Annotated in this window: 44 protein-coding genes, 2 tRNA genes and 3 pseudogenes (2 of these 49 running past the window's edge); 20 read left to right on the top strand and 29 right to left on the bottom strand. The window is 67.4% G+C overall.

Going from position 1 to position 57671, the window contains the following annotated elements; all coding sequences use genetic code 11:
- The 7 genes and pseudogenes from CLV01_RS25715 to CLV01_RS25685 form a co-directional block, all read right to left on the bottom strand.
- Positions 1-142, bottom strand: partial view of a hypothetical protein gene (locus CLV01_RS25715; protein ID WP_099732915.1) — the 5' portion only. 101 nt of this gene lie to the left of the window's left edge; 142 of the gene's 243 nt are visible here — the first part of the coding sequence; the start codon lies at positions 140-142; its stop codon lies off the left edge, out of view.
- Positions 139-1572 carry a cell envelope integrity protein CreD gene (creD, locus tag CLV01_RS25710; RefSeq protein ID WP_099732916.1) on the bottom strand — a complete coding sequence of 478 codons (1434 nt, stop codon included), beginning with the start codon at positions 1570-1572 and terminating at the stop codon, positions 139-141. The genes CLV01_RS25715 and creD overlap by 4 nt, the downstream gene beginning before the upstream one ends.
- Before the next feature lie 110 nt (positions 1573-1682).
- Positions 1683-3142: pseudogene (gene creC, locus CLV01_RS25705) on the bottom strand (two-component system sensor histidine kinase CreC).
- Between the two features lie 16 nt (positions 3143-3158).
- A complete protein-coding gene (gene creB / locus CLV01_RS25700; protein WP_099732918.1) occupies positions 3159-3878 on the bottom strand; it encodes a two-component system response regulator CreB in 720 nt (239 codons plus the stop codon).
- Positions 3879-3907: 29 nt separating this feature from the next.
- A pseudogene (rapZ, locus tag CLV01_RS25695) lies at positions 3908-4809 on the bottom strand (RNase adapter RapZ).
- A gap of 4 nt (positions 4810-4813) precedes the next feature.
- Positions 4814-6588: pseudogene (recN, locus tag CLV01_RS25690) on the bottom strand (DNA repair protein RecN).
- A 2-nt stretch (positions 6589-6590) separates the two neighbouring features.
- Positions 6591-7487: an NAD kinase gene (locus CLV01_RS25685; RefSeq protein WP_012207218.1), complete on the bottom strand. Its 897-nt coding sequence runs from the start codon at positions 7485-7487 to the stop codon at positions 6591-6593.
- A gap of 30 nt (positions 7488-7517) precedes the next feature.
- On the opposite strand from CLV01_RS25685, the gene hrcA reads away from it, so the two are divergent.
- The 3 genes from hrcA to CLV01_RS25670 all read left to right on the top strand — a co-directional run bounded on the left by hrcA (position 7518) and on the right by CLV01_RS25670 (position 8922).
- Positions 7518-8522 carry a heat-inducible transcriptional repressor HrcA gene (hrcA, locus tag CLV01_RS25680; RefSeq protein WP_034396851.1) on the top strand — a complete coding sequence of 335 codons (1005 nt, stop codon included), beginning with the start codon at positions 7518-7520 and terminating at the stop codon, positions 8520-8522.
- A gap of 67 nt (positions 8523-8589) precedes the next feature.
- Positions 8590-8668 (top strand) — tRNA-Ile (locus tag CLV01_RS25675).
- A 177-nt stretch (positions 8669-8845) separates the two neighbouring features.
- Positions 8846-8922: transfer RNA gene (locus tag CLV01_RS25670), tRNA-Arg, on the top strand.
- Positions 8923-9008: 86 nt separating this feature from the next.
- Here CLV01_RS25670 and CLV01_RS25665 read toward each other — a convergent pair.
- From CLV01_RS25665 to CLV01_RS25645, 5 genes are all read right to left on the bottom strand, one after another.
- Positions 9009-11378 (bottom strand): CHASE2 domain-containing protein, encoded by a 2370-nt coding sequence (locus tag CLV01_RS25665; RefSeq protein ID WP_099732920.1) that lies wholly within the window; start codon positions 11376-11378, stop codon positions 9009-9011.
- Positions 11379-11405: 27 nt separating this feature from the next.
- Positions 11406-13202 carry a FecR family protein gene (locus CLV01_RS25660; RefSeq protein WP_373681079.1) on the bottom strand — a complete coding sequence of 599 codons (1797 nt, stop codon included), beginning with the start codon at positions 13200-13202 and terminating at the stop codon, positions 11406-11408.
- A complete protein-coding gene (locus CLV01_RS25655; protein ID WP_012207214.1) occupies positions 13199-13912 on the bottom strand; it encodes a response regulator transcription factor in 714 nt (237 codons plus the stop codon). The genes CLV01_RS25660 and CLV01_RS25655 overlap by 4 nt, the downstream gene beginning before the upstream one ends.
- Before the next feature lie 94 nt (positions 13913-14006).
- Entirely contained in the window at positions 14007-15299 is a 1293-nt protein-coding gene (locus tag CLV01_RS25650; RefSeq protein ID WP_043825000.1) for a tryptophan--tRNA ligase, read from the bottom strand.
- A 75-nt stretch (positions 15300-15374) separates the two neighbouring features.
- Positions 15375-16052, bottom strand: coding sequence for a site-2 protease family protein (locus CLV01_RS25645; RefSeq protein WP_099732921.1), 678 nt, complete (start codon positions 16050-16052; stop codon positions 15375-15377).
- Positions 16053-16228: 176 nt separating this feature from the next.
- Between CLV01_RS25645 and CLV01_RS25640 the strand changes: the two genes are divergently transcribed.
- A complete protein-coding gene (locus CLV01_RS25640; RefSeq protein ID WP_096913882.1) occupies positions 16229-17590 on the top strand; it encodes a methyl-accepting chemotaxis protein in 1362 nt (453 codons plus the stop codon).
- A gap of 105 nt (positions 17591-17695) precedes the next feature.
- Here the strand turns inward: CLV01_RS25640 and CLV01_RS25635 are convergent, their stop codons facing one another.
- Entirely contained in the window at positions 17696-18340 is a 645-nt protein-coding gene (locus CLV01_RS25635) for an L-threonylcarbamoyladenylate synthase (protein ID WP_012207210.1), read from the bottom strand.
- A 25-nt stretch (positions 18341-18365) separates the two neighbouring features.
- Positions 18366-19229: a 3',5'-nucleoside bisphosphate phosphatase gene (locus CLV01_RS25630; protein ID WP_013800875.1), complete on the bottom strand. Its 864-nt coding sequence runs from the start codon at positions 19227-19229 to the stop codon at positions 18366-18368.
- 211 nt (positions 19230-19440) lie between these two features.
- Between CLV01_RS25630 and CLV01_RS25625 the strand changes: the two genes are divergently transcribed.
- The gene (locus tag CLV01_RS25625; protein WP_099732922.1) at positions 19441-21228 is read left to right on the top strand and encodes a methyl-accepting chemotaxis protein; all 1788 of its coding nucleotides are present in this window, start codon (positions 19441-19443) and stop codon (positions 21226-21228) included.
- 58 nt (positions 21229-21286) lie between these two features.
- On the opposite strand, the gene CLV01_RS25620 is transcribed toward CLV01_RS25625, so the two are convergent.
- From CLV01_RS25620 to CLV01_RS25590, 7 genes are all read right to left on the bottom strand, one after another.
- Positions 21287-21949 (bottom strand): DUF799 domain-containing protein, encoded by a 663-nt coding sequence (locus CLV01_RS25620; protein WP_099732923.1) that lies wholly within the window; start codon positions 21947-21949, stop codon positions 21287-21289.
- A gap of 1 nt (position 21950) precedes the next feature.
- Positions 21951-22325, bottom strand: a complete 375-nt coding sequence (locus tag CLV01_RS25615; protein ID WP_099732924.1) for a DUF4810 domain-containing protein — start codon at positions 22323-22325, stop codon at positions 21951-21953.
- Positions 22322-23002, bottom strand: coding sequence for a CsgG/HfaB family protein (locus CLV01_RS25610; protein WP_099732925.1), 681 nt, complete (start codon positions 23000-23002; stop codon positions 22322-22324). The genes CLV01_RS25615 and CLV01_RS25610 overlap by 4 nt, the downstream gene beginning before the upstream one ends.
- Before the next feature lie 97 nt (positions 23003-23099).
- Entirely contained in the window at positions 23100-24818 is a 1719-nt protein-coding gene (gene recJ / locus CLV01_RS25605) for a single-stranded-DNA-specific exonuclease RecJ (protein WP_097201493.1), read from the bottom strand.
- A 10-nt stretch (positions 24819-24828) separates the two neighbouring features.
- Entirely contained in the window at positions 24829-25827 is a 999-nt protein-coding gene (locus CLV01_RS25600; RefSeq protein ID WP_099732926.1) for a phosphoglycerate mutase, read from the bottom strand.
- A gap of 66 nt (positions 25828-25893) precedes the next feature.
- Positions 25894-27219, bottom strand: coding sequence for a sulfatase family protein (locus tag CLV01_RS25595; RefSeq protein WP_099735055.1), 1326 nt, complete (start codon positions 27217-27219; stop codon positions 25894-25896).
- Between the two features lie 44 nt (positions 27220-27263).
- Positions 27264-28286, bottom strand: a complete 1023-nt coding sequence (locus CLV01_RS25590; RefSeq protein WP_099732927.1) for a tripartite tricarboxylate transporter substrate binding protein — start codon at positions 28284-28286, stop codon at positions 27264-27266.
- 179 nt (positions 28287-28465) lie between these two features.
- Between CLV01_RS25590 and CLV01_RS25585 the strand changes: the two genes are divergently transcribed.
- From CLV01_RS25585 to lolD, 3 genes are all read left to right on the top strand, one after another.
- Complete coding sequence (locus tag CLV01_RS25585; protein WP_034396824.1) at positions 28466-28936, top strand: MarR family winged helix-turn-helix transcriptional regulator; 471 nt, start codon at positions 28466-28468, stop codon at positions 28934-28936.
- A gap of 61 nt (positions 28937-28997) precedes the next feature.
- The gene (locus CLV01_RS25580; protein WP_026062761.1) at positions 28998-30251 is read left to right on the top strand and encodes a lipoprotein-releasing ABC transporter permease subunit; all 1254 of its coding nucleotides are present in this window, start codon (positions 28998-29000) and stop codon (positions 30249-30251) included.
- Positions 30244-30960 carry a lipoprotein-releasing ABC transporter ATP-binding protein LolD gene (lolD, locus tag CLV01_RS25575; RefSeq protein ID WP_013800885.1) on the top strand — a complete coding sequence of 239 codons (717 nt, stop codon included), beginning with the start codon at positions 30244-30246 and terminating at the stop codon, positions 30958-30960. The genes CLV01_RS25580 and lolD overlap by 8 nt, the downstream gene beginning before the upstream one ends.
- A gap of 21 nt (positions 30961-30981) precedes the next feature.
- On the opposite strand, the gene CLV01_RS25570 is transcribed toward lolD, so the two are convergent.
- Positions 30982-32448: a methyl-accepting chemotaxis protein gene (locus CLV01_RS25570; protein ID WP_099732928.1), complete on the bottom strand. Its 1467-nt coding sequence runs from the start codon at positions 32446-32448 to the stop codon at positions 30982-30984.
- A 214-nt stretch (positions 32449-32662) separates the two neighbouring features.
- Between CLV01_RS25570 and CLV01_RS25565 the strand changes: the two genes are divergently transcribed.
- From CLV01_RS25565 to CLV01_RS25525, 9 genes are all read left to right on the top strand, one after another.
- A complete protein-coding gene (locus tag CLV01_RS25565; protein ID WP_013800887.1) occupies positions 32663-33484 on the top strand; it encodes a TatD family hydrolase in 822 nt (273 codons plus the stop codon).
- A gap of 75 nt (positions 33485-33559) precedes the next feature.
- Entirely contained in the window at positions 33560-34105 is a 546-nt protein-coding gene (locus tag CLV01_RS25560; protein WP_012207195.1) for a DNA-deoxyinosine glycosylase, read from the top strand.
- A 19-nt stretch (positions 34106-34124) separates the two neighbouring features.
- Positions 34125-34934 carry a spermidine synthase gene (locus tag CLV01_RS25555; protein ID WP_099732929.1) on the top strand — a complete coding sequence of 270 codons (810 nt, stop codon included), beginning with the start codon at positions 34125-34127 and terminating at the stop codon, positions 34932-34934.
- Positions 34935-35032: 98 nt separating this feature from the next.
- A complete protein-coding gene (locus tag CLV01_RS25550) occupies positions 35033-36835 on the top strand; it encodes a GspE/PulE family protein (RefSeq protein ID WP_063328194.1) in 1803 nt (600 codons plus the stop codon).
- 207 nt (positions 36836-37042) lie between these two features.
- Complete coding sequence (locus tag CLV01_RS25545) at positions 37043-37531, top strand: tripartite tricarboxylate transporter TctB family protein (RefSeq protein WP_013800891.1); 489 nt, start codon at positions 37043-37045, stop codon at positions 37529-37531.
- A gap of 15 nt (positions 37532-37546) precedes the next feature.
- Complete coding sequence (locus CLV01_RS25540) at positions 37547-39058, top strand: tripartite tricarboxylate transporter permease (RefSeq protein ID WP_012207191.1); 1512 nt, start codon at positions 37547-37549, stop codon at positions 39056-39058.
- A 152-nt stretch (positions 39059-39210) separates the two neighbouring features.
- Positions 39211-40527, top strand: a complete 1317-nt coding sequence (locus tag CLV01_RS25535; protein WP_097201498.1) for a DUF3422 family protein — start codon at positions 39211-39213, stop codon at positions 40525-40527.
- Between the two features lie 157 nt (positions 40528-40684).
- Positions 40685-41482 carry an SDR family oxidoreductase gene (locus tag CLV01_RS25530; protein WP_013800893.1) on the top strand — a complete coding sequence of 266 codons (798 nt, stop codon included), beginning with the start codon at positions 40685-40687 and terminating at the stop codon, positions 41480-41482.
- Between the two features lie 186 nt (positions 41483-41668).
- Positions 41669-44419, top strand: coding sequence for a bifunctional diguanylate cyclase/phosphodiesterase (locus CLV01_RS25525; RefSeq protein ID WP_043825030.1), 2751 nt, complete (start codon positions 41669-41671; stop codon positions 44417-44419).
- Here the strand turns inward: CLV01_RS25525 and CLV01_RS25520 are convergent.
- Positions 44394-45296 carry a DMT family transporter gene (locus tag CLV01_RS25520; RefSeq protein ID WP_099732930.1) on the bottom strand — a complete coding sequence of 301 codons (903 nt, stop codon included), beginning with the start codon at positions 45294-45296 and terminating at the stop codon, positions 44394-44396. The genes CLV01_RS25525 and CLV01_RS25520 overlap by 26 nt on opposite strands.
- A 136-nt stretch (positions 45297-45432) precedes the next feature.
- Between CLV01_RS25520 and CLV01_RS25515 the strand changes: the two genes are divergently transcribed.
- Both CLV01_RS25515 and CLV01_RS25510 read left to right on the top strand, forming a co-directional pair.
- On the top strand, positions 45433-46413 hold the full coding sequence (locus CLV01_RS25515; protein WP_034396808.1) for a quinone oxidoreductase family protein: 981 nt from the start codon (positions 45433-45435) through the stop codon (positions 46411-46413).
- On the top strand, positions 46410-47234 hold the full coding sequence (locus tag CLV01_RS25510) for an NUDIX hydrolase (RefSeq protein WP_099732931.1): 825 nt from the start codon (positions 46410-46412) through the stop codon (positions 47232-47234). Before CLV01_RS25515 ends, CLV01_RS25510 begins: the two co-directional genes overlap by 4 nt.
- A gap of 6 nt (positions 47235-47240) precedes the next feature.
- Here the strand turns inward: CLV01_RS25510 and CLV01_RS25505 are convergent, their stop codons facing one another.
- The 4 genes from CLV01_RS25505 to CLV01_RS25490 all read right to left on the bottom strand — a co-directional run bounded on the left by CLV01_RS25505 (position 47241) and on the right by CLV01_RS25490 (position 53715).
- Positions 47241-48905 carry a Na/Pi cotransporter family protein gene (locus CLV01_RS25505; protein WP_013800898.1) on the bottom strand — a complete coding sequence of 555 codons (1665 nt, stop codon included), beginning with the start codon at positions 48903-48905 and terminating at the stop codon, positions 47241-47243.
- A 263-nt stretch (positions 48906-49168) separates the two neighbouring features.
- Positions 49169-49684: a signal peptidase II gene (gene lspA / locus CLV01_RS25500; RefSeq protein WP_013800899.1), complete on the bottom strand. Its 516-nt coding sequence runs from the start codon at positions 49682-49684 to the stop codon at positions 49169-49171.
- Between the two features lie 20 nt (positions 49685-49704).
- Positions 49705-52560: an isoleucine--tRNA ligase gene (ileS, locus tag CLV01_RS25495; RefSeq protein ID WP_013800900.1), complete on the bottom strand. Its 2856-nt coding sequence runs from the start codon at positions 52558-52560 to the stop codon at positions 49705-49707.
- Between the two features lie 105 nt (positions 52561-52665).
- Positions 52666-53715, bottom strand: a complete 1050-nt coding sequence (locus CLV01_RS25490) for a bifunctional riboflavin kinase/FAD synthetase (protein WP_012207181.1) — start codon at positions 53713-53715, stop codon at positions 52666-52668.
- A gap of 157 nt (positions 53716-53872) precedes the next feature.
- Here CLV01_RS25490 and CLV01_RS25485 point away from each other — a divergent pair, with 157 nt between their 5' ends.
- The gene (locus tag CLV01_RS25485) at positions 53873-54481 is read left to right on the top strand and encodes an HNH endonuclease (protein ID WP_097201504.1); all 609 of its coding nucleotides are present in this window, start codon (positions 53873-53875) and stop codon (positions 54479-54481) included.
- Positions 54482-54491: 10 nt separating this feature from the next.
- On the opposite strand, the gene CLV01_RS25480 is transcribed toward CLV01_RS25485, so the two are convergent.
- On the bottom strand, positions 54492-55811 hold the full coding sequence (locus CLV01_RS25480; RefSeq protein ID WP_099732932.1) for a tetratricopeptide repeat protein: 1320 nt from the start codon (positions 55809-55811) through the stop codon (positions 54492-54494).
- 113 nt (positions 55812-55924) lie between these two features.
- On the bottom strand, positions 55925-57671 hold the 3' portion of the coding sequence (locus CLV01_RS25475) for a sensor histidine kinase (RefSeq protein WP_099732933.1). Its footprint extends 323 nt past the window's final position; 1747 of the gene's 2070 nt are visible here — the last part of the coding sequence; its start codon lies beyond the right edge, outside the window — the gene reads right to left on this strand; it ends in the stop codon at positions 55925-55927.

The following is a 57671-nucleotide window of genomic DNA, read 5'->3' as shown; positions in this document are numbered from 1 at the left end:
CGGCAATGTGCAGGCGCAGGGAGCCAAGGGCATGGCGATCCCCGCTTTGCACGGCCTGTTGCCAGGCCTGCTCGCAGCGCTGGCGCTCCAGCGCCTGATTGTCCGGGCTGCGGATATCGCTGATGACGGTGATGGTGCTCATGGCTGCAGCGCTCCCACGGTGGGTGGGGTGCCCGCGCCTTCACCGCCGCGGTCGCCATCCTGCCGGCCGAAGGCATACCAGTCCACATGCCGCGTGCAGACCATGATCAGGGCCAGCACCGCGAACAGCGCGATCGATCCCACGATGAGCGCGCTTTGCTCCAGTTGCAGCAGCACGTACAGCAGGCCGTAGAGTGCGGCGATGCCCGCCGCAAACGGCAGGCCGCGGCGCAGGCTGCCCAGGATGTGGCTGGCGTAGTAGCCCAGCAGCAGCACGCAGGCCGAGGCGGCAATACCGTAGGCGCTGGCAAATCCCATGTGCTCCGACAGGCTGATCAGCAGCAGGAAGAAGCTGCACAGCGCCGATCCCACCAGCAGGTACTGGATGGGATGCACGCGCAGCTGCTTGAGCACCTCGAACAGGCCGACGGCCACGAAGGTCAGCACTACGAAGAGCAGGCCGTACTTGGTGGCGCGGTCGCTCAACGAGTAGGCGTTGATGGGGTCCACGAAGTCGGTGTCCAGCGATTCCAGGCAAGGGCCGCTGTTGGGGGCATGGGCGGTGGCCGCGTATTCCTCCATGTCGCGGCGGCCGGGTTGGCACAGCGGCTGCTGGTCGGTAAAGGCCTGGCGTGAGGACGAGGCCAGGGCCGAGAGGTTCCAACTGGCTTCGAAGCCCTTGTCGCTGATCTCCCGCCGGTTGGGCAGAAAGCTGCCACCGAACGAGGGATGGGGCCAGTCGGCCGACAACTGGACCTGGCTGTGGCTGCCCAGCGGCACGAAGGCCAGCTTTTCGGTGCCCACCAGTTCCAGGGCAATCTTCAGTTCAAGGGGCCCGTCCTTCTTGAGCAGGGCCGGCGCCAGTTCCGCCTGCAGGCCCTGCGAGTAGCGCTCCAGTGATGTGCCGGGGCCCACGTCCAGGCTCTTGCCATCGGCTTCGATGGTGGCCGAGCGTATGCCGCGCGGATCGGTGAGCGACAGCGCCACGCGCAGTGCGCCGCAGCGCACGGTCTGGTTGGCCGCCGTGTCGATGGAGGGCTTTTCCAGGTACTGGGCGGCGTTCGTGAAGCTGGCGCTGATGCTGTCCTGCATGGCATAGGTGCTGACCTGGTGCAGGCCGCGCGAGCGCTCCTCCATGCGCGCCGTGGCCTGGTGGCGCAGTTGGTCGGGCAGCAGCATGCGCTGGAACTGGCGCGTGGTCCACTCGGTCTTGCTGCCTTTTTCCACGCCCGTGGTCTCGGTGCAGTTTTGCACCAGCACCGGGCCCATCAGCGTCTGGCGGCCAGCCAGGCTGGCGACCACGCCCTGCACGGCGTTGTCGCGGTTGCGTATGCGGTCCCGCACCACGTCGTGTATCAGGCCCAGGCCCAGCATCAAAAGGCCCAGCATGACCAGCAGGGCCACGCCTTTGGCAAGCAGTCGGTTCTTCATTCCACATCCCGTTCGTTGATCGTGGACGCAGTCTGGGCGGGGGCTGTGTGGCCGGAATGAAGTGTGTGAAGCGGGTGTGAAGTCGGATTCGCAGGGCCGATAGGTGGGCGTCAGTGTGCCCGCAGTGGCCAGTTCAGCGTGACACGCAGCCCGGGCTGGGCGTTGGCGGCCTGCATGCTGCCGCCGTGCAGCAGCATGATGCGCAGCACGATGGACAGGCCCAGTCCCGTGCCGCTGCGCTCCCCGTTGGGGCGGGGGTGGTGAAAAAGCGCTCGCCCAGCCGGCCGAGTAGCGCCTCGGGCACGCCGGGGCCGTGGTCGCGCACGCTGACGCGGCCGGGCTCCAGGTCCACGTGGATGCTGCTGCCCTCGGGGGCGAAGTCGATGGCATTGCTCAGCAGGTTGCTCAGGGCCAGCACCACCAGGTCCTGCTCCCAGGGGCCGCTGCTGTCCTGGCCTTGCAGAACCAGCTGGATGCGGCGCTGGTGCGCTGCGCTGTGCACTTGCGCCATGGCCTGTTCGGCACAGGCCTGCAGGCTGCAGGCCGTGTGCGGGTGCAGGGCGCGGCGCTGCTCCAGCTGGCTCAGGCGCAGCAACTGGTCCACGAGGTTTTGCAGGCGCTGGCACTGGTCCACCACCTGGCGCGCGAACAGTTCGCGGTCGGCCGATGGCAGGTCTTCCTGCAGCAGCTCGCCTGCGCCACGGATGGCAGCCACGGGGCTCTTGAGCTCGTGCGTGAGGGCGCGCACATAGCCTTCGATGTAGTCGCGCCCTTCCAGGCGGCTGCGCATGTTCTCCATGGCGCGGGCCAGCTCGCCCAGCTCGCCGGGCATGCGCGGGGCCTCGGGCATGGGCGGGGCGGTGGTGGGGGAGGCGGCCTCGTTGAGCGTGGGCGCCTGTACCTGCTGGGCATAGCTGCGCAGGCGCCGCACATGGATGACCAGCCACCAGGTGACGGCAAAGCCCACGCCGGCCGACAGCAGCAGGAACAGCAGGCCGCCGCGCAGCATCTTGCTTTCCGCGCTGTCCACGATCTTCTGCACCGAGTGGGCGGGCTTGGAGGCGGTGAGCACGCCCGCCACGCGGCCATCGACCATGATGGGTGCCGAGACATACATGACGCTGCTGGCCTCGTCGTTCTGCACCTCGCGCGTGGTGCGTGCGCCGTATTCGCCGCGCAGCGTGCGGTACACGTCGCGCCAGCGCGAGTAGTCGGCGCCCTGGTCCAGGCCGGCGGAGTCGAACAGCACCAGGCCCTTCTGGTCCGTGACGGTGACGCGCATGTCCAGGCTGGTCTTGCGCGTGTCCCAGATCCAGACCTTGACGGTCTGGTTGGCATAGGCCTGCATGTGGTGCGCGAAGCGGCTGTCCGCGGGGCTTTGCTGCAGCACGCCGCTGGCCATGTCGTCGCTGGCCAGCGCGGCCAGGGCGTAGGCGGTCTCGACCAGCGTGTCCTCGGTCACCTTGCGCACGCTGGGCTTGACCTCGACCATGAAGACGCGCAGCACGAAGAATGCGGCCAGGCCGTTGATGACGAAAAAGGCGAAGAACAGCCGCAGTCCGAGGCGCATGGCGTGCTGCGGTGGCTCAGCCCGGCAGCGTCAGGCTGTAGCCCATGCCGCGGTGGGTGGTGATGAAGTCCTGCTGCGGCGCCTGGGCGCGCAGCTTGGCGCGCAGGGTCTTGACGTGCGTATCCACGGTGCGGTCCGTGCTGTCGCTGTCCTGGCCCCAGATGCTGTCGAGGAGGAACTCGCGGCTGAGGATGCGCCCGGGGCGCTCCAGCAGGCAGCGCAGCAACTGGTACTCGCGCCGCGTCAGCTCCAGGGGCACACCCTGCATGCGCACGCGCTGGCCCTGTGGATCGATGCTGAACAGGGCATCGGCCGGCGCTGCGCTGGCCGTTGGCGCGTGCTGCAGGCGCTGCGCACGGCGCAGCAGGGCGCGGGTACGGGCCACCAGCTCGCGCGGGCTGAAGGGTTTGGTCAGGTAGTCATCGGCGCCCAGCTCCAGGCCCAGCACGCGATCCATTTCCTCGCCGCGTGCGCTGAGCACCAGCAGCGGCACGGCGGCGCCGGCCTGGCGCAGCTCGCGGCACCAGTCCAGGCCGTTGCCATCGGGCAGGCCCACGTCCAGCAGCAGGGCATCGGGCGGCTGCGCCTGCCATTGCGCGCGTGCATCGGCCAGCTGCAGGCAGTGGCGCACGGCAATGCCGTCGCGCTCCAGCGCATAGCAGACGGTGCGCGCGATGGCGGGGTCGTCCTCCACCAGCAACACGCGCGGGGCGTTCGTCATCGGCAAGCCTTGCATCGCAGTGTTCCGGAGGCGGGGCCTGGCGCTCAGACGTCGTGCGCAAGCAAGTCGGCAGGCTTGAGCGTGGGCCGGCTGTCCAGCGATCGGTGCCGGCACAGCGTGGGCCAGCGCGGGGCAAAGTGCCGCGCCAGTTCCTCGACCAGGAAGACCGAGCGGTGCTGGCCCCCGTGCAGCCGATGGCCACGGTGACATAGCTGCGGTGGTTGCTGGCCATCATGTCCAGCCAGGACTCCAGGAACTGCTGGATGTCGCGGCGCATCTGGTCCACGCCGGGCTGCTGGCGCAGGAACTCGGCCACGGGTGCGTCCATGCCGGTCAGCGGGCGCAGCTGGGGTTCGTAGTGCGGGTTGGGCAGCATGCGCACATCGAACACATAGTCGGAATCCGAGGGCAGGCCGTGCTTGAAGCCGAAGGACTGGAAGACCAGGGTCATCTGGCCCACCGGGGCCGCAATCAGCTCCTTGATATAGCTTTGCAGCTGGGACGAGCGCAGGTGGCTGGTGTCGATGACATGCGACTTCTCGCGCAGGTCGCCCAGCAGCTCGCGCTCGGTTTCTATGTCCTGCACCAGGGCGCGGCGGCCTTCGGCGACCGGCCCCTGCGACAGCGGATGGCGGCGCCGGGTTTCGGAGAAGCGCCGCACCAGGGTGCCCGTGGTGGCGTCCAGAAAGACCAGGTGGGGCACGACGCCCTGGCGCTGCAGCCGTTCCAGCTGGCCGGGCAGGTGGGGCAGTCCGCCGGCGCTGCGCGCATCCATGGCGATGGCCACCTTGTTGCTGTGGCGGCCATGCTCCAGTTCGACGAAGGCGGACAGCAGCTCGGGGGGCAGGTTGTCCACGCAGTAGTAGCCGGCATCCTCCAGCGCATGCAGGGCGACGGATTTGCCCGATCCGGACATCCCGGTGATCAGCACGATCTCAAGCGACATGGCATCAGCCTCCATTGGTATTGCGCGCGCCGTTGGCCGCGCGTCCCGGCTTGGACCGTGTGCGGTCGGCATCGGCCTGCGGCCGCTGCCGGCCGGCCCGTCGCGGGGTGGGCGGGGTGCAGGTGCCTGGCGCGCCATGGCCAGCATTTCGCGGGCATGGGCCATCGTGGTTTCGGACTGGCGCTCGCCACCCAGCATGCGCGCCAGCTCGGCCTCGCGTGCGGCGCTGTCCAGCGGCTGCACGGTGCTGAGCGTGCCTTGCCTTGCGCGCTGCTTGGCCACCAGGTAGTGCTGGTCGGCGCAGGCGGCAACCTGCGGCAGATGGGTGACGGACAGCACCTGCCGCGATCGGCCCAGCGCGTGCATGAGGCGGCCCACGGTCTCGGCGACGGCGCCGCCCACGCCCGAGTCCACCTCGTCGAAGATCAGCGTGCCGGCCTCGCCGAGCTCGCTGGTGGTCACGGCAATCGCCAGCGAAATGCGCGACAGCTCGCCGCCCGACGCCACCTTGGCAATCGGCTTGGGACTGGCCCCAGGATGGCCGGCGACCAGGAAGGCCACGCTGTCCACGCCAAAGGCACCAGGGGAGTCGGCCGTGGACAGGGCGGCCTCGAACAGGCCGCCTTCCATGCCCAGGCCCTGCATGGCCTGGGTGATGGCGCGCGACAGGCGCGGCGCGGCCAGGGCACGTTGCTGCGACAGCACCCGGGCGCTGGCCTGGTAGTGCTGCTGCGCCGATTGCTCGGCCGCATGAAGGGCCTCGATGTCCACGGCGGCGTCCAGCTGCTGCAGCTCCTGGCGCCAGCCGGCCAGCAGTGCCGGCAGTTCATCGGGCGTGCGGCGGTAGCGGCGCGCCAGCTGCATCCACAGCGACAGGCGCTCATCGAGCTCAGCCAGGCGCTCGGGGTCCAGGTCGGCGCGGCGCAGATAGCTTTGCAGCGAATGGCGCGCATCCTGCGCCTGGGCCATGCATGAGGCCAGCACGTCGGCAATGTTCTGGAAGTCGGGCTCCAGGTGCTCCTGGTTCTGGATCAGGTGGCTGGCGCGGCCCAGCGGAGTGATCACTCCGGCCTCGTCGTCCTCCAGCATCTGCAGCGTGGTCTGGGCGGTGTCGATCAGGGTCTGGGCATGGGACAGGCGCGTGTGCTGGGCATTGAGCTCGTCCCACTCGTCGGCCTGCGGGGCCAGCTTGTCGAGTTCGGTGATCTGCCACTGCAGCCGCTCGCGCTCGCGCTGCAGGCTGTCCTGGGCGGATTGCGCATGCTGCAGCGCCTGCCGGGCCTGGGACCAACGGCTCCAGCAGCCCTGGACCTCGCGGCTGTCGATGCCGGCATAGGCATCGAGCAGGGCGCGCGCCGCATCAGGCCGCGTGAGGCTTTGCCAGGCATGCTGGCCGTGGATGTCGATCAGCTGCTCGCCCAGGGCGCGCAGCTGCGTGGCCGTGGCTGGTGTGCCGTTGATCCAGGCGCGGCTGCGGCCCTGGATGTCCACCGTGCGCCGCAGCAGCAGGCTGCTGTCCTCGCAGGCCAGGCCTGCGGCCTCCAGCCAGGGGCGCACCCGTGCGCAGCCGTCGAACTCCACGCAGATATCGGCCTGGGTGCAGCCTTCGCGCACCACGTCGGCGTCGGCGCGGGCGCCCAGGGCCAGCTGCAATGCGTCGATCAGGATGGATTTGCCGGCGCCGGTCTCCCCGGTCAGCACGGTGAAGCCCGCATGCCAGTCCAGATCCAGGGCCTGCACGATCACGAAGTCGCGCAGAACGATGCGCTTGAGCGCCATGGTCAGGCGCCTCCCTCGTTCCAGCCCAGTTTCTTGCGCAGCGTGGCGAAGTAGTTCCAGCCCTTGGGATGCAGAAAGCGCACGCTGTGGTGGGCGCGGCTCACGAGGATGCGATCGCCGTGCTGCAGCGAGGCCAGGGACTGCATGTCGAAATTGGCGCTGACATCGCGCCCGGCCACGACCTCGATCGTGACCTCGTTGGCATCGGACAGCACGATGGGGCGGTTGGACAGGTTGTGCGGCGCAATGGGTGCCATCACCCAGGCGGGGATGGACGGATGCATCATCGGCCCGCCAGCGGACAGGGCATAGGCCGTGGAGCCCGTGGGCGTGGCCACGATCAGGCCGTCGGCGCGCTGGTTGGAGACAAAGCGGCCGCCCACCTCGATGCGCAGCTCCACCATGCCCGATGTGCCGCCGCGGTTGACCACCACGTCGTTCATGGCCAGGGCCTCGAACACGCACTGGCCGTCGCGGATCACGCGGGCGCACATCAGAGGACGCAGGTCCTCCTCGTATTCGCCCTGCAGCATGGGCGTGAGCGTGGCCTCGAAGTCCTCCAGCGCGATGTCGGTGACAAAGCCCAGGCGGCCCTGGTTCACCCCGATCAGGGGCGTTCCGTATTGCGCCAGGTGCCGGCTCACGCCGAGCATGGTGCCGTCGCCGCCGACGACCAGGCCCAGGTCGCAATGCCTGCCCAGGCCATCGACATCGAGGGTGGGGTAGTCTGTGAGCCCTGCGTGCAGGGCCGATTGGGTATCAAGCACGACTTCGCAGCCCTGGCGCCTGAGGAAGTCCGCAATGCGCTCAAGCGCGTTGCTGGCATTCTCGGACGGGGCGCTTGCGCTGGGAGCGTGGTACTTCCCGATCAAGGCAACGTGGCGAAACGTGGACGTCATTTCTGGAAATTACATCATTAAAATCATCACATGCTCGACGAACGTGCCAAGTTGTTGCTCAAAGCGCTGATCGAGCGTTATATCGCTGACGGCCAGCCTGTGGGCTCGCGAACCCTGTCGCGTGCGTCGGGGCTTGAATTGTCGCCTGCCACGATACGCAATGTGATGGCTGACCTCGAAGACCTGGGGTTGATCATCAGCCCGCACACCTCGGCGGGCCGCATTCCGACCGCCCGGGGCTACCGGCTGTTCGTGGACACCATGCTCACTGCAGACCGTGCCGATATCGTGACGCCCGAGCTCGCGCCCGAGCAGCCGCAGAAAGTCATCGCCAACGCCGCCAACCTGCTGTCCAGCCTTTCCCAGTTCGTGGGCGTGGTGCTGGTGCCGCGCCGCACCTCGGTGTTCAAGCACATCGAATTCGTGCGGCTGTCGGAGCGGCGCTTTCTGGTCATCATCGTATCGCCCGACGGTGACGTGCAAAACCGCGTCATCTTCACCGACGTGGACTACTCGTCCTCGCAGCTGATCGAAGCCTCCAACTTCCTCAACAGCCACTACGCGGGCCTGGCGATGGAAGAGGTGCGCGAGCGCCTCAAGGGCGAGGTGGAGCTGCTGCGCGGCGAGGTGGCCACGCTCATGCAGGCGGCCGTCAACATCGGCACGGAGGCCATGACCAGCGCCCAGGAGGACGTGGTCATCGCGGGCGAGCGCAACCTGCTGTCGGTCAGCGATTTCTCCAGCGACATGGGCAATCTGCGCCGCGCCTTCGACCTGTTCGAGCAAAAGACTCAGATCCTCAGGCTGCTGGATTTTTCCAGCCAGGCGGAAGGCGTGCGCATCTACATCGGCGGTGAAAGCCAGGTCGTGCCTTTCGAGGAGCTGTCCGTGGTCAGCGCGCCCTACGAGCTCGACGGCAAGGTGGTGGGTACGCTGGGCGTGATCGGGCCCACCCGCATGCACTACGACCGCATGATCCAGATCGTGGACATCACCTCCAAGCTCGTCAGCAATGCGCTGAGTCACAAGCGCTGAGTCCTGCGGGTTAGGCTCTACAATAGTTGTTTGCCATGGCCTGCATCCGTGCTGCCTTGGTGAATCAGGGGCCTTAGCTCATGCTTGGTTAGAGCAGCGGACTCATAATCCGTTGGTGCCCAGTTCGACTCTGGGAGGCCCTACCATCCATTGGTATGAAAAGCCTGCCGCCTTTCCGGGCGGCAGGCTTTTTTGCTGGGCACACGGCGCTGCATGGCGATGCCATCGCCCGGTTGCCAGGGAATGCGGTCGCCGGGTTTTTTGCAGAAATATGGCGCTTTTGTCCGGGAGCCCCAAAACCCGCTGCTACAATGCGAAGCGTTGCGGCTGTAGCTCAGCTGGATAGAGTACTTGGCTACGAACCAAGGGGTCGTGGGTTCGATTCCTGCCAGCCGCACCAAAAAACGCAAAGCCCTGAAGTTGAAAGACTTCAGGGCTTTTTCGTTTTCCGCATCCGCATCCGCATCCGCGTCCCTGAGATGCCAGTCAGGCCTTTTCCGCTTTCGGCAGCACGATGCTGAAGGAGCTGCCCTGGCCGGGCGTGCTTTCTATCTCAAGCCGCCCACCATGGCGGGCGGCCACGGTGCGCACAAAGGCCAGGCCCAGGCCCACGCCGTCGAGGTGCTGGTGATGGTCCAGGCGCTCGAACGGCTGGCTCAGCCGGGCAACGGCCTGCCCATCCATGCCGGGCCCGTGGTCCCGGATGGTGATGCGGCAATGGCCTGCGTCCTGCCGCAGCAGGCATTGCACCGTGGCGGGGTTTGCCTGATCTGCGCGCGCTCCGTATTTGATGGCGTTGCCGATCAGGTTGACGGCCGCGCGGTGGAGCATGCCCGCATCGCCCAACACGGGGCATTCCTGTTCGGGCAGGTGGAACTCCAGCTGCACATGGGCCGCAGAGGCCTGGGCCCAGCAGCTTTCCACGGCCTGGTCCAGCACCAGGCCCAGGTCCAGCCGTTCCCGGCGCAGCGCCTGCTGCTGGGCGCGTGCCAGGTGCACGAAATCGTCGGCCAGCTGCAGGGAGGCCTGGGCATAGCCTTCGATGCGCGGCAGCAGGAGGCCGAGGTCGGGTGCCTGTACGGCGCCGCGCTGCATCTCCAGCAAGGTGATGATGGATGCCACGGGCGCACGGATGTCGTGCGAGATGAACTGCATGGCCAGGTCGCGCTGGGCCTGGGCGCTGCGCAGATCGCTGATATCGACCAGGGTGATCAGCCAGCCCGTGGTGGGCGGTGCCTCGAAGGTCTGGGTCAGCAGCATCAGGCTGCGTCCCATGGGGTCGCGCCCCTCGCTGCTGGGCGGCAGGCCGTGGGTGGCAAGTGCCTCGAGCGTGAGCAAGGGCTGGCCGGCGGATGCGCCGGCTGCCGTGTCCAGTGCCCGCAGACCATCGAGCAGCCGGGGCAGGGCATCGCCGGCACGCAGGCCATGCCCCAGGCTGCGCGCATAGGCGTGGGCTGCGGCATTGGCCAGCAGCACATGGCCCTGCCGGTCGCAGACAAAGGTGGGCGAGGGCAGCTGGCGCAGGCTTTCGCTGACGAAATGGTGCAGGGCGCGCAGTTGGCGCGAAGCCTGCTCCACGGCCGCGATGCGCTGGTCCAGCAGGTCGCCTCCCAGGCGCAGCGCGGTGGGCAGGCCCTGCCCCTGCAGGTCGCGCAGCTCCAGCGCCAGAAAGCGCGCGGCGGCGCGCAGGCGCAGCCAGCTCCATAGCGGATAGGCCAGGGCCAGGCCCAGCAGGCCGGCTGCAGGCGCCGTCTGCACCTGCCACAGGCGCGGTGCAAGCCCGGCCAGCGAAAGGCAGGCCAGGGCCAGCAGCGCGCAGGCCAGCATGCCGCCCGACGGGCCCAGCCAGGCCAGGGCCAGCAGGGCCAGCAGCACGGCTGCCGCATTGAGCGCGCGGTTGAGCGTGGCCGACGCGGGATGCACATGCGAGCCCTGCAGGCTGCCGTTGAGCACATGGGCCAGCATCTCCACGCTGGAGATGGGCCGCGCGCTGGTGCCCAGCGGTGCGGTGAAGCGGCTGCCCAGGCCGGTGGCCGTCGTGCCGATGAGCACGTATTTGCCGCGGAATGCCGCTGCAGGAATGCGGCCGCGCAGCACGTCGATGTAGGAATAGGTGGTGAAGGGCGAGCGGTCCCTGGCGCCTTGCTCCGGCCTGGCCTGTGCAAAGGCAATGATCTCCTGCTGGCGGCGTTGCCAGGGGGTTGCGTCGGGGTCCATGGGCGGCACGGGCTCCGGGCGGGCGCATGCGCGGCCGTTCTCGCCCACGCAGTGCAGGGCCAGCGCCATGTGCCACCAGGGCTGCTGCGCACTGCCTTCGATGGCATGGAAGCCGCGCACCGCGCCATCGGCGTCCACGGGCAGCTGGGTATGGCCCAGCGCCGCTGCCGCCTGTGCGAAGGCCGGCAGCGGACCGCTGCCTGGCGCCACGGGCAAGACGGTGCGGCCGCTGCGCTGCAGAACGCGCGCCAGCAGCAGGTCGTCACCGGGGTAGTCCAGGTCTTCCTCGCTGAGCATCACGTCCAGGCCTATGGCGCGCGGCGGTGCCTGGCTGATGCGTTCCAGCAGGCCGGCGTGCAGGGCGCGGCGCCAGGGCCAGCGGCCAATGGCGTCAATGCTGGCATCGTCGATGGCGACGATGACGATGTCCTGCGATGCCTTGGGGCGGTGCAGCCAGCTGGCCGTGTCCTGAACGAAGCCGTTGATACGGTCGAGCTGCCCGTCGCCGCTGAGCCAGAACACCAGGGACAGCAGGCCCGCCGCCAGCAGCAGCCAGTCCCGCCGCAGTCCACGGCCACGCGCAGGCGCTGGCTGCGCCGGCGTGGCGGGGCTGTCAGGCAGGGGCGGCTGGGTGGACAAGCGCGGTCAGGGAATGAACGGGCACGGCTACTGGCGCTGCAGGCGCTCTCCGTTGCCCGAATGCATCATCTCGCCGCTGGCATCGACGATCCAGCTGCCGGTGCGGAACTGGCGCGCGGCCGAGAAGTCGCTGCGCAGGCCGTTGGCATCCTCGATCTGCAGGCGCAGGTAGTAGCTGCCTGCGGGCAGCTCCTCGGTGCTCCATTGCGGCTGGTCGGTCCAGAGGTCAACCAGCGGCGCGGTGAACTCCTGGTCGCGCGCCACCATCACGTGGTAGCGCTGGCCGGGCTCGCCGCTCCAGCGGATCTGGCGGCTGCCTTCTGCCGGGCCGTCACCCATCTGCAGCGCGCTGGCCGAGGGCTGGGGCGGAACGGCAGCCAGTTGCATGGCCTGGGCTGCGGCAAACGGGCCCTGGTCGGGCAGTCCATCGGCCAGCGTGCGAATGCTGGCGGCACGCCAGAGATAGCGTCCGGCCGGCAGGCGGGCCAGCGTGGTGGCGGGCAGTGTGCAGTCGTTCAGGTCGCGTGCATCGATGGCGGGCTCGGCAAAGCCGGCCTGCGCATCGGCAGAGACGACCTGGATGCGGTAGCGCGCGGCGCCCACGACCTGGGTGCATTGCAGGCTGGCGCGGCCCAGGCCCACGGTGGCGTCGGCCTGCGGTGATTCATACAGCGGCGGCACGGGATGGGCCTTGACGCGCAGGGCGCGGCGGCTGGCGGCGCCCGGAATGCCCTGGGCATCGATGCCGCGCAGGGACAGCACGTAATCGCCGTCCTCCACGCCCGCCAGGCGAAGCGGCGATGCCGTGGCCTGGAAGCTGGCGCTGCGCAGCACCTGGGTCATTTCGGCATCGCGCGACAGCTGCAACTGGTAACGCACGGCGCCCGGCAAGCCGGGCAGGGGCAGGCTGATCCAGTTGGCGTCTTCCGCCAGCGCGGGCCACGCCGTGATGTCGGGCGCACCCAGCATGGGGCGGGGCTCGCCCACGCGGCCATTGGCGGCCACGGCCACGCCCTGGCCCGGGCGCAGCAGCGCATCGCCAGTGTTCGCGCTTGAAGCGTCGGAGCCCACGGCGACGGTGCCTTCATCGACGGCGGCCGCCGTGCTGCCTGCGGCATCGGCCTGGACCAGGAAGCGGGTGCCGCGCACGCTGGTCGATGCAGCGGGCGTGCGGATCTCGAAGCGGCGCTGTGCGTTGCCGGGCTCGGGCGGCACCGAGGCCTCGACGCCGCCCTCGCGCAGGTCCAGTACGGACTGCAGGCTGCCGGCACGGCCCTTGCGGCGCATCTGGCGCAGCACCACATCGGACTGCGATTGCACGCGCACCAGGGAGCCATCGGCCAGGCGCACGGCGACGAATGCGTCCGGGGCCAGTTGCAGGCGCTCGCCTTCCTGCAGCGTCTGTCCCTTGCGCAGGGGCTGGCCCGCATCGTCTCCGGCCGCGCCCTGCGTATCGGCCAGGTGGTCCAGCGGGCGCGTGCTGCGCGCATCGCCCTGCACGAATTCCACGGAGGCCACGGCGGCGCGCAGCAGGCGCACGGGGATCTCCAGCACGGAGCCGGGCCGCAGGCGGTAGGGATTGGACACGCCGTTGTGCTGCTGCAGGTCGGTCCACTGGCGGGCATCGCCCAGGTAGCGGGCCGCCAGCTGCTCCAGCGTGTCGCCGGCGACGACCCGGTGTGCCATCGTGTCGCCGTTGCGGCCCGCGGGTTTGATCTGGGCCTGCGCGCCGCCCAGGCCGAGCAGGCCGAGCAGGCCAAGAGCGGCCAGCATGCAGGCCCGCGATACGGGCCTGCCCAGGGCGGCAGGCATGTGTACGGTCATGATGCCTGCTGCAGCGCCTGCAGCGCTGCGTCGGGCACATCGAGGCGATAGCCATAGCCGTACACGGCACTGATGGCGTAGGGCTGTCCGGCGCGCAGGTTCAGAAGGGCGCGCAGGCGCGAGATATGCGTGTCCAGCGAGCGCGACTGCACTTCGGCGTTGTGTCCCCACACGGCTTCGCGCAGGTGCTCGCGCGACAGCAGCCGGCCCTGGTTCTGGAACAGGGTCAGGGCCAGCGTGTACTCGCGGTGCGTCACCTCGATGGGCTGGCCGTGCATTTCCAGGCTGTTGGTGGTGGTGAGGAAACGGTAGGGGCCGAACTCCAGCACGCTTTGCGTGTTCACCGGATAGGCGCGGCGCAACAGGGCGGCCATGCGCGCGCGCAGCTCGGCATGGCGCACGGGCTTGACCATGAAGTCGTCGGCGCCGCAGGACAGGCCCTCGACGATGTCGGCCTCTTCGCTGCGGTGGGTGATGATGAGGATGGGCAGCTCGCGGCTGACATGGCCACGCGCCCATCGCACCAGGTCCGTTCCTTCCATGTCCGGGAGGTGCCAGTCCACGATCAGCAGGTCGAAGCTCTCGCGGCGAAGCTCCAGTTGCAGGGCCGAGCCCGTCTGGTAGGTGTGGCAGCTGTGGCCCGTCTCCAGCGCGACCTGACGCAGCATCTCCAGTTGCAGCGGATCATCGTCCAGAGCAGCTATACGCATCCAAATGTCCTTTCACGCACGCGCCGCAATCCCGGCGCCGAGCCCGCGGGCAAGACTGCCCGCAAATAGGCGGTTTCTAAAGCGAAGCTTACCCTTACTCTGCGGCATCGCGCAGTTGCTGCAGGGCGGCCAGCACCAACTGGGGGTCTGCGGGCTGCAGCCGGGGCTGCAGTGCGGACAGGGCCGCCTCGCCTTCCTTTTGGAGCTGGCCAATGGCCTGGCCGGCTTCCTTGGGGGCGTCGAAGCCCAGGCTTTGCAGCAGCAGCTGGCCGTCGGCGGCGACGAGCTTGAAGTAGAACTTGCCGTCGGCTTCGCGGTATTGCTTGAACTGGGGCAGGGCCTGCCTGGCGGCCTTGGCCTTGGCGGCCACGGGCGCCTGTGCCAGGCTGCGCAGGCCGACGGCCGAGCGCAGTTCGCGGATCAGGGGCAGGGTCTCGCGGCGGGCCTTGGCGGCGCCGGCCTGCAGGATGTCCTCCAGCTCGGCAGGGTGGGCCACCAGGTGCTCGTAGCGCTCGCGCATGGGCGCCAGCTCGCGGTCGATGCGCTCGAACAGTTGCTGCTTGGCGTCACCCCAGGCAATGCCTTCGGCGTACTGGCGGCGCAGCGCCTCGGTTTCCTCTTCGCTGGCAAAGCCCTGGTAGATCTGGAACAGGGCCGAGCCCTCGACTTCCTTGGGCTCGCCGGGCGTGCGCGAGTCGGTGGTGATGCTGCCGATGAGCTTGCGCAGCTGCTCGCGCGAGGAGAACAGCGGGATGGTGTTGTTGTAGCTCTTGCTCATCTTGCGGCCATCCAGGCCGGGCAGCGTGGCCACGTTCTCCTCGACCTGCGCCTCGGGCAGCGTGAAGAACTCGCCGCCGTAGATGTGGTTGAAGCTGGAGGCCATGTCGCGCGTCATCTCGATGTGCTGGACCTGGTCGCGGCCCACAGGCACCTTGTGCGCATTGAAGGCCAGGATGTCGGCCGCCATGAGCACGGGGTACATGAACAGGCCGGCGGTCACGCCGTCATCGGTCTCGGTGCCGTCCGCGTGGTTCTTGTCCACGGCCGCCTTGTAGGCGTGGGCGCGGTTGAGCAGGCCCTTGCCGGTCACGCAGGTCAGCAGCCAGCACAGCTCGGGGATCTCGGGAATGTCGGACTGGCGGTAGAAGGTCACATGCTCGGGGTCCAGCCCCGCCGCCAGCCAGCTGGCCGCGATCTCGATGGTGGAGCGCTGCACGCGTGCCGGGTCCTGGCATTTGATCAGGGCGTGGTAGTCGGCCAGGAAGTAGAAGTTCTCGACCTCGCGCGAGCGGCTGGCCGCGATGGCCGGGCGCAGCATGCCGGCATAGTTGCCGAGGTGCGGGGTTCCGCTGGGAGTGATGCCGGTGAGGAAACGGATGGTGCTCATGACGGGAGGCTTCGACAGGCAAGAAAGAAAAACAGGGAGCCGCAGAGACAGCCGGTGGACCGTTCTGCAGCGCGTTCAGCGCAGCAGCGCGATCAGCGGGGTCAGCGCGAAGTCGATCACGGCGTAGCCCAGGTCCATCAGCGGGCGCAGCCACAGGCTGCCGACCACGCCGGCGATGACCAGGCCCATGACGATGAAAAAGCCCCAGGGCTCGATGCGCGCCACCCACTGCGCCTGACGCCAGGGCAGCAGGCCGACCAGGATGCGGCCACCGTCCAGCGGCGGCAGCGGAAACAGGTTGAAGGCCCACATCACCAGATTGACCAGGATGCCGGCGCGGCACATTTCTATGAAGAAGCGCTCGCCCACGCCCGATCCCACCAGAACCACCAGCAGCATGCCCCACAGCAGGGCCTGCACGAAATTGGAGGCCGGGCCTGCCAGGGCCACCCAGATCATGTCGCGCTTGGGGTTGCGCAACTGGTCGAAGCGCACGGGCACGGGCTTGGCGTAGCCGAACAGAAAGGCGCCCGAGGTGGCGAAGTACAGCAGCAGCGGCATCAGGATGGTGCCGATGGGGTCGATGTGCTTGATGGGGTTGAGCGTGATGCGTCCCATCATGGCGGCCGTGTTGTCGCCGAAGTGGCGCGCGGCATAGCCATGGGCTGCCTCGTGCACCGTGATCGCGAAGAGCACGGGCAGGGCATAGATGAGTACGGTCTGGATGAGGTTGGAGATGTCCACGGCGGGCATTGTCTCAGACGCTGGCCACCCTTGCCGCTGGCAGCCGCCAGAGCCCGTGCGCTGCGCTCTGGCCGCGTGGATATGGTGGTTTCCCGCAGATTGGCAATGCCCCATTCTGTGTTGCAAAATGAAACACCGATGAGATGGTTCCCTCAACAGGTTTTTCACCAAGGCCCTCGGGCCATATGTACAAGAGGTGGCACGTGGGCGTACTGGGCTTGGGCAGGCTGCCGATAGGCTGGCGGCTGGTGATTGCGTTCGGCGGTATCAATCTGCTGGTCTTCACGATGATGGCGGTCACGGTGTTTTCACTGGGGCAGGCCGAACAGGCGCTGGCGGCCGGGGGGGCGACCACGGTGGCCGAGCAGGCGCTGGTGCACACGCGCTGGTGGGTGCTGGGGCTGGGGGCTGCCGTTTGCGTGCTGGCCCTGGTGGCCTGGTTCAGCCTGCGGCGGGGAATCGTGCAGCCGCTGGGCCAGGCCATCCTGATTGCCGAGACCGTGGCGGCCGGTGATTTGAGCCAGGAGTTCTCGACCGAGCTGCAGGGCGACTTCGGCCGCCTGCTGGGCGCGCTGGGCACCATGGAGGACACGCTGACCGAGCTGGTCGGCCGCATCAAGCAGTCCACGGATTCCATCGGCCTGTCGGCCGGCGAGATCGACGCCGGCAACTCCGACCTGTCGCGCCGCACCGAGGCCCAGGTCTCGGCGCTGGCCCAGACGGCCGCCAGCATGGAGCAGCTCACCGCCACCGTGCGCCAGAACGCCGACCGCGCGCATTCGGCCAGCGGCCTGGCCGTCGATGCCTCGTCCACCGCCAAGCGCGGCGGGGCCGTGGTGAGCGAGGTGGTGCAGACCATGGAGGCCATCAGCGGCAGCTCGCGCAAGATCGTGGACATCATCCAGGTCATCGAAGGCATCGCCTTCCAGACCAATATCCTGGCGCTCAACGCGGCCGTGGAGGCGGCGCGTGCGGGCGAGCAGGGCCGGGGCTTTGCCGTCGTGGCCAGCGAGGTGCGCAGCCTGGCCGGGCGCTCGGCCGAGGCCGCCAAGCAGATCAAGGAACTGATCACCACCAGCGTGCGCCAGGTGGAAAGCGGAGCCGGCCTGGTCAACCAGGCGGGCGCCACCATGCAGGAAATCGTGGGCGCCGTGGGCCAGGTATCGGGCCTGCTGGGCGAAATGTCGCAGGCGCTGCGCGAGCAAAGCGAGGGCATCGCCCAAGTCAACGCCGCCGTGGGCCACATGGACAGCGCCACCCAGGAGAACGCAGCCCTGGTGCAGCAGGCCTCGCGAGCGGCCTCGGCGTTGAGCGAGCGCGCCCAGGATCTGGAGCAGGCGGTGGGCGCCTTCAAGCTCGATGACGAGCCTGAGTCTGCGGCGGGCGCGGGGTTCTCGGCAGCGCAGGGCAGGCCTGCGCTGGCCCCGTCCGTTGCCGTGGCGCCCGCAGCAAGTTCGCCAAGGTCACCAAGTTCGCCAAGGCCGCCGCAGCGTGCGCCGACTCCTGCAGCCCGGTCGCTGCAGTCGCTGGAATTGGCGCAGCACTGATCTGCATCTTTCTCGTCAGCGTTCCTTCACAACACAAACGCCGGGCTTGCCCGGCGTTTGTCGTTCATGCGGTGCGGAGCATGGCCCCTGCTCGGGCCATCTTCATCAGGCCATCTCAAGGCCCAGGGCGTCCAGGCTGCCCCTTCCCTGGCGCACCACGGTCGGCGGATTGCCCAGGGCCATGGGAACCAGGTCGATCACGGTGGTCGGCTCCGAAGGGCAGGCGCCTGCATCGACGATGGCGTCAAGCTCGTGGGGGAAGCGCTCCAGGATGGCGTCCGCGTCGTGCAGGGCCTCGGTCTCGCCCGGCGGGATCAGCGTGGTGGCGATCAGCGGCTCGCCCAGTTGCTCCAGCAGCAGCTGCGTGCCCTTGCGGTCCGGCACGCGCAGGCCGATGGTCTTGCGCGAGGGATGGCTCAGGCGCTTGGGCACTTCCTTGGAGGCTTCCAGGATGAAGGTGTACGGCCCCGGCGTGGCCAGCTTGAGCAGGCGGTACTGGCGGTTGTCCACGCGCGCATAGCTGGACAGCTCCGACAGGTCGCGGCACAGCAGCGTGAGATGGTGCTTGTCGTTGATCTGCCGGATGCGGCGAAGCCGCTCCACCGCAGGGCGGTCGTCCAGATGGCAGACCAGCGCGTAGCTGGAGTCCGTGGGAATGGCCAGGATGGCGCCCTGGCGCAGCATGTCGGCGGCCTGCTTGATGAGACGGGGCTGGGGATTGTCGGGGTGGGCTTCGAAGCGTAGGACCATGGTGTGCGTTGTTGGCGGGAGGAGCTCAGGCCAGCTGTATGCGCTCGCTCAGCAGTTCCCATACCGGCGTCAGCTGGCCCGGCAGGTAGGGCAGGTCGCCCAGATCGGTGTGCGATTCCTCGGGGCTGTGGAAGTCGCTGCCGCGCGATGCGGCCAGGCCGAATTCGCGCGCCATGTCGGCATAGATGGTGTATTCGCTGGGCCGGTGGCTGCCGGTGACGACCTCGACGCCCTGGCCGCCATGGGCCTTGAATTCGGAAAACAGCGCGTATTCCTCGTTGGCGGTGAGCGCGTAGCGGGCCGGATGGGCGATCACCGCCACACCGCCGGCCTGCGTGATCCAGCGCACGGCATCGGCCAGGCGGGCCCAGGTGTGGGGCACGTAGCCGGGATGGCCTTCGGTCAGGTAGTGGCGGAACACCTCGCCCGTGTCGCGGCAGCGGCCGGATTCCACGAGAAAGCGTGCGAAATGGGTGCGTGAGATCAGGCCGGGATTGCCGGCGAAGCGCAGCGCGCCTTCGTAGCTGCCTTCGATGCCGGCCAGCTCCAGCTGGCGGGCCATCTCGCGGGCGCGTGGGCCGCGCCCGTCGCGCGTGGCGTGCAGCCCTTCGAGCAGGGCGGGGTCGTCCGCGTCAAAGCCCAGTCCCACGATGTGCACGGTGGCACCTGCAAAGCTCACCGAGATCTCGGCGCCCGTCAGGTAGTCCATGCCGCAGGCGCGCGCGGCGGCGGCGGCGCGGTGCTGGCCGCCGACTTCGTCATGGTCGGTCAGCGCCCACAGCTGAACGCCCCGGGAGGCGGCGCGTTCGGCCAGTTGCTCCGGCGTCAGCGTTCCATCCGAGACCACGGAGTGGCTATGCAGATCGGCGTTCAGATAGGACTTGGGCACCGGTCCATTGTAGGTGTCGGTGCTTTTCCGAGCCGGGCAGTGCGGCTGGGGACTTCCCTGAGTGCGGGTTAACAGGCCTCAATAGTGACGGATGCATGACGATGATCAGCCAGGCGCCGTCAAGGGTGGACAAGAATGGTTTCCGGAGCGATGGGCGGCAGGGGCGCCATGGCCTGGCTCCGGCATTTTTATAAAAAAGATCGGTTTTTCCATGAATCTGAATCAAATCACGGTCGCCCAGAAGCTGTGGGCCCTGGTGCTGGGACTGCTGGTGAGCATGCTGGTGGTCAACGGCGGCATCCTGGTCTATCTGCACGGGGTCAACGAGAAGATCAACACCGATGTGATGACCGCGCAAAGCGGCGCCACGCTGGCGCGCGAGTGGCGGCATCTGACGCAGATGAGCGTGGAGCGCTCCATCGTCGCGGCCATGTCGCCCGACGAGACGCTGGCCGCGCAGCAGCGCGCGTTGATGAGCAAGGGCATAGAGCGCATCAACGTGCTGCAAAAGCAGGTGGGCGACCTGCAGCTGGGCACGCAGTCCAAGCAGGCGCTGGACGCCGTGGCGGCCGAGCGCCGCGAGACGCTCAAGGCCAACTCGGCGGCCCAGGAGGCGCGCAAGGCCAGCGATTTCGCCACCACGTTCGACATCGTTGAAAAGCAGCTGCGCCCGGCGGCCGAGCGCTACAACAGCGCGCAGGAAGCCTTCGTGCAGCAACTGGAGCGCCAAAGCGAGCTGGCGCGCGAGGAAGGCGTGGCCCATCGGCGCCAGGCGTACTGGATCGGTGCGCTGGCCAGTGCGGTCATCGTGGCCCTGGGCCTGTTCATGGGGGTGGCCATCATGCGGTCGATCACGCGGCCGCTGGACCAGGCCGTGGCCCTGGCCGACGGCATTGCCGCAGGCGACCTCACGGGCTCGGTGCAAAGCAACCGGGGCGATGAGCTGGGCCATCTGCTGGGCGCACTCAACGGCATGGCGCAGCGGCTGCGCGGCGTGGTGGGCGAAGTGCGCTCTGGCGTGGAGTCCGTGTCCACGGCCTCCAACCAGATCGCCAGCGGCAACCAGGATCTGTCCTCGCGCACCGAGCAGACAGCGGCCAACCTGGAGGAGACGGCGGCCAGCATGGAAGAACTGACGGCCACCGTCACCCAGTCGGCCGACACGGCGCGCCAGGCCAACCAGCTGGCGGCCACGGCCGCGCAGGCGGCCGAGCAGGGCGGTGCCGTGGTGGCCCAGGTGGTCACCAGCATGCAGCAGATCACGGACAGCAGCCGCAAGATCGCCGACATCATCGGCGTGATCGACGGCATTGCCTTCCAGACCAATATCCTGGCGCTGAACGCCGCCGTGGAAGCGGCCCGCGCAGGCGAGCAGGGCCGGGGCTTTGCCGTGGTGGCGGGCGAGGTGCGTTCGCTGGCCCAGCGCAGCGCCGAGGCAGCCAAGGAAATCAAGCTGCTGATCACCACCAGCGTGGACAACGTGCAGTCGGGCTCGAAGCAGGTGGAGCAGGCGGGGCGTTCCATGGAGGAAATTGTCTCCAGCGTGCGCCGCGTCAGCGATCTCATCGGCGAGATCACGGCCTCGTCCACCGAGCAGCGCGACGGCATCGGCCAGGTCAACCAGGCCGTGACCCAGCTCGACCAGATGACCCAGCAGAACGCGGCCCTGGTCGAGGAATCCAGCGCGGCTGCGCTGGCCATGCAGGACCAGGCGCGGCGCCTGTCCGAGGTGGTGGCAGTGTTCAAGCTGGGGCAGGAGGGCAGCGCACTGGCGCCGGCCAGGGCACACATGCCGGCCACCGCAGCGGCACGCCGGCCGGCATCTATCGGTGCAACCGGTGCAACTGCTGCGGTGCGCCCTGCGCCTGCGGCACCCGTACGTCCAGCGCCCGCCGTGCGCAATGCACCGGCGCCCCAGAAGATCCAGCAGTCCGTGGCGAAGGCCCCCGCCAGGACAGCGGCCAAGGCCGGAGCGGACGACGACTGGGAGACCTTCTGAGCGGGAGGAGCGGGGATGCAGGCCGGCGTGCAAGTCAGCGCCGGCCTGCAGGCCTTCGTCAGTTGCGCGGCTTGCCGTAGTCGGGCGAGCGCGGGCCTGGCAGCAGTCCGCGCTGCGCCATGGGCGACAGCAGGCGCTGGTTGGCGATGGAGGCGATCTGCACGCTGCGGTCGTTCATGGTGTCCAGGATCTGGTTGAGCAGTGCCGTCACCAGGATGCCGACCAGTCCGCCGCCTGAGCTTTGACCTTCGGCGCTGGACGCCGTGGCACTGCCATCCCACAGCTGGGTGCCGGAGCGAAGGTCCACCAGCCTGGCCTCCAGCGTGACCACGGAGGCGCTGCTGATCACCGCATAGCTGGTGCCGTAATTGCGGATGTTCAGGTACAGGGCCGCATCGGCGCCAAAGATTTCACGGAGCTTGGCCACGGGCAGTTCCTGGGCGTCGTCGGCGCTGACGATGCCGTTCTGGCGGAACATTTCCTCGGTGACAGCCACGGGCAGAACGTAGTAGCCGGCCTCGGCCAGCGGCAGCGTGATCTGGGACAGCACGCCCGCCGGTGCATTCACTTCCGGGGACTGGTTCAGCGCAGGCATGACCAGGATGGAGGCAGGCTTGGATGCCCGCAGCGCCGAATAGTCATAGGGCGCGGTAGTGGCACACCCGGTCAGCGCCACGGTCATGGCAAGAGCCAGGGTCTTGATGTGATCGGTCAGGCGCATGTCAATTCTTGCGGGCCGTGAAGGTTTGCAGCAGCGTGTCCATGAAGGTGGCGGACTCGGGGAAATGCTGTTTTTCCTCGGCCAATTGCTCCACCGTCTTTTCGTTGTTGCCGGTCCGGGAATAGAGCATGGCCATATGGGCGCGGTAGCCGGGTGGCAGCGCCTTTCCCTCGGCCTGGACCTTCATGCGGGCTTCTTCCAGCTTGAGCAATTGGTCCTCGGCGCCGGTACTGCCGTCATCCTTGAGGTATTGGTAGACCTGGGGCTGGTAGTCATTCCAGGCATACAGCGGCTGGCGCGGCGCAGCGCAGCCGGCCAACGTGGCGCAGATGGCCAGCGCGGCCAGGGCCGTTGCCGAATGGACGGGGCGCTTCATTGCGCGGGCTTCCATGCGCCGCTGTCAATGCCGGCCGCCAGCTTGTCCACGGCTTCGCGGATGGCCAGATCCAGTACCTTGCCGTTGAGCGTGGAGTCATAGCCGGCCGTGCTGCCGAATCCCACGATTTCGCGGTTCGACAGGCTGTATTCGCCCGCACCCTGCACCGAATAGACGACTTCGGAGGTCTGCACCCGGACGATGTTCAGGCTGACCTTGGCATAGGCCACCTGCTCCTTGCCACGGCCGAGCACGCCGAAGAACTGGCGATCCCCGACCACCTTGCGGCCGAACTCGCTCACGTCGCCGGTCACGACGTAGGTGGCGCCCTTGATCGCTTGCTCCTGCTTGTTGAAGCCCGCTTCCTGGCGGGTCTCGGACATGTTGTCGCGGTCCAGCACGCTGAATCGGCCGCTTTGCTGCAGGTGGGTTACCAAGATGGTTCTGGCCTGGCCACCGAGGCGATCGACGCCGTCCGAGAAAATGCCGCGCTGAAAGCTGGAGCGGTTGTCGAATTTGCCCACGGAAATGGGGCTGCGCGGGCCTTGATAGGCGCTGGATGCAGAAGCGGGCTTGGGTGTCTCAAGCGTGCGCGATTGCTCGGTGGTGGAGCAGCCGGAAAGGCCGGCGGCCAGGGTAATGGCAATGGCCGCGCAAGGCCACAGGCGAGAGGTCATGAGTATTTCCCCGGTTTTCTTGGAATGAATTTGCAATAATTTGTTGCAAAAACCGGGGATATTAACCGAGGGGCACCGTGAATGGCGCCCCGGGTCTCTAGGACGCGTCCGAATGCACTCCCTCGATCAGGAATTGCACCTTGCGCTCTCCGCGCCATTCATTGATGTCCATGCGAAAGGCAATGCAGGCCGATGGCGGCAGCGGGTCGGTATGGCCGAACCAGATGCCGTCCACGGTTTCGCCCTGATGGCGCAATTGCAGTTTCAGGTGCTTTTCACCGACCAGGCGCTGTGACAGCACTTCCAGTTGCTCGCTGAAGGTGGGCGGGGCAAAGCCCTGGCCCCAGACCGCGAGATTGAGCTGCTCGACCATTTCGGGCTTGCGGAAATCTGGGTCTAGTGGTCCGTCGGTCTCTATGCGGCGCGTCAGCGTGGCTGCGTCCAGCCATTCCTGTGCCACCTGGGCCAGGGCCTTCTCGAACACCGCGAAACCGGCCTCGGCAATGGTGCAGCCGGCCGCCATGGCGTGGCCGCCAAAGCGCAGCAGCAGGCCGGGGTGGCGCTTGGATACGAGGTCCAGCGCGTCGCGCAGGTGAAAGCCGGGAATGGAGCGGCCCGAGCCCTTGAGTTCATGCTCGTGCCCCGGCGCGCCGCTGGCGGCGAAGACGAAGCTGGGCCGGTGCATGCGGTCCTTGATGCGCGAGGCCACGATGCCGACCACGCCCTCGTGGAAGTCGGGGTCGAACACGCTGATGGCGGCCGGCGGCGTCATGCCGTCCTCGCACAGGCCTTCGGCCATGAGCAGGGCCTGCTCGCGCATGCCGCCTTCCAGTTCGCGGCGTTCGCGGTTGATGGCGTCCAGCATCTGCGCCAGGTTGGCGGCGCGGCCCGCATCGTCCGTGGTCAGGCACTCGATGCCGATGGTCATGTCGGACAGTCGGCCTGCGGCATTGATGCGCGGACCCAGGGCAAAGCCGAAGTCGAACGTGGTGGCCGCAAAGGCCTTGCGGCCAGCGGCTTCGAACAGGGCCAGCAGGCCCGGCTGCATCTGGCCACGGCGAATCTGCTTCAGGCCCAGGGCGACCAGGCGGCGGTTGTTGGCGTCCAGCCGCACCACGTCGGCCACCGTGCCCAGGGCGACCAGGGGCAGCAGGGCCTCCAGCCGGGGCTGGCTGGCCTTGTCGAAGCGGCCGCGCGCGCGCAGCTCGGCACGCAGGGCCAGCAGCACGTAGAACATCACGCCGACGCCGGCCATGGACTTGCTCTCGAAGCTGCAGCCGGGCTGGTTGGGGTTGACGATGGCATCGGCCAGCGGCAGGTGGTTGCCAGGCAGGTGGTGGTCGGTGACGACCACCTGCAGGCCCAGGGCCTTGGCCTCGGCCACGCCTTCGACGCTGGCAATGCCGTTGTCCACGGTGACCATCACCTCGGCGCCGGTTTCCTTGACGCGGCGTGCGATGGGCGGCGTCAGGCCGTAGCCGTCCACCACGCGGTCGGGCACCAGGTAGCTGACCTCGGTCGCGCCCAGCATGCGCAGGCCGCGCCAGCCCACGGCGCAGGCGGTGGCGCCGTCGCAGTCGTAGTCGGCCACGATGCACAGGCGCAGGCCGCGCTCTATGGCATCGGCCAGCAGCTGCACGGCGGCCTCCATGCCCAGCAGGCCGGAGGGGGCCAGCAGGCGTGCAGGCGTGTCGTCCAGTTCGTCGGCGGAACACACGCCGCGTGCGGCGTAGAGCTGGGCCAGCAGCGGGTGAACGCCGGCCTGGCGCAGTGCCGAGGCCTGCTGGGCAGGGATCTCGCGGGGGATGATTTTCATGGGCAATGTGTCAGAGCATGCGGCCCAGGTCGGGCAGGGCGCGGGGGCCGAAAAGGCCCGTCAGCCTGTCCAGCCAGCGCGGCGGGCGGCTGCTCCATGCGATGGCATGGCGTTCGCCGCACAGCGTCAGCGTGAGCGGGTGGCCTGCGCGCACGCGCTCCAGCAGGCGGGCGATGAGCCCGGCGTCCAGCGCCTTCCAGGCCTCGCGCCACGCAGCGGGGTTGCCCTGCAGGGCTGCGGAGTGAAGGTCGTCCAGGCATTGCACGGCGGCCTTGGTGCCGGTGGCTGTGCCGGGCTGCAGGCGCCCGGCGCCGTGGACCCAGAAAGCGTTGATGGGTACCTGTCCGCGGGCGGCGCGGGCATCGTTGAAGACATGGGTGTAGAGCAGCATCTGCACCTCGCTTTGCAGGCGGTGCAGGGCGCGCGCCTGCTGCGCATCGGGCAGCCAGGGCCGCACGTCGCGGCCGATGACGCGGTCCATGGAGGCCGTGGCCAAGTCATCGAACAGCGCACCGCGCGCCAGCCAGCGCTGCGGCTGCTGGTACTCCAGCACGATGCCGTCGTCAGCGAACCAGGGCGCCAGCAGGGCCAGCAGCTGGCGGGATTCCTCATCGCTGAGGGGTGTGGTGGCGGGATCGCTCTGGTGGACCTGGTCTGCGCCTATGTGCCAGTGGCAGGGCGTGACATAGGCGCAGGCCTGCGCCGTCTCACCGGCCTGCCAGGCGGCCCAGGCAATCAGGCCCGGCGCATCGGGCAGGCCCAGCGAGCGCGCCAGGGCGCGTTCGTGGGGGGGAGAAAAATCCATCTCCGTGCCGGTCTGTGCGGGAGCGGGCTGCATCAACGCCAGCAGGGATTGGAGATGGGGCAGCTCCAGTCCGCCCCAGACGGCCGCGACGGCAGCGTCATCCGCTGCATCCGAGGACGGACCGCCGGCATAGGGAATGATCCATTCGGTCGTTTCCTCCAGCGGGGCTTGGGTGGAGGACACCAGGGGCGCGGTCAAAAGCATGGCCGCTATTGTCGGGCATGGGGTGCCGCAGTGCCGGCGCCTTCGTTTTTCCCCTTGGAGCGCGGTTCAGCGCTGGGGCATGTCCCGGGCCGAAGAGACCAGGCTGACCGTGGCGTCCTCAGGGATGGGCGGCATGCCCTGGTTCCAGTCTTCCCAGGCGCTGCGCATGGCGGCCAGACGCTCGGGCGCGCGCGCTGCCTGGTTGGCGCGCTCGCGCTCGTCGGCGGCAAGGTCGAACAGGTAGTCGATGCCGTCCACGCGCAGGTACTTCCAGTCGCCATCGCGCAGGGCACGTTGGCCGCGGTGCTTCATGCGCCAGTGCAGGGTGCGCGGGAATTCGGCATCTTCCGCGCGCAGCACGGGCAGCAGCGAGATGCCGTCCAGCGCATGGCCCTCTGGCGCCTGCACGCCGGCGGCATCCAGCACCGTGGCCGACCAGTCCATGCTCATGCAGTGCTGGGGGCTGCTGCGGCCCGGTGCGATCACGGCTGGCCAGTGCGCGATCCAGGGCACGCGTATGCCGCCCTCGGTCAGGTCCATCTTGCCGCCGACCAGGGGCCAGTTGTCGGAGAAGCGTTCGCCGCCGTTGTCGCTGGTGAAGACGATGAGGGTGTTGTCCAGCTGCCCGTTGGCGCGCAACGCCTCGACGATCCAGCCTATGCCTTCGTCCATGTGGTGGATCATGCGGCGGTACTGGTGGATGTTGCCGCCGTCCAGGTGGGCAATGCCTGCGCCCAGCGCCTCGGCCGTGCTGCGGTCATCGCGCGTTTCCCAGGGCCAGTGTGGCGCCGTGTAGTGCAGGCTCAGGAAGAAGGGCGCATCGCCTTGGGCCATGCGGTGGACGAAGTCCACGCTGCGCTGCGACAGCAGGTCGGTCAGGTAGCCCTCGTCATGGTGCTCCTCCTCGCCCACCCACAGGTCGTGCTGGCCCGAGCTGCTCAGGTGGGTGAAGTAGTCCACGCCGCCCGACATGGGGCCGAAGTATTCCTCGTAGCCCGAGCGCAGCGGGCCGAAGTGCGGCGGGTAGCCCAGGTGCCATTTGCCGATCAGCGCCGTGCGGTAGCCCGCATCCCTGAGCATGGAGGCGACGGTGGGCATGTCCGGCGGCAGGCCCAGCTTCTCGCCCAGCGGCGTGCCGCGTGTCTTGCTGTTGATGGGCTCCTCGGCCGCACCGCGCAGGCGGTACTGGTAGCGCGCCGTGGCCAGGGCAAAGCGCGTGGGAGAGCACACGGGCGAGTTGGCATAGCCCTGGGTGAGCCTGAGGCCGCTGGCGGCCAGGCGGTCGAGCACGGGAGACACCGGGCCGAAGTCGGCCGCGCGGCCGCCGTAGCAGCCGAGGTCGGCATAGCCGAGGTCGTCGGCCACGATGAAGAGGATATTGGGACGGGACATGGACATGCGCTCTGTGCAGGGTTGTGGGCGGGAAGCGGCGGCGCTCATTCCATCTTCATTCCGGTGGACTGGATCACGGTCCGGTAGCGGTCGGCCAGCGCCTGTATGCGTTCGGCGGCGGCCGGGCCGGTCAGGCCTTCGTAGAACAGGTCGTTGGCGCGCATGCGCTCGCGCAGGGCCGGATCCTTCATGGCCTTTTCCAGCGCGGACTGGATTCTTGCGACCAGGGGCTCGGGCGTGGCGGCAGGCACCCACAGGGCGAACAGCACTTCCTGCTCCAGGTCCTTGTGGCCCAGCTCGCCCACGGTGGGCACGCCGGGCACCAGCGGGTTGCGCTGGCGCATGGTCACGGCCAGCGGCACGACCTTGCCGGCCGCCACCTGGCCCAGCATGGCCGAGGAGCTGATGATGCCGCCGTCCACCTCGCCCGCCAGCACGGCCGTGCTGGCCGGGGCGTTGCCCTTGTAGGGCACGTGACTGACCTTGGCGCCCGTGGCATGGGTGAGGATGGCCGAGGCCAGATGGCCCGGCGTGCCGTAGCCGGCCGAGCCCAGCGTCAGGCCGCTTCTCTTGCCCTGGGCGATGAACTGGTCCAGGGTCCTGAGGCCGGTGCGGGGATTCACGGCCACCATCATTCCCTGCGAGGCAATCATCATCACGGGACGCAGGTCCGTGCCCTTGAACGGCATGCTCTTGTAGATGAAGGGATTGACGGTGAAGGTCGTGTCTATGCCGACCAGCAGCGTATAGCCGTCGCCGGGCGCCTTGGCCGCGTTGTCGGTGCCGATGTTGCCGCCCGCGCCGGGCCGGTTGTCCACGACGAAGGGCTGTTTGAGTTCACGCTGCAGTACCTCGCCCAGGCTGCGCGCCAGGATGTCGGCGGCGCCGGCGGGCGCGAAGGCGACGACGATGCGCACGGGTTTGGCGGGCCAGGCCGAGGCATCGGCGGCCGCATCGGCCCGGGCGCCAGCGCCGGAGCCCAGGCCCAGCAGAAGGGCCAGGCCGGCCCGCAGCAGCGGGCTGCGCAAGGCATGGGTGGCATGGGTGGCTTGGAACAGGGAAAACATGGTGGCGAACTTTCTGCGCTGCGGGGGCGCCGGGCTTTGCGAGAATCCCCAGGCCGGCTCCGGACGGTGGCTCCCGTTGTCTCCTTTCCGGACGGGGCCACTGTAGAAGTCCCCGCAGCAATTGATCTAATCAACTGTTCCCCGTGAATACCCGTCCCGCTCCCACCTCCATCCAGCAGATGCTGCTGTTTCGCATCAACCGCTACTTCGGTGCAGCGGGCGGCGTGGCCATGCGCATGTGCGAGGCGCATTTCGGCATCACGCGCCGCGAGTGGGGCGTGATGGCCACGGTGGCTGCCAACGAGGGCCTGCTGTCGTCGGAGCTGGCCGAACGCGCGCAGCTGGACCGCGCACGCACCTCGCGCGCCCTCAGCGGGCTGGAGGAAAAGGGCTGGGTGCAGCGCAGCCCCATGCCCGGCGACCGCCGCCGCGTGGCCGTGTCGCTGACCGCCGAGGGGCGGCGCATGTACGGCCTGATCCTGCCGCGCATGGCCCAGATCCACCTGGACCTGGTGTCCGTGCTCAGCGACGAGGAACTCGCACAATTCGATACCTTGCTGGCCAGGCTGCAGCGCCATGCGCTGACGCTGGAAGCGGAGGGCCGCTACGACGCCCTGCCGCGTGTGGACCGCGGACGGCACCGGCGCTGACACGCCGACGGCAAAGCCTGCCGCCATGCAGGGCCTGTGGGCGATGACACAATGCATGCCCATGCAATTTCCCTACGAACTGGCCGTCGGCTGGCGCTACACCCGGGCGGGGCGTGCCACGCGCCGCAACGGCTTCATCTCGTTCATCTCCGGCGTCTCCATGCTGGGCATCGCCCTCGGTGTGGCGGCGCTGATCATCGTGCTCAGCGTGATGAACGGCTTCCAGAAGGAAGTGCGCGACCGCATGCTCAGCGTGGTCTCGCACATCGAGATCTTCGCGCCCCAGGGCGCGGCGCTGCCCGATCTGGAGCGCACCATGCGCGAGGCGCGCGCCAACCCCGACGTGCTGGGCGCCGCCCCGTTCGTCGCGGCCCAGGCGCTGCTGGCGCGTGGCGAGGACATGAAGGGCACCCTGGTGCGCGGCATCGATCCGGCGCGCGAGGGCGAGGTCACCGATGTGGCCGCCACCAATGCCGAGGTGCTCAAGCGCCTGGTGCCTGGCGAGTTCAACGTGGTGCTGGGCGTGGAGCTGGCGCGCTCGCTGGGCGTGCGCCAGGGCGACATGGTCACGCTGATCGCCCCGGGCGGCCAGGTCACGCCGGCCGGCGTGGTGCCGCGCCTCAAGCAGATGCATGTGGCCGGCACCTTCGACTCCGGCCACTACGAATACGACTCGGCCCTGGTGATGATGCATTACGAGGACGCGCAGCGCCTGTTCCGCCTGGAAGGGCCGACTGGCATCCGCCTGAAGCTCAAGGACCTGCACGAGGCGCCGCGCGTGGCCATGGAGCTGGCCCACACCATCACCGACCGCCTGCTGATCCGCGACTGGACCCAGCAGAACCGCACCTGGTTCGCGGCCGTGCAGCTGGAAAAACGCATGATGTTCATCATCCTCACGCTCATCGTCGCCGTGGCCGCGTTCAACCTGGTGTCCACGCTGGTGATGACGGTGACCGACAAGCGCGCCGACATCGCCATCCTGCGCACGCTGGGCGCCTCGCCGTCCAGCATCATGGGCATCTTCATGGTGCAGGGCGCCATGGTGGGCGTCATCGGCACCTTCGCAGGCCTGCTGCTGGGCCTGGGCATCGCCTTCAACATCGATGTCATCGTGCCGGCCATCGAGCGCCTGCTGCACGCCAACTTCCTGCCCAAGGACATCTACCTGATCAGCAAGATGCCCAGCGATCCGCAGTACAGCGACATCATGCCCATCGCCGTGATCTCCCTGGTCCTGGCCTTTGTTGCCACCATCTATCCCAGCTGGCGCGCCAGCCGCGTGAACCCCGCCGAGGCGCTGCGCTATGAATGAAGTGAATGTGATGCCCGGTTTCGAAGTGTCCCAGCAGGGCGCCGTGGTCCTGGATGCGCGCGGCCTGACCAAGCGCTTTGCCGAAGGACGGCTCAACGTGCAGGTGCTGGCAGGTGTCGATCTGCAGGTGCGCGCGGGCGAGACGCTGGCCATTGTCGGCGCCTCGGGTTCGGGCAAGAGCACGCTGCTGCACCTGCTGGGCGGGCTGGACGCCCCCACCAGCGGCAGCGTCACCCTCAAGGGCGAGCCCCTGCATGAACTCAGCGCCCAGAAGCAGGGCGCGCTGCGCAACCGGCACCTGGGCTTCATCTACCAGTTCCACCATCTGCTGCCCGAATTCAGCGCCCAGGACAACGTGGCCATGCCGCTGCGCATACGCCGCGACGACAGGGCCGAGTGCATGGAGCGCGCCGCGCGCATGCTGGCGGCCGTGGGCCTGGGCGAACGCATGCTGCACCGTCCGGCCGAACTGTCGGGCGGCGAGCGCCAGCGCGTGGCCATTGCCCGTGCCCTGGTCACCCAGCCGGCCTGCGTGCTGGCCGACGAGCCCACCGGCAACCTGGACCGCAGCACGGCCGACACCGTGTTCCGCCTGATGCTGGAGCTGGCGCGCAGCCATGGCACGGCCTTCGTCATGGTCACCCACGATGAGCAGCTGGCGGCGCGCTGCGACCGCATGGTGCGCCTGGTGCAAGGCCAACTGGCCTGACCGGCAGGCCTGAGTCTGGACTCAGGCCATGCGCAGCAAGGTGCCCGGCAGGCGCTGGGCGCCTGCGGGAAGCACGGCCGCAGCCGGGGCCGACTTGATCTGCGGCGCAGCGGGAACGATGGATGCCGGCAGCGGCTTGCGCTGCACCTGTTCCCTGGATGCATCCGCGACGGCCGCGCTCTGCGCCGTCAGGTCGGCCGTCACCTCGCGCAGGCGTGCCGACTGGGCCATGGACGCCTGCACCACATCGCCCATGATGGCCGTGACCTGGTGGGAGGAGTCCACGATCTCCTGCATGGTGCCGCCGGCCTGGCGCACCTGATTGGCGCCCAGTGCCACCTGCTCCACCGAGGTGTGGATGAGCTGCTTGATTTCCTTGGCGGCGGCGGCGCTGTTCTGTGCCAGTGCCCGTACCTCGCCCGCCACCACGGCAAAGCCCCGGCCCTGCTCGCCTGCGCGGGCCGCCTCCACGGCAGCGTTGAGCGCGAGGATATTGGTCTGGAAGGCGATGCCGTCCATCACGCCGATGATGTCGCTGATCTTGCGCGAGCTGGCGCTGATGGACTCCATGGTGCCCATAACCTCGTGCACCGTGCGTCCGCCCTGCTCGGCCACCAGGCAGGCCTGGCGGGCCAGTTCGTTGGCCTGGCCTGCGTGCTCGGCGCTTTCGCTCAGGCCCTGCATGGCCTCGCCCAGGGTCTGTGCGGCCGTGAAGCGGCGCGTGATATCGCGGGCGTACTTGACCACCTTGAACGGCCGGCCATCGGCGTCGAGGATGGGGTTGTAGCTGGCCTCGATCCAGACCTGGCGGCCGTGCTTGCCGATGCGCAGGTACTGGCCCGCATCGTGCTGGCCGCTGGCCAGCTTGCGCCAGAACTGCGCATATTCGGGGCTGTGGCGTTCATGGGGCTGGACGAACATGCTGTGGTGCCGTCCGACGACCTCGTCCAGCGTGTAGCCCATGGCCTGCAGGAACAGGCGGTTGGCATGCAGGATGTTGCCCTGCAGGTCGAACTCGATGATGGCCTGCACCTTGGAGATGGCGGCCAGCTGGCCTTCGGCGTCGGCGTTGCGGCGCTGCTGCTCGGTGATGTCGGTGGCGTACTTCACCACCTTGAAGGGCCTGCCATGGCGATCGAAGATGGGGTTGTAGCTGGCCTGCAGCCAGACATCGCGCCCGTACTTGGCAATGCGGCGGTAGCGTCCCGCGTCGTGGATGCCATTGCCCAGGCGCTGCCAGAACGCGGCGTACTCGGGCGACTCGCTCATCTGGTGGTCCACGAACATGCGGTGGTGCTGGCCGATGACCTCGTCCTCCTCATAGCCCATGGTGTCCAGGAAGTTCTGGTTGGCGGCCAGCACATGGCCTTGCAGGTCGAACTCGATCACCGCCTGGGACTTGTGTATGGCGGCCAATTGCCCGTCAAGCTCCGCCTTGCGGCGTGCGCCACCGAGGTCCAGGATTCGACTCCATGCTGAGCGCTTCATGGGAATTCCTCTCTCCAAAGCATGCCGGCCGGTGATGCGGGAGCCCGATGCGGGGTGTAAGTGTTACTTTATGTATTTTTATGGAGGCGCAAGCCATTCGTGTATTGATTTTGTCAAACGGAGCCGACTCGCAATAAGCCAAGGGTTTGCCCTTGCTCCGGGCCTCGTCTGCCCCTTGGACGGGCGCCGCCCGGGCCGGTGGCATGATGCGGCCATGCCCGCCTGGATAGACACCCACTGCCACCTCGATGCTCCCGAATTCGACGCCGACCGCGACGCCGTGCGCGCGCAGGCGGCCGAGACAGGCGTTGCGCATCTGGTGATTCCGGCCGTGGCGCGCGAGCACTGGGACACGGTGGTGGCGCTGGCGCGGCGCCATGGCGACAGCTATGCGCTGGGCATCCATCCGCTGTACACGCCCAATGCCCGCGAGCAGGACATTGCCGCATTGCGCGAGACGCTGGCGCGGTTGCGCGGCGATGCGCAACTGGTGGCCGTGGGCGAGATCGGCCTGGACTTCTTCGTGCCCGGGCTGGATGCAGACCGGCAGATCTGGTTCTACGAGCAGCAGATCGCGCTGGCGCGCGAGTTCGACCTGCCCGTCATCCTGCATGTGCGCAAATCCAGCGACCGGCTGCTCAAGACCCTGCGCGCGCGGCCTGTGGCGGGCGGCATTGCCCATGCCTTCAACGGCAGCGTGCAGCAGGCCCAGGCCTTCATCGACCTGGGCTTCAAGCTGGGCTTTGGCGGGGCCGTGACCTATGACCGGGCGCTCAAGCTGCGCGAGCTGGCAGCCGCCCTGCCGCTGGATGCGCTGGTGCTGGAAACCGATGCCCCCGACATTCCGCCGCACTGGCTCTACACCACGGCCGGGCAGCGTGCCCAGGGCCAGGCCCAGGGCCGCAACACGCCGGCCGAGCTGGCACGCATTGCGGACGTGATTGCGCAGTTGCGCGGCATCACGCCCCAGGCCCTGGCCGAGGCCACGGGCCGCAACGCGCGTGCCGCGCTGCGAGGCCTGCCCGCCATGGCCTGAACCAGGCTGGAGCGGAACCTGAACCTGAGCGGTCTTGCCGCCCGCTGCCAGCAGCCCGGCGACCGCTGGGCGACAATGCCGGCCATGTCCTTGACCGTTCCCGACCTGCCGCCCCCCGGCGCCCCGCGCTGGCAGGGCCTGGCGCCGGTGGCCGATGCGCGGACCCGGGCCCTGGTGCTGGGCAGCTTTCCGGGCCTGCGATCGCTGCAATTGCAGCAGTACTATGCCCATCCGCAAAACCAGTTCTGGCCCTTGCTCCAGGCCCTGTGGCCCGGGCATCCGCAGCCCGGCCGCGACGACTATGCGGGCCGCTGCGAATGGCTGCTGGCCCGCGGCCTGGGCCTGTGGGACGTGTATGCCAGCTGCGAGCGCGAAGGCAGCCTGGACAGCGCCATCCGCGCGGCCGAGGTGAATGATTTCGTGGCGCTGCGCACGCATTGCCCGCAGCTGGCGCTGGCCCTGCACAACGGTGGCGAGAGCTACAAGCATGCCGGCCGCACGCAGGCCCTGGGCCTGGCCGCCGTGAAGCTGCCATCGACCAGCCCGGCCAACGCGAGCTGGAGTTTCGCGCGCAAGGTCCAGGCCTGGCGCGAGGCGCTGGCTGCCCATCAATTGCTCTGATTTTTTGACTGTTCCCGACGTGATACGCAAGACCCGCGGCGCCACCAAGGCAGCCCCATCCTCTTCCTCCAGCGCCACCACCGCCGCAGACGCCGAGCTGCCCGAAGTCAGCGTCTCCGACGATGGCGATGTGCGCCACCTGCACCTGGGCACGCCCTGGATCCAGGGCTCCATGCGCATACGCGAGCCGTTCGAGATCGAGCTCGAATACGTGCAGCGCATGATGGGCTGGCTGCTGTTCATGGAGCCCGCCAGCGTGGCCGGCCGCCATGCCATGCAGCTGGGCCTGGGCGCGGCCGCCATCACCAAGTTCTGCCACAAGAAGCTGCGCATGCGCACCACGGCCATCGAGCTGAACCCGCAGGTGCTGGCCGTGTGCCGCAGCTGGTTCAAGCTGCCGCCCGACAGCGACACGCTGCGCGTGGTGCTGGCCGATGCGGCCCAGGAAATCCGCAAGAGCCAGTGGCTGGGCACGGTCGATGCGCTGGCCGTTGATCTCTATGACCACGATGCGGCCGCGCCCGTGCTGGACAGCGCCGAGTTCTATGCCGACTGCCGCAATCTGCTGACCGACGACGGCATCATGACGGTCAACCTGTTCGGCCGCACCTCCAGCTACGAGCGCAGCCTGGCGCGCATGGCCGAAGCCTTTGGCGAAGAGGCCATGTGGGCCTTCCGCCCCACGCGCGAGGGCAACACCGTGGTGCTGGCCCAGCGCACGCCGCGCGCGCTCGACCCCGCCGCGCTGCAGGCTGCCAGCGCCCAGGTGCAGGCCCGCTGGGACCTGCCTACGACGCGCTGGCCCAAGATCTTCGTGCGGCCCTGGTAGAACGGCCCTGGTAGAGCCGCCCTGGTAGAGCGGGGCTGGCGGGGCAGGGCTGCCGGCAGGCTTACCATAGGGCGCAGTTCAGCTTCCGGCCCAACGCCATGTCCGATCCGACCTCCACCACGCAGCCTAAACCCGCCGTTGTTCCAAGCAATCCTTCGGGGCCCCTGGACTGGCGCAGGCTGGTGCAGTGGCTGCTGGCCGATGGCGTGATCACGGCCGAAGAGGCCCAGCGCACCGTGGCGCGCTGCTCGCAGGCCGAGAGCACCCAGCATCCGCTGGTCCGGCTGGCCAACGTGGGCATGGCCCGCGCCGGCGACGGGCGCGCGCTGGACATCGAGGAGCTGACCCAGTACCTGGCAACCCGCAGCGGCCTGGCCTACCTGCGCATTGATCCGCTGCGCGTGGATGCGGGCCGCGTCGGCGAAATCATGAGCGCCAGCTATGCCGAGCGCCACAAGGTGCTGCCCGTGCAGGTATCGCCGCAGGAAGTGGTGGTGGCCACGGCCGAGCCCTTCATCGACGACTGGGTGGCCGAGGTCGAGCGCCAGGCGCGCCGCAAGGTGCGCCGCGTGCTGGCCAGTCCGCTGGACCTCAAGCGCTACACGGGCGAATTCTTTGCGCTGGCCAAATCGGTGCGCGCAGCCGAGAAGGCGGGCGGCGCCGCCAGCGCGGCCAGCTTCGAGCAGCTGGTGGAGCTGGGCAACAGCAGCAAGCAGCTCGACGCCAACGACCAGGGCGTGGTGCGCGTGGTGGACTGGCTGTGGCAATACGCCTTCGACCAGCGCGCCAGCGACATCCACATGGAGCCCCGGCGCGAGCAGGGCGTGATCCGTTTTCGCATCGACGGCGTGCTCCACCCGGTCTACCAGGTGCCCATGGGCGTGCTCAATGCCATGGTCTCGCGCGTGAAGCTGCTGGGGCGCATGGACGTGGTGGAAAAGCGCCGCCCGCAGGATGGCCGCATCAAGACCCGCAACCCGCGCGGTGACGAGGTGGAAATGCGCCTGTCCACGCTGCCCACGGCCTTTGGCGAGAAGCTGGTGATGCGGATCTTCGATCCCGACAACACGGTCAAGGACCTGGATGCACTGGGCTTCACCAGCCATGACGCCCAGCGCTGGAACGAACTGGTGCGCCGCCCGCACGGCATCATCCTCGTGACCGGGCCCACGGGCTCGGGCAAGACCACCACGCTGTACTCCACGCTCAAGCGGGTGGCCACGGAGGCGGTCAATGTCAGCACCGTGGAAGACCCGATCGAAATGATCGAGCCCAGCTTCAACCAGACCCAGGTGCAGCCACAGCTGGACTTCGGCTTCACCGAGGGACTGCGCTCGCTGATGCGCCAGGACCCGGACATCATTATGGTGGGCGAAATCCGCGACCTGGCCACTGCCGAAATGGCCGTGCAGGCCGCGCTGACCGGCCACCTGGTGTTCTCCACGCTGCACACCAACGATGCGCCCAGTGCCGTGAGCCGGCTGATGGAGCTGGGCGTGCCGCCCTACCTGATCAATGCCACGCTGCTCGGTGTGCTGGCCCAACGCCTGGTGCGCACGCTGTGCCCGCAGTGCAAGCAGCGCGACGAGGAGACCTCGGCCGCCACGCTGGCCGAGGCCGTGCGGCCCTGGAAACTGTCAGGCAGCTACCAGCCCTACAAGCCCGTGGGCTGCGTGGAGTGCCGCATGACAGGCTTTCGCGGGCGCATGGGCCTGTATGAGCTGCTGACTGTGAGCGAGGCGCTCAAGCAGCAGGTCCACACCTCGCCTTCCATGGATGCGCTGCGCCGCCAGGCCGTGCAGGACGGCATGCGCCCGCTGCGCCTGGCAGGTGCCCTGCGCGTGGCCGAAGGCGTGACCACGCTGGACGAGGTCATGGCCAGCACGCCCTTGCTGGGATGATGGGCAGGCGATTGGTGGGTTGGAGCGTGAGTGCCTGCTCTGGCGCAGGCCTTTGACATGGATGGATCGGGTGTCCTCTGCTGGCACCTTTTTTCATTCATGCGGGTAGGACATGAGGGTATGCCCTTTGTAGGTGGAATCCACATCCAGACACAGTTTTTCTGAACGCAAAATCGCCGGGTCGTGATTCCGTAAGGAGACATTCTCGTGAAAATCAAGAGTCAGAAAGACTTTTTTTCGGGCGTGATGTTTTTGGTTATCGGCCTCGCTTTTGCGATCGGCGCTACCAACTACACCGTCGGCACCGGTGCCCGCATGGGCCCGGGCTACTTCCCGCTGATCCTGGGTGTGCTGATGTCCATTCTGGGCACGGCCATCTGCTTCACCGGCCTGACCAAGGGTCCATCGGGCGGTGACAAGATCGGCAAGTGGGCGTGGAAGCAAGTGTTCTTCGTCCTGGCTGCGAACTTCGCGTTCGGCGTACTGCTGGTCGGCGTTCCCAATCTGGGCATTCCCCAGTTCGGTCTGATCGTCGCTATCTACGCGCTGGTGTTCATCGCCAGCCTGGGCGGTCATAGCTTCAAGTTCAAGGAAGTGGCCATTCTGTCCACCGTCCTTGCTGTGGGCAGCTATGTGGCCTTCGTGTGGGCACTGAATCTTCAGTTCCCCGTCTGGCCCAGCTTCATCACCGGTTAAGCAGGAGCATCGTCCGTGGAACTTTTTCAGAACCTGGCGACCGGCTTCGGCGTCGCCTTCACTTTCCAGAACCTGATCTACTGCTTCGTCGGCTGTCTGCTCGGTACGCTCATCGGCGTGCTTCCAGGCATCGGCCCCGTGGCAACGATCGCCATGCTGCTGCCAGCAACCTACGCCCTGCCTCCGGTGGCGGCGCTGATCATGCTGGCCGGTATTTACTACGGTGCGCAGTACGGTGGCTCGACCACCGCCATTTTGGTGAACCTGCCTGGTGAATCCTCGTCCGTGGTGACCGTGATCGACGGCTACCAGATGGCAAGAAAGGGGCGAGCGGGACCCGCTCTCGCTGCCGCAGGCATAGGCTCGTTCTTCGCAGGTTGCGTGGGCACCGTGATCCTGGCCGCCTTCGCGCCTCCGCTGACGGAAGTCGCCTTCAAGTTCGGCCCTGCCGAGTACTTCTCCCTGATGACCCTGGGCCTGATCGGCGCCGTGGTGCTGGCTTCGGGCTCGCTGCTCAAGGCCATTGCCATGATCGTGCTGGGCCTGCTGCTGGGCATGGTCGGCACCGACGTGAACTCCGGCGTTGCCCGCTACAGCTTCGACATTCCCGAGCTGACCGACGGTATCGACTTCGTCGTGATCGCCATGGGTGTGTTCGGCTACGGCGAAATCATTGCCAACCTGTCCAAGCCTGAAGACGAGCGCGAAGTGTTCGCCGCCAAGGTGACGGGCCTGATGCCCACGAAGGAAGACTTCAAGCACATGATTCCGGCCATGCTGCGCGGCACGGCCCTGGGTTCTGCCCTGGGTATCCTGCCCGGTGGCGGTGCCATGCTGTCGGCCTTTGCTGCCTACACGATCGAGAAGAAGACCAAGCTCAAGCCGGGCGAAGTCCCCTTCGGTCAAGGCAACATCCGCGGCGTGTGCGCTCCCGAGTCGGCCAACAACGCCGGTTCGCAGACCTCCTTCATCCCGCTGCTGACGCTGGGCATTCCGCCCAACGCCGTGATGGCGCTGATGGTGGGCGCGATGACCATCCACAACATCCAGCCGGGCCCGCAGGTGATGACCAGCAACCCCGAGCTGTTCTGGGGCCTGATCGCCTCGATGTGGATCGGCAACCTGATGCTGATCGTGCTGAACCTGCCGCTGATCGGCATCTGGATCAAGCTGCTGACCGTGCCTTACCGCTGGCTGTTCCCGTCCATCGTGCTGTTCTGCGCGATCGGCGTGTACGGTACCAACAACAACACCTGGGACGTGTGGATGGTGGGTATCTTCGGCTTCGTGGGCTATGTGTTCCACAAGCTGGGCACCGAACCTGCTCCCTTGCTGCTGGGCTTCATCCTGGGCCCGATGATGGAAGAGAACCTGCGCCGGGCGCTGCTGCTGTCGCGTGGCGACTGGAGCGTGTTCGTGACCCGTCCGATCTCGGCCGGCCTGCTGCTCGCCGCTGTGGTGCTGCTGGTGGTGGTGCTGATGCCTGCAGTGAAGAACAAGCGCGAAGAAGCATTCGTAGAGGATTGATCGCCTCAGCGTTGCAACCATGTTGCTTGACGGCCCTTCGGGGCCGTTTTTTTTGGTCAACAAGCGATCCCGGTGGAAAGCTGTTGATCCCGGATGCCTGGGAGCCGACGCGCCCGTGACTGCACAATAGCGCGCAGTCTTTCGAGGTCACGATGTCCCCACTACTGTCATCCCAGCACCCGCAGCGCGTGCTGCTGCACAACGAGATCCACGCCCGCCCCGCCGAGGAGATGCAGGCGCCGCTGGCCATCACCCATGTGGTGATGCTCACCGATGCGGCCCAGCGCGAGGCCAGCCGCGCCCATGTGGCCACCCTGCTGCGCAACCACCACCTGCCGCCGCCCGATGCAGCGACCACCCATGTGCTGATCGACCTGGGCGCCTTTCACCTGCGCTGGGAACTGCACACGGAGTTCGTCTGCTGGACCTTCAGCAAGCCCATGTCGCAGGCCGGCATGGACGATGTGCGCGAGCCCGAGGCCGCCATCGACTACGTGCCGCGCGACTGGCTGGCTGCCTTGCCCGGCCAGTGCCTGAGCGGCCTGCACCTGTGGGCCTTGCAGGAGCAGGCAATCAATGAGCCGCATCTGGTGCGCCACCTGCTGCAGGAAGACACGCTGGTGGGTGCGCGCGTGGCCGGCGATGCGGGCAAGGTCTACACCGACTTCGCCATCCATGCCGATGGCTTCTCGCGCATGCTGCTGCTGGCCGGCGAGTCATTGTCGCCACGCCGCCTGGGGCGGCTGGTGCAGCGGCTGCTGGAGATCGAGACCTACCGCATGGCGGCCCTGCTGGGCCTGCCGGCAGCCCGCCAGGCCGCTGCCGTACTGGCCACGGCCGAGCGGGATCTGGCGGCCCTGGCCCATTCCATCCGTCTTGCCGACCGCGATGCCGAGCCGGCACTGCTGGACCGGCTGACACGCCTGGCCGGGCAGGTGGAGAGCGAATACGCCACCACGCATTCGCGCTTTTCCGCCAGCGCGGCCTATTTCGAACTGGTGGACAAGCGCATTCAGGACATCCAGGAATCGCGCATCGACGGCATACAGACCATCCGCGAGTTCATGGACCGGCGCCTGACGCCGGCGCGCAGCACCTGCGAATGGGCAGCGCGGCGGCAGAACGCGCTGTCCGAGCGCGTCTCGCGCGTCAGCAGCCTGCTGCGCACGCGGGTGGAGATCGAGCAGCAGCAAAGCAGCCAGCAGTTGCTGGGCGCCATGAACCAGCGCCAGGACATGCAGTTGAAGTTGCAGTCCACGGTGGAAGGCCTGTCCGTGGCCGCCATCACCTACTACTTCACGGGCCTGATCAGCTACCTGGCCAAGGGCGCCAAGACGCTGGGCTGGCCCTGGTCGCCGGAGAGCACGGCCGCCGTCGCCATTCCCGTGGTGGCACTGGGCGTATGGTGGTCGCTGCGCAGGCTGCACCACAGATTGTTCCGTGGCCAGCACGGGTCCGGCACGCACTGAAGGGAGCTCCCGCAGCCCCGTCCATGCGCCTGTGTTCCCCTGCACCGGCGTTTTCGCGTTTTCACACGTTTGGCGTGAAAGCATCGAAGCCTCGCGCACAATGTGCGCTGCCGTTCTGCAAGGATCGAGCAAGGCTTTTTTTGTTCAGGAGTGAGACATGGATCTGGGAATCGCGGGCAAGTGGGCCCTGGTATGTGGCGCCAGCAAGGGACTGGGCTTTGGCTGTGCCAAGGCGCTGGCGCAAGAGGGCGTGAACCTGGTGATCAATGCGCGCAATCCCGAGGCCCTGCAGGAGGCTGCGGCCAGCCTCGCCGCCCTGGCGCCGCAGGTGAAGGTGCTGGCCGTGGCGGCCGACATCACCACCGAGGAAGGCCGCGCCGCCGTGCTGTCGGCAGCCGGCGGCCCGGGCGTGGATTTCGACATCGTCGTCACCAATGCCGGCGGCCCGCCGCCCGGTGATTTCCGCGACTGGGACCGCGCGGCCTGGCTCAAGGCCGTGGACGCCAACATGCTCACGCCCATCGAGCTGATCAAGGCCACGGTGGACGGCATGGCGGCGCGCGGATTCGGCCGCATCGTCAACATCACCTCCAGCGCCGTGAAGGCGCCCATCGACATCCTGGGCCTGTCCAATGGCGCGCGCAGCGGCCTCACGGGCTTTGTGGCGGGCCTGGCGCGCAGCGGCATCGCGGCCAAGGGCGTGACCATCAACAACCTGCTGCCCGGCAAGTTCGACACCGATCGCCTGCGCACCACCTTCACGGCCGCCGCCAACAAGAGCGGCAAGAGCCTGGACGATGTGCGCCTGGTGCAGCAATCCCAGGTGCCGGCCCGCCGCTTCGGCACGCCCGATGAATTCGGCGCCATCTGTGCCTTCCTGTGCAGCGCGCACGCAGGCTACATGACGGGTCAGAACATCCTGCCCGACGGCGGCCTGTACGCAGGAACCTTCTGATGCGCCGGTGCACTGCCTCCATGAACGGGTCCAGGGCCGGCAAGGCCCGGGAAATGGTCCCTTGCATGGCTGCGCAGTGCCGAGCGGTCCATGGGCAGGGGCGGCCTTGACAGTCCCGTTCCTGCATCGTGGCCAGCGGCCTTGCCGCAGCCTGCCCATTCCAAACGCCATGCAGGGAGCCCGGAGATGACGGGCCAGTCCCATCAGACGGACTGGGCGGCGGCCGACCCCGTCCGCGCGCCCGGCCCGGCAGCGGCCGCAAGCCCTGCGCGCATGCGCCATACCCTGGCGCTGATGCTGGTGCTGCTGACGGTGGCCCTGGCGGCCGCCATGGTCTGGCTGCTCAGCGGCATGCGGACCACGGCGCAGGAGGAGGCTTCGCTGCGCCTGGTGCGCTTTGTGCTGGGCACCGAGGCGGCCATCAGCCGCAGCCTGGAATCCCTGGATGCCCTGGCGCTGGGCGTGGATGAACTGCTGGGTTCGCGCAACCCCGCATCGGCATCGCAGCCGCAACTGCAGGAAATGCTGCACACCATGGTGCGGCAGAACACGCTGGCGCAGCGCGCCTCGGTGCACGATATCCAGGGCCGGGAACTGGCCGCTTCGGGCGATGGCCCGGTCATCGACCTGCCTGCGCAGGCCTGGGAGCGCCTGGCGGGCCAAAGCCGCTCCGAATTGCTGGCAAGTCCACCCTCCGTCGCGCCGCAGGTGCCGGGTGGCGAGCGCATGCTGTACCTTGTGCGACCCCTGAGCCGGGCGGAGCAGGGCGGCTATGTGCTGATGCAGGTGCCGGCTGCGGCGCTGGGCGCCGTGCTGGCCCAGGGCGGCGTGCTGGACGGCCTGGAGGTCACGCTGGAGCAGGGCAGCGGCGAGCTGCTGCTGTCCATGCCCCAGTATGGCGATGTCGCCGCTGTGCGGCTGCTGCCGACGACGTCGCAGCTGCCGTCCAGCGGCGTCATGCACATGGCCGCACGCCTGAGCCGCGTGCCCGCCCTGGTGGCTGCGCATCCACTGCCCAAGGGACATCTGTGGGTCACGGCCAGCCTGCCCATGTCCTCCGTGCTGGCCGGCTGGCGCGTGGCTGCCTGGCTGATGGTGCTGGCCGTGATGATCTTCGGCGTGCTGCTGGCCGTGCTGGGCTGGACCGTGCACCGCTACATGGACCGCCTGCATGCCGCGCGGCGCCAGGCCCAGCGGTCCGAGCAGTGGCTGGACCAGGCGCTGGACAGCATGGTCAGCGGCTTTCTGCTGCTGGATTCGCAGCAGCGCGTGCTGCGCTGGAACCGCTGCTACGAGGAAATGTTCCCCTGGCACGCGGACCAGCTGGAGCCTGGGCGGCCCCTGCAATCGCTGCTCGATTCCTGCCCCAGCGCCGTGGGTCTGGCGGCGGCGCCGGCGCAGGCCGACGAGGCCAAGGACCTGCACCGCCAACTGGTGCTGCGGCCTGGCGTGCCCTTTGAGCAGCAACTGCCCAGCGGCCGCTTTGTCCAGATGACGGCACGGCTGGCCGCCGAGGACGGCGTGGTCATCACCTACAACGATGTCACCGATATCCGGCTGGCCACGGCCGAGATCGAGAGCCTGGCCTTCTACGATCCACTGACCAGCCTGCCCAATCGCCGCCTGCTGCTGGACCGCCTGGCCCAGGCCACGGTGCTGGCCGCACGCGAAGGCTGGACCGGGGCGCTGCTGTTCCTGGACCTGGACCAGTTCAAGATGCTCAACGACACGCTGGGCCACGAAGTGGGCGACCAGCTGCTGCAGCAGGTGGCGCACCGCCTGCGCAGCGCCGTGCGATCTTCGGACACGGTGGCGCGCCTTGGGGGGGATGAGTTCGTGGTCATGCTCTGCGAGCTATCGCACGAGCCTGCCGAGGCGGCCACGCTGGCCCAGCGCATCGGCGAGAAGATCCTGGCGCGGCTCAACCAGTCCTATGTGCTGGGCGCCCACCTGCACCGCAGCGCCTGCAGCATTGGCGCCACGCTGTTCGGCCGCCAGCCGCAATCGGCGGCCGAGCTGCTCAAGCAGGCCGACATCGCCATGTACCAGATCAAGGCGCGCAACGGCAGCGGCCTGTGCTTCTTCGATCCGCAGATGCAGGTGGAAATCCACCAGCGCGTGCGCATGGAAGGCGACCTGCGCCAGGCCCTGGCGCAGTCCCAGTTCGAACTGCACTACCAGCCCCAGTTCACGCTGGCCGGCGAGGTCATAGGCGCCGAAGCCCTGCTGCGCTGGCGCCACCCCGAACGCGGCCTAGTGCCGCCCGGCATGTTCATTGCCGTGGCCGAGGAAAGCGAGATCATCGTGCCGCTGGGCATGTGGGTGATCCGCACGGCCTGCGAGCAACTGGCGATCTGGCAAAAGGATGCGCGGCTGCGCCATCTGCAGGTGGCCGTGAATGTCAGTGCCCGCCAGTTCCGGCACCAGGACTTTGCCTCCCAGGTCATCGAGCAGGTGCGCAATGCCGGCATTGCGCCCCATCTGCTCAAGCTGGAGCTGACCGAGTCGCTGGTGATCGAGAACGTGCAGGAGTCCATCGACAAGATGAAGCAGCTGCGCAGCCATGGCGTGTGCTTTTCCATGGACGACTTCGGCACCGGTCACTCCTCGCTGACCTATCTCACCCAGCTGCCGCTGAACCAGCTCAAGATCGACCAGTCCTTCGTGCGCCACCTGGGCTTGCGCCATACCGATGACGTGATCGTGCAGACCATCATCGGCATGGCGCGCAACCTGAACCTGGATGTGATCGCCGAAGGCGTGGAGACCCTGGAGCAGCGCGCCCTGCTCGCGCACTACGGCTGCGAGTATTTCCAGGGCTACCTGTTCAGCCCGCCCGTGCCCATACGCGCGTTCGAGCAGCTGCTGGCCAAGGTGCCCGTGCGCACCGTGGCGCATGGCCTGCCAAAGGCTATCCCCGGCGCGAAGACACCATGATGCCGCCCACGATGAGCGCGAAGGCCAGCCCGTGGTACAGCTGCGGCGTCTGGCCCAGCAGCGGAATGGACAGCAAGGCGGTGAACAGGGGCATCAGATTGCCGAAGAAGCCCGCCACCGCAGGGCTGCTGCGCTGCACGCCCAGGCCCCAGAAGCGATAGGCCAGGATGGCCGGCCCGACGGCGATGAACAGCAGAGCACCCAGCAGCGGCCACCCTGCCTGAAGGTGAAACCGTCCCGATGCAGCCTCCAGTCCCGTGAACAGGCCGGACCACATCAGGCCGAAGACCATCTGTGCCAGCAGAAAGCCCGACCAGTCCGCGCGCAGCTGTCCTGACACGCTGGTCCTGGACAGCAGCCACGTATAGAAGGCCCACAGGATCGTGGCCAGCACCATGAACAGGTCGCCCGGCACCAGCTGCAGCTGGCGCAGCACCTGCGGATCGCCGCGTGACAGCACCACGGCCACGCCCAGCACCGACAGCGCGGCCCCCAGCAACTGGCGGCGGCTCACGGCAATGCCCCAGCAGATGCGGCCCACGGCCAGCATCCACACCGGCATGCTGGAGCCGACCAGGGTGGCGTTCAGCGGCGTCGATGTTTTCAGCGCCAGGTACAGCAGGGCGTTGTAGCAGCCGATGCCCAGCAATCCCAGCAGCGCGAACTGGCGCCACTGCGGCCAGACGGCGCTGTCCCGGCGCAGCACCCATCCCGCCAGCGGCAGCAGCAGCATGAAGGCAATGGCCCAGCGCAGGAAATTCAGCGCGAAGGGCGAGATCAGGTCATGGACCATGCGGCCCACGATGGCATTGCCGGCCCACAGCAGCGGCGGCAGCGTCAGGATGGCGGCGGTGGAAGGCTTCAGCGGCTGGCTCATCGGGATCATCCGGCTTTCGGGCTCGCCACTATAGGCGTTGCGCGCTCTTTGCGCCGAGCATGCGTTGCCGTCTTCCGCGAGGCGGGCCGAAACATGGCACGATGCCGCTCTTGTCGCTTTTTGCAGGAGTGCTCCCATGGGTATTGCAGTGCAGATCCGCCACAACGGCGGCCCCGAAGTCCTGGAGCTGGTGCAGGTCGCCGTGGGCGAGCCCGGGCCAGGCGAGGTACGCATACGCCACCATGCGGTGGGCCTGAACTTCATCGATGTGTACCAGCGCTCGGGCCTGTACTCGCTGCCCATGCCCTTGAGCCTGGGCATGGAAGGCGCAGGCGTGGTCGAGGCCGTGGGGGCCGGCGTGGAGCACCTGGGCGTGGGCGATCGCGTGGCCTATGCCAGCAATCCTCCGGGCAGCTACAGCGAAGTGCGCGTCATGCCCGCCATGTGCGTGTGCCGCCTGCCCGATGCCATTGCGTTCGAGACGGCTGCCGCCATGATGCTCAAGGGCCTGACCGCCCAGTACCTGCTCAAGAAATGCATTCCGGTCGAGGGCCTGGCACCGGGTGATGCCGTGCTGTTCCATGCGGCGGCCGGTGGCGTGGGCCTGATCGCCTGCCAATGGGCCAGGGCCCTGGGCCTGCAGCTCATCGCCACTGCAGGCTCAGACGAGAAGTGCGCGCTGGCCCTGGCCAACGGTGCAGCCCATGCCATCAACTACCGCAGCGAGAACTTCGCCGAGCGCGTGCAGGAGATCACGGGCGGCCAGGGTGTGAAGGTGGTCTATGACAGCGTGGGCAAGGACACCTGGGAAGGCTCGCTGGCCTGCCTGCGGCGCTTCGGCCTGTTGGTGAGCTTCGGTAACGCCTCGGGCCCCGTGGCGCCTTTCGCTCCTGCCGTGTTGGCGGCCAAGTCGCTGTATGTGACGCGCCAGACTCTGTTCTCCCACATCACCAGCCGCGAGGCCACCCAGGCGATGGCCGACGATCTGTTCGCCGTGGTGGAAAGCGGTGCCGTGAAGATCCATATCGACCAGCGCTATCCGCTGGCCGAGGTGCGCCAGGCACACCTGGACCTGGAGGCGCGCAAGACCACGGGCTCGACCATCCTGCTGCCATGAGTGTGTCAAAGCACCTTGCCGACCCGGCCGTGAAGGCCTGGCTGGACCGCCTGCGCGCCGACACGCGCCAGCCCGCGCTGCAGCCGCGCCGGCCGTTGCTGGTGGCCGGGCAGGAAACTGGTTCGCTGGAAGACGGCCTGGCCGCGCTGCTGCCGGACGATGTGATGCATGCCCACGGCGTGGCACTGCGCCTGCAGGCCGGCCAATGGCATCTGCAAGGCCAGGGCGATGCCACGGTCCTGCTCAACGCCCTGGCCCGGGTGCTGCGTGCCACGGGCCACAGCGGCCCCTGGCGCGATGAGCAACTGGCCGTGTGCAACGTCCAGGGCCAGCGCATTGCCACCGTGGAGCGCGGCGCCGTGCGTCCGCTGGGCATTGCCACCCAGGCCGTGCATCTGGTGGGCGAGACAGCCGATGGCCGCATCTGGGTGCAGCAGCGCGCCGACAACAAGCCCACCAACCCCGGCATGTGGGACACGCTGATGGGCGGCATGGTGGCCGCGTGCGATACCGTGGCCGAGGCCGTGGAGCGTGAAACCTGGGAAGAGGCCGGCCTGCGCGTGGCCGAGCTGCAGGGCCTGCGCCATGGCGGCCATGTGCTGTTCGAGCGCCCCAGTGACGAGGCCGAGGGCCGGGGCTTCATGCGCGAGCGCATCGACTGGTTCGGCGCCACCGTGCCGCCGGCGCTGGAGCCCGGCAACCAGGATGGCGAGGTCCAGGCCTTTGCGCTGATCGAGCGCGACCAGCTCGTCGAATGGCTCCTGCAGGGCCGCTTCACGCCCGAGGCCGCCCAGGTGCTGGCGGCCTGGCTGGGCTGGTGAAACGCTTCAGCGCGCCGTCTTGTTCAGTGCCGATTCCTTGAGCCGGCTGGGCGCCAGGGCGCCGGCCGATTCGAGGATGGGGTAGGCCACCGAGCACAGCAGCGAGTTGATGCGCTTGAGATCGCTGATCAGGTCGATGTGCAGCGAGCTGGTCTCTATGCTGGAGACGGTGTTGTCGGACAGGCGCGCCAGGTGGGTGGCCGAGTAGGCCAGCTCCAGGTCGCGGAAACGCGCCTTTTCCTCCAGCAGCTTCTGCGCCTCGCGCACATTGCCGTTGAGGAACACGCTCATTGCCAGGCGCAGGTTGTCCAGCAGGTGGTGCAGCAGCTCGCGGATCTCCTGCGTGCCGGCCTCGGAGAACTGGCGGCCCTTCTTGATCTTCTTGTCCTCGATGTCCAGCAGAACGCGCTCGATGATGTCGCCGATCTGCTCCATGTTGATGGTGAAGCTGATGATTTCCGTCCAGCGCTGGCCCTCGCGCTCATCCAGTTCGGCGCGCGAGATCTTGGTCATGTAGTACTTGATGGCCGAGTACAGATCGTCCACCGTGCCTTCAAGCTCGCGCAGCTCCTGGGACAGCTTGAGGTCGTCGGTCTCCAGCACGCGCTGCATGCCGATCAGCATGGACTCGACCATGTCAGCCTGGTGCAGGGCCTCGCGCGCGGCGCAGGAAATGGCCAGCGACGGCGTGCTCAGCGCCGAGGGGTCGAGGTGGCGGGGCCGCAGCAGGCTGGTGGAGCTGGCCTCGGGCTTGGGCAGCAGGGCCGTCACCCAGCGCGCCACGGTCTGCGTGAGGCCAATGAAGCACAGGCTGTTGAAGATATTGAAGGCCAGGTGGAACAGCACGATGTTCTGGCCCTTGCCGTCGATCATCGGCATCACGTAGGTGGCCCACAGCCCCAGGAAGGGCGCGACGATGGCCACCCCCATGATCTTGAACAGCATGTTGCCGATGGTGACCTGGCGCACTTCGGTGCTGGACTTGGCCGTGGTCAGCACGGCCACCAGGCCGCTGCCGATATTGGCGCCCAGCGTCAGGCCCAGTGCCACTTCCATGGGAATAGCGCCCGAGCTGGCCATGGCCGCGATCAGCAGCACGATGGCCAGGCTGGAATAGGCCATCACGGCCAGCAGCGCACCCAGCAGCAACTCCATGAAGATATCGCTGGTGACCGAGCCCAGCAGGGTGCGCACGGCGGGGGCTTCCAGCAGCGGCTCGGTGGCCTCGACCACCAGGCGCAGCGCCAGCAGCATCACGCCCAGGCCGATCAGCACGCGGCCTATGCGCCCGGCCGTGGTGTCCTGGCGGGTGATGAACAGCACCACGCCCACGAAGATGAACAGAGGCGACAGCCAGGACAGGTCGGTGGAGAACAGCACGGCCATCAGCGCCGTGCCCACGTCGGCGCCACGCATCACGGCCAGCGCGGCCGGCAGCGAGATCAGGCCCTGGCCCACGAAGGCCGAGGTCATCAGCGAGGTGGCCGTGCTCGACTGCACCAGCGCAGTCACACCCAAGCCCGACAGCGCAGCCGAGAAACGGTTGCTCATGCTGTGGGCGAGCAGGTCGCGCAGATTGGCGCCGAACACCCGCAGCACGCCGGTGCGGACCATGTGCGTGCCCCAGACCAGCAGGGCGATGGCGGCCAGTAGATTGAGTAAGTGCTTCATGTGCTGTGAGCGGAGAAGCGGACCAATATAACCCCGGTCCCGGCTTGCGCGCAGGAGAGTCGGCCGCATGAGCGCACAGTTTGGTGCGAAATAAAGAAAATTGTAGAAATAAAACGAATCAAAAAGAATTTCGGTTGACCAAAAACGCACTCAGGAAAACCCGAAGAGAAAGCCCGTCGGCACGCAGTTGGCGGCAGCCCCCATGAAAAAGCCCCTCGCAGGAGGGGCTAGGCTGGCTGTCGTGGCGTGCGCCGCGGCGGGGATCAGGTTCTTTTGGCCCGCCGTGCGCGCAGCACCTCGTCCAGGATCAGCAGGCCCGCGCCCACGCTGATGGCGATGTCGGCGGCATTGAAGGCCGGAAAGTGCGAACGGCCCCAGTAGAAGTCCAGGAAGTCCACCACGTAGCCGTGCTGCAGGCGATCCACCACGTTGCCGATGGCGCCGCCCAGGATGCTGGCCAGCGAGAAGCAAAACAGCTTCTGCCCCGGATGCTTGCGCAACTGCCAGACGATGAGCAGCGTGGCCGCCACGCCGATGCCCACGAACAGCCAGCGCTGCCAGCCGCCCGCTCCGGCCAGGAACGAGAAGGCCGCGCCCGTGTTGTGGGCCCGCACGATGTTGAAGAAGCCCGTGATCGGCGTCCAGTCGCCCAGCTGGTAGGCACCAAGGATCCACTGCTTGGTGAGCTGGTCGATGGCGATGATCGCCAGCGACCAGGCCAGCCAGGGCCAGATGCGGCTGTTGCGGGATTCGGGGACCGCAGCAAAGGTAGGGGTCATGGCAGCGCCTCAGGGGTTGATTACGCCTTGTGGCGCTCTTCGCCAGCGCCGTGCAGGTTGCTGTCGCAACGGCCGCACAGGCTGGGGTGCTCGGGGTTGATGCCCACGTCGGCACGGTAGTGCCAGCAGCGGTCGCACTTGGCATGGCTGCTGGGTGTGACGGCGGCCTGCAGGGCCTCGCCCGCCAGGGCCTCGGCCGCCGAGGTGATGAAGACGAACTTCAGGTCGTCGCCCAGGCTTTGCAGCAGGGCCAGGTCTTCGGGCTGGGCCGAGACACTGACTTCGGCCTGCAGCGAGGAGCCGACCCGGCCTTCGGTGCGCACGGCCTCGATGTCCTTGTTCACCACGTCGCGGATCTCGCGCAGGCGCGCCCACTTGGCCAGCAGGGCCTCGTCACCGGCCGGCAGGTCGGTGTAGGTCTCCAGGAAGATGGACTCGCTGTCGCCGAAGACCTTCCAGGCCTCTTCGGCCGTGAAGGACAGGAAGGGCGCCATCCAGCGCAGCATGGCATGCGTGATCTGGTGCAGGGCGGTCTGGGCGCTGCGGCGGGCCAGGCTCTTGGGCGCGCTGGTGTACAGGCGGTCCTTGAGCACGTCCAAGTAGAAGCCGCCCAGGTCTTCCGAGCAGAACAGCTGCAGCTTGGCCACCACGGGGTGGAATTCATAGACCTTGTAGTGGGCCAGCAGCTCGGCCTGGAACTGGGCCGCGCGGGCCAGGGCCCAGCGGTCGATTTCCAGCAGCTCTTCGGTGGGAACCGAGTCCTGCGCAGCATCGAAGTCGCTGACGTTGGCCAGCAGGAAGCGCAGCGTGTTGCGGATGCGGCGGTAGGCATCCACCACGCGGGCCAGGATCTTGTCGTCGATGCCCAGGTCGCCCGAGTAGTCGGTCGAGGCCACCCACAGGCGGATGATCTCGGCGCCCATCTTGTTGCTCACGTCCTGCGGGGCGACGGTGTTGCCCAGCGACTTGGACATCTTCTTGCCCTGGCCGTCCACGGTGAAGCCGTGCGTCAGCAGGCCGCGGTAGGGCGCGCGCCCGAAGATGGCCGAGGCCAGCAGCAGCGACGAATGGAACCAGCCGCGGTGCTGGTCATGGCCTTCCAGGTAGAGGTCGGCCTCGGGGCCCTGGTCGTGGTGCATTTCGGCGTGCGTGCCGCGCATCACGTGCCAGAAGGTGGAGCCGGAGTCGAACCAGACTTCGAGGATGTCGGTGCTCTTGGTGTAGTGCACGGCCTCCTCGGCGCCCAGGATGTCCTCGGCCGTCACGCGGCTCCAGGCCTCGATGCCGCCCTGCTCGACCATGGCGGCCGCCTGGTCGATGATCTCCATGGTGCGCGGGTGCAGCTCGCCGCTGTCCTTGTGCAGGAAGAAGGGCAGGGGCACGCCCCAGCTGCGCTGGCGCGAGATGCACCAGTCGGGGCGGCCGGCGATCATGTCGCGCAGGCGGGTCTTGCCGTTCTCCGGGTAGAACTGGGTGTGCTCGATGGCTTCCAGTGCGATCTGGCGCAGCGTCTGCGCGGGCTTGTCGCCGGGCTTGGTGAACACACCCTCGCCCTCGTCCATGCGGATGAACCACTGGGCTGCGGCGCGGTAGATCACGGGCGTCTTGTGGCGCCAGCAGTGCGGGTAGCTGTGGGTGATGGTCTTGGTGTCCATCAGGCGGCCGGCCAGCTTGAGCGCGTCGATGATGGCGGGCGTGGCCTTCCAGATGTGCTGGCCACCGAACAGCGGCAGCTCGGGTGCGTAGACGCCGTTGCCCTGTACGGGGCTCAGGATGTCTTCGCGCGTCATGCCGTTGTTCATGCAGCTGTTGAAGTCGTCCACGCCATAGGCGGGGGCCGAGTGCACGATGCCGGTGCCGTCATCGGCCGTGGCGTAGTCGGCCAGGAACACGGGCGAGACGCGGTCGAAGCCCTTGTCCATATCGGCCAGCGGGTGCTTGAACTGCAGGTGGTCCAGCTTCCTGCCCACGGCGGTGGCGACGACCTGGCCTTCGAGCTTCCAGCGTGCCAGACACTTCTCGACCAGGGCCGAGGCCACGATCAGCAGGCCGCGCTCGGTGTCCACCAGGCTGTATTCCAGCTCGGGGTTGACGTTGAGCGCCTGGTTGGCGGGGATGGTCCAGGCCGTCGTCGTCCAGATGACGATGAAGGCTGGCTTGGCCAGCGAGGGCAGGCCGAAGGCGGCCGCCAGCCTGTCGGGCTCGGCCGTGGGGAACATCACGTCCAGTGTCTGGCTTTGCTTGTCGGCGTATTCGATCTCGAACTCGGCCAGCGAGGAGCCGCAGTCAAAGCACCAGTACACGGGCTTGAGGCCGCGGTAGACGAAGCCGCGCTCCATGACGCGCTTGAGGGCGCGCAGCTCGGCGGCCTCGTTGGCGTAGTTCATGGTCTTGTAGGGATGGTCCCAGTCGCCGAGCACGCCCAGGCGCTTGAAGTCCACCATCTGCTGGGCGATCTGCTCGGTGGCGAAGGCGCGGCTCTTGGCCTGCATCTCGTCGCGCGGCAGGTTGCGGCCATGCAGCTTTTCGATGGCGTTCTCGATGGGCAGGCCGTGGCAGTCCCAGCCCGGCACGTACAGCGCGTCGAAGCCTTCGAGCTGGCGGCTCTTGACGATCATGTCCTTGAGCGCCTTGTTCACCGCGTGGCCGATGTGGATCTTGCCGTTTGCGTAGGGCGGGCCGTCATGCAGGATGAACTTGGGCGCACCGTGGCGCGCGTCGCGCAGCTTCTTGTAGAGCCCCTTGTCCTCCCATTCCTGGACCCAGCCCGGCTCGCGCTTGGGCAGGTCGCCGCGCATGGGGAAGGGCGTGTCGGGCATGTTCAGCGTGGCGCGATAGCCCGCATTGGCGTTGGGGGAGACTTTCGAATCAGACATGGAGAACCTTGAAAGCAGGCCAGAGCCCGGACCGTCTGGTCCAGGCACGGAAAAAGGGGAGGAAAGCCTGGTGCGCACCCGCGCCCGGGCAGGTGACGGAGAGCGTCAAATTCGGTCGCGCGTGGTCTGGCGACGGGTCTCGGTGTAGATGGGTGTGTGGATGGTGGCGAAGAACGCGCGCGCGTCATCGCAGTCCTTGGCGATGCCGGCGGTGAGGGCGTCGAGACTGTCGTACTTCAGCTCGTCGTGCAGTTTGTGCAGAAGTTCCACGCGGATGATTTTACCGTAGGCCTCTTCGCCTCCCGGCGCGCCGGGCCAATCGAGGCAATGCGTCTCCAGCAGGACGCGCCCGCCGTTGACATCCGTCGGGTCCAGGGAAGGGCGCACGCCGAGGTTGGCCACGCCGCGCAGCGGTCGTTCATTCAGGCCATGGACCAGCACGGCGAAGATGCCGCTGGCCGCAGGCTTCCAATGGTTGAAGCGCAGGTTCAGCGTGCGAAAGCCGTCGCCCGCGCCCTGGCGGCTCTCGGCCAGGCTGCGGCCCAGCTTGCGGCCGTGCACCACATGGCCGGAGATGGTGTAGGGATGGCCCAGCAGCCGCGCGGCGTCCTGCATGCGCCCCTCGGCCAGGGCTGCGCGCACATGGGTGCTGGACACGCGCAGGCCGTGCACCTCGTAGCTGTTCATGCGGGCCACGTCAAAGCCCTGGCGCTGGCCTGCCGCATCCAGCATGGCGTAGTCGCCTGCACGCTGGGTGCCGAAGCGGAAGTCGTCGCCAACCAGCACGTATTTCGCGCCTAGGCCCGCCACCAGCACTTCGTCGATGAAGGCCTGCGGCGACTGGCTGGCCAGCGTCTGGTTGAAGGGCAGCACCACGGTCTGGTCCACGCCGCAGCGCTCGAGCTCCGACAGCTTGTCGCGCAGCGTGCCTATGCGCGCCGGCGCGATCTCGGGCCGGCCCAGGGTCTGGGCGAAATAGTCGCGCGGATGGGGCTCGAAGGTCAGCACGCAGGTGGGCACGCCACGCTGGGCAGCTTCGGCCGACAGCAGGGCCAGCATGGCCTGGTGACCCCGGTGAACACCATCGAAATTGCCGATGGTGACGGCGCAGGCCGATTCCCGCCCTGGATGGTTGAAGCCTCGAAAAATCTTCATGGGACGCTTTGTTTTCAATAGCGGCTGGCACGCGCGCAGCCAGCGCAGGCTGTCAATCCGACATGGAAACAGAGTATATTGCCTCGATAAGGCCTGCCTTGCAGGCCCTGTGCACTGGCTGCATTCCCGTTCACTTTGGTGTCAGAGGAGGCGTGTCGTGAAGGTCTTGAAGCTGTCGGCCCAAGGGCTGCCCCAATCCTGGATCACGCTGGAGCAGGCGGCGCTGCATTACGCGGCGGACGATGTGCGCTGGGAGTCCGGCGGAGAGGTCGCCTGTTTCCGCGGTGGTCACAATGCCGTCACGGGCTGCCAGTCGGTCATCCACATCAACAGCATCATCGGTACGCGCGGTGCGCCTGCCATCAATCCGCACAGCCTGCAGCCCGGCCTGACCAATGGCAAGCTGTTCGCACGCGACCGCTGCATCTGCGCCTATTGCGGCCGGGTCTTTCATGAAAACGACCTCACGCGCGAGCACATCGTGCCCATCTCCGCAGGGGGAGGCCACCAGTGGATGAACCTGGTGACGGCCTGCCGCTCCTGCAATCACCGCAAGGGTGCCCGCACGCCAGAGCAGGCGCGCATGCCGCTGCTCTACACGCCCTATGTACCCAGCCTCTGGGAAGACTTCATCCTGCGCAACCGGCGGATCCTGGCCGATCAGATGGAGTTTCTGCTGCTGCACGTGCCCCGGAGTTCGCGCTGGGCGCGGGACGGCTTCGCCGAGGGCGGTGGTGCGCCCACGCACGAGGTGGCGTGGGCTTGATGAAGGCCCGTCAGGCAGCGGTCTTGGTTGCCGTCACGACAAAGCCCTGAACCGCCTCGCCACGTTCCTGGCGCAGCACCAGTTCTTCCGTCGCCACACTGAAACCGGCTTGCTTGCACAGTGCTTCGACGTGGCTGCGCTTGTGGGCGTACCGCTGGGTCTCGACTGGGAGGACCAAGTCTGGGCCGTCTTCGGCGGCTGTCTCGCAGCTAAATATAAATTCACCGCCGGCCTTCAGAATGCGAGCGGCATTTGGCATGACTGACTGCAGATCGCCGATGTAGATCAGTACATCCAGACAGGTGATGACGTCGTACTCTCCATCTGGAGTGTTCTGTAGCGCATCCATTAGGTTGACGTTGTGAAAACGGTCATAGATACCATGCTTGGCGGCCTGCTCGATCATCTTGAGAGAACTGTCCACACCAATCAGGTAGCCCTCCATCGGGCCTAGATATAGGCCTAGCAGTCCGGTGCCACAGCCCAGATCAAGCAGGTTGAAGTCCTTATCTGGGTGACGAGATATCAGTTGGCTGGCGACGAGCTTGGGCACTTGATACCCTAGTTTTCCAACCAGATGCAGGTCAAATTTCTCGGACATTGCATCAAAAATGCCGCGATGTGCTTCCACCGGCTGATGCTGGGGTGTCTCGCCACGGGCCAAGGTTGCGTAGTGTGTCAGCAACGCGTCTTCTGGAAATTTCTCTTGCAAAGCAAGTATGTCTGGTAAAGCAGCGGAAATCTCACCACGTGCCAAGTTCAATTTGACCAAACCAAGTACGTAGGCCGGATTTTCTGGGTTTTCGTTTATCAGAGATTTCCAGATATCAGATGCTTCTGCATAGTCGCCTATGTCTATTAGGTCAGTAGCCAAGTGCTGGCGCAACATTGCATCGCCTGGATAAATTTCAAGGCCGCGGCGCAGGTGCTTGATTGCCATCGTCAGGTTGCCAGCTCGATGGGCGATATCGATCACATTTGCCAATACCTGCGGGTTCTTGGGCTCCAGACGTGCAACCTTCTCGGCTATTTCGATAGCAGGGGTGAATTGGTCTATCCGTGCGCGGTAGAGTGCGTACTCCAGAAGGCCGGGGGGCCACATCGGAGCAAGTTCAATGCAGCGCTCAAATGCTTCCTCGGCCTTCGCATGGTTGCCGGCCCGATCCGCCATAATTCCTGCCAACATGAATACCCGTGCATCGTTGGGCACTTGGCGATGAGCCTTGTTCAGAGTTTGGGCGGCTTTTTGCAGGTCGCCTTTCGCGATCTGCTGGCGAGCCATTTCCAGGTGCTTGCGGTTGATGTCGGCGGGGATGGAAGTAGCGCTCATGGACAGGTGTGTGTTTATGGCCAAGGAGAGGCGGGCGTTGACTGCGGCATGTGCCGGCAGGCCACGCCAGTGGCGAACTTTTCATTATCGTGGATTCTTCGCCCGGCGATGTTTCAAGCCGATGCCTGCAAGGTCTTGGCCTGCGGTGCGGGCAAGGGGCGCGGTGGCAGCGTGAGCGTGAAGCGGGTGCCGCCCTGGTCTGATGGCGCTGCCTGTATGTCGCCGCCGTGCAGGCGTGCAATGCGCCGGGCGACCCACAGGCCCAGGCCGAAGCCGCGGGCCTGGTCCGCGCGGTGACCGCGCTCGAAGCGCTCGAAGATGCGTTGCGCCAGCTCGGGTGCAAGACCCGGGCCCTGGTCGCTGACAGTGAGTTCCAGCCGGCCGTGTTCGTCGGTGCGCGCGCGCACGGCGATTTCTCCGGCCTTGGCGTATTTCACCGCGTTGTCCACGAGGTTGGACAGGGCGATGCGGGTGAGCGTGGAGTCGCACTCCCATGTGGCGGGCGCATTGGCGCTGTCCAGATTCAGGTGGTGGCGGCGTGACCAGTGCACAAGCTGCGCGGCATCATCGACCAGCTCCATGACGGGAGCGCGGTGCAATTGCAGCCGGAAGGCGGGAGCATCCAGGCGGTCGCTGATCAGGCAGTTGTCCACCAGGGCCGTCAGGCGTCTGCAGGCGCGCCGGATCTGTGCGGCACGTTCCAGCTGGGAGTCGATGTCGGGCGAGGGAAAGGACAACTGCTCGGTGGCCGCGCTGTCCACCACGGCCAGCGGCGTGCGGAATTCATGGTTGACCATGTTGAAGAACTGGCGCTGCTCCAGCCGCAGCGTGCGTTCGCTGTGCAGTGCCGCCTGCAGTGCGTTCTGGGCGCGCAGCAGCTCGGCCGTGCGCAGGCGTACACGCTCTTCCAGCGCATGCTCGGACTTGGCAAGGGATTCGAGCAGCTGTGCCTGGCGTGCCATGGAGTCCCGGAATTTCTGGATCAGACCGGCGCCCACGGCCACGGTGATCACGATGTTGACCAGCAAGGTGTTGAGCTGCCAGAACACGCTGGTTTCTATGGTCGGCAGGCTGGTCAGGCCGACATAGGCCGCCGTCACATACAGGCCCATCAGCCCATACATGGTGCTGGGAACCACCATCAGCACATGGACCAGATTGGCACGCTCGCGCAGCAGATTGCTCCATGCCACCACGGCGAACAGTGCGCTGATGGCCCAGGGCGCGGCAACCCCTATCCAGGCCCAGTCCTGGTAGCGGCCCAGCGGTATGCTGGGCAGGCACAGCAGCGGGATGATTCCCAGGGCAAGCAAGGCCCGGTCCATGCGCCGCCAGCGTGTGTCGCGTGTCAGCAGCTCGCGCATCTGCCAGGCCAGGGCGGCGGGCAGCATCAAGGTGCCCAGGCTGACGCACAGATGGCCCCAGTGCGCGAGGTGGTCAGGCAGCCAGATCTGCAGGTATCCCCGGTCGCTGGCGCCGTGGATCAGCACGGCGATGGCGGCCACGGCCATGGCGGCCAGATTGCGCAACCGCAAGGCCAGGGCTGCCCCGATGATCAGCAGGGCCAGCATGAGATTGATGCCCTGGTGGATGCCCGATGCCCATTCCACGGCCGAGAACTGCATCATCAGACCGCTGCTGCGCCAGAGCGTGGCGTCCAGCTGCATTGGGCTGGAGGTCTGCACGCGCAGGATGAAGGGCTGGCCCGAATACAGCGGAAACACCAGCTGCCGAACGTGCACGCGCGGTTCGTCGGTGGCCGTATCACCGCTGCTGCGCATGCGCCATGCGCCGTCCACGTGCTGGTAGAGCGCAACGCGGTCGAGATAACTGGGCAGGATTTCCAGCCACAGCGGATCG

The organism is Delftia sp. 60, assembly GCF_002754395.1.
GTDB classification, from domain to species: domain Bacteria; phylum Pseudomonadota; class Gammaproteobacteria; order Burkholderiales; family Burkholderiaceae_C; genus Comamonas; species Comamonas acidovorans.
Note: the sequence above shows the minus strand (reverse complement) of the source record. Positions and strands in the feature narration are given on the sequence as shown.

Coding starts and splice junctions, on each gene's coding strand:
- creD (WP_099732916.1), bottom strand. CDS start 1,572: ATGAAGAACCGACTGCTTGCCAAAGGCGTGGCCCTGCTGGTCATGCTG.
- creB (WP_099732918.1), bottom strand. CDS start 3,878: ATGCAAGGCTTGCCGATGACGAACGCCCCGCGCGTGTTGCTGGTGGAG.
- CLV01_RS25685 (WP_012207218.1), bottom strand. CDS start 7,487: ATGACGTCCACGTTTCGCCACGTTGCCTTGATCGGGAAGTACCACGCT.
- hrcA (WP_034396851.1), top strand. CDS start 7,518: ATGCTCGACGAACGTGCCAAGTTGTTGCTCAAAGCGCTGATCGAGCGT.
- CLV01_RS25660 (WP_373681079.1), bottom strand. CDS start 13,202: ATGACCGTACACATGCCTGCCGCCCTGGGCAGGCCCGTATCGCGGGCC.
- CLV01_RS25655 (WP_012207214.1), bottom strand. CDS start 13,912: ATGCGTATAGCTGCTCTGGACGATGATCCGCTGCAACTGGAGATGCTG.
- CLV01_RS25650 (WP_043825000.1), bottom strand. CDS start 15,299: ATGAGCACCATCCGTTTCCTCACCGGCATCACTCCCAGCGGAACCCCG.
- CLV01_RS25645 (WP_099732921.1), bottom strand. CDS start 16,052: ATGCCCGCCGTGGACATCTCCAACCTCATCCAGACCGTACTCATCTAT.
- CLV01_RS25640 (WP_096913882.1), top strand. CDS start 16,229: ATGTACAAGAGGTGGCACGTGGGCGTACTGGGCTTGGGCAGGCTGCCG.
- CLV01_RS25635 (WP_012207210.1), bottom strand. CDS start 18,340: ATGGTCCTACGCTTCGAAGCCCACCCCGACAATCCCCAGCCCCGTCTC.
- CLV01_RS25625 (WP_099732922.1), top strand. CDS start 19,441: ATGAATCTGAATCAAATCACGGTCGCCCAGAAGCTGTGGGCCCTGGTG.
- CLV01_RS25620 (WP_099732923.1), bottom strand. CDS start 21,949: ATGCGCCTGACCGATCACATCAAGACCCTGGCTCTTGCCATGACCGTG.
- CLV01_RS25615 (WP_099732924.1), bottom strand. CDS start 22,325: ATGAAGCGCCCCGTCCATTCGGCAACGGCCCTGGCCGCGCTGGCCATC.
- CLV01_RS25610 (WP_099732925.1), bottom strand. CDS start 23,002: ATGACCTCTCGCCTGTGGCCTTGCGCGGCCATTGCCATTACCCTGGCC.
- recJ (WP_097201493.1), bottom strand. CDS start 24,818: ATGAAAATCATCCCCCGCGAGATCCCTGCCCAGCAGGCCTCGGCACTG.
- CLV01_RS25600 (WP_099732926.1), bottom strand. CDS start 25,827: ATGCTTTTGACCGCGCCCCTGGTGTCCTCCACCCAAGCCCCGCTGGAG.
- CLV01_RS25595 (WP_099735055.1), bottom strand. CDS start 27,219: ATGTCCCGTCCCAATATCCTCTTCATCGTGGCCGACGACCTCGGCTAT.
- CLV01_RS25590 (WP_099732927.1), bottom strand. CDS start 28,286: ATGTTTTCCCTGTTCCAAGCCACCCATGCCACCCATGCCTTGCGCAGC.
- CLV01_RS25585 (WP_034396824.1), top strand. CDS start 28,466: ATGCTGCTGTTTCGCATCAACCGCTACTTCGGTGCAGCGGGCGGCGTG.
- CLV01_RS25580 (WP_026062761.1), top strand. CDS start 28,998: ATGCAATTTCCCTACGAACTGGCCGTCGGCTGGCGCTACACCCGGGCG.
- lolD (WP_013800885.1), top strand. CDS start 30,244: ATGAATGAAGTGAATGTGATGCCCGGTTTCGAAGTGTCCCAGCAGGGC.
- CLV01_RS25570 (WP_099732928.1), bottom strand. CDS start 32,448: ATGAAGCGCTCAGCATGGAGTCGAATCCTGGACCTCGGTGGCGCACGC.
- CLV01_RS25565 (WP_013800887.1), top strand. CDS start 32,663: ATGCCCGCCTGGATAGACACCCACTGCCACCTCGATGCTCCCGAATTC.
- CLV01_RS25560 (WP_012207195.1), top strand. CDS start 33,560: ATGCCGGCCATGTCCTTGACCGTTCCCGACCTGCCGCCCCCCGGCGCC.
- CLV01_RS25550 (WP_063328194.1), top strand. CDS start 35,033: ATGTCCGATCCGACCTCCACCACGCAGCCTAAACCCGCCGTTGTTCCA.
- CLV01_RS25535 (WP_097201498.1), top strand. CDS start 39,211: ATGTCCCCACTACTGTCATCCCAGCACCCGCAGCGCGTGCTGCTGCAC.
- CLV01_RS25530 (WP_013800893.1), top strand. CDS start 40,685: ATGGATCTGGGAATCGCGGGCAAGTGGGCCCTGGTATGTGGCGCCAGC.
- CLV01_RS25525 (WP_043825030.1), top strand. CDS start 41,669: ATGACGGGCCAGTCCCATCAGACGGACTGGGCGGCGGCCGACCCCGTC.
- CLV01_RS25520 (WP_099732930.1), bottom strand. CDS start 45,296: ATGAGCCAGCCGCTGAAGCCTTCCACCGCCGCCATCCTGACGCTGCCG.
- CLV01_RS25515 (WP_034396808.1), top strand. CDS start 45,433: ATGGGTATTGCAGTGCAGATCCGCCACAACGGCGGCCCCGAAGTCCTG.
- CLV01_RS25510 (WP_099732931.1), top strand. CDS start 46,410: ATGAGTGTGTCAAAGCACCTTGCCGACCCGGCCGTGAAGGCCTGGCTG.
- CLV01_RS25505 (WP_013800898.1), bottom strand. CDS start 48,905: ATGAAGCACTTACTCAATCTACTGGCCGCCATCGCCCTGCTGGTCTGG.
- lspA (WP_013800899.1), bottom strand. CDS start 49,684: ATGACCCCTACCTTTGCTGCGGTCCCCGAATCCCGCAACAGCCGCATC.
- ileS (WP_013800900.1), bottom strand. CDS start 52,560: ATGTCTGATTCGAAAGTCTCCCCCAACGCCAATGCGGGCTATCGCGCC.
- CLV01_RS25490 (WP_012207181.1), bottom strand. CDS start 53,715: ATGAAGATTTTTCGAGGCTTCAACCATCCAGGGCGGGAATCGGCCTGC.
- CLV01_RS25480 (WP_099732932.1), bottom strand. CDS start 55,811: ATGAGCGCTACTTCCATCCCCGCCGACATCAACCGCAAGCACCTGGAA.